Below are 56,801 nucleotides of genomic sequence, written 5' to 3' on the forward strand. Positions count from 1 at the left end.
GCCCCGTTCTTCGCGCCGAGCAACAATCGCCTTTGCAATGGGGCCAGCAAACCGTTCTTCACCGTAGTCACGTATCACCTCCGCAATCTGTTGAACCTCGGCAGTGGCCAGCCACTGGGCCACGCTTTCGCCGCGCGTGGTGTCCATGCGCATGTCCAGCGGGCCGTCGAACCGGAAGCTGAACCCCCGCTCCGGGCTGTCGATCTGGGGCGAGCTCACCCCCAGGTCCATGAGCACACCCGCTGCGCTGCCGGCCGGCAGGTCGGCGATGTGGCTGAAACCTTCGTGCCGAATGGAAAAACGCGCATCGGTGATGCGCGTTGCTTCGGCAATGGCTTCGAGGTCCTTGTCAAAGGCTACAAGGCGCCCTTCGGGCCCCAGCCGCAGCAGGATGAGCCGCGAATGCCCTCCGCGCCCGAACGTGCCGTCCACCCAGGTGCCGGCAGGCTCGGGCCCGGCGCCGCCCAGCAGCGCGTCCACGGCTTCGTCCAGCAGGACGGTGGTGTGTTGAAGAAGAGAAGGGGATGTCATGGTCAGAAGGAGAAGTCCTTGAAGACATCCGGCATGTCGCCCTGCATGGCCTTGGCCTCCTGCTCGTCGTACGTGGCCTTGTCCCAGAGTTCGAAGTGGTTGCCCATGCCCAGCAGCATGGTGTCCTTGGAGATGCCGGCCGCCTGGCGCAGCTCGGGCGAGACCAGCACGCGGCCGGTGCCGTCCATCTCCACGTCCATGGCGTTGCCCAGGAAGATGCGCTTCCACCACTGGGCCGACATGGGCAGCTCGGCGATGCGCTCGCGAAACTTCTCCCACTCGGGGCGGGGGAACACCATCAGGCAGCCGTGGGGGTGCTTGGTGATCGTGAGCTGGCCCGCTGCGGTGGCCGCGAGCACGTCACGATGCCGGGTCGGCACGGACAGCCGACCCTTCGCATCGAGACTTAGCGACGAGGCACCTTGAAACACGGAGGATTTTCCAGTTCGGAATCTTGAGATCCTTCAGGGCCGGAACGGGGCCTGGAGGGCACTTTTCACCACTTAATTGCACTTTTTTGCACTGTAGCAGGAAAAGCACGCCGAACAAGAGGGCGTCCACCAAACTTTTGTAATGAAATCAACGACTTAGACGCGACTCTGCAGCCACCAGAACGCTAAAAGTCGTTGAAAAATAAGAACTTACGGCGGGCTATGAAAGTGACCTCTCAAGCCCGGCCCGGTTCTGCCGTGTCGTCACAGGATGTAGCGCGACAGGTCCTCGTCCTGGCTCAGGGTCTGCAGGCGGGTGTCCACATAGGCCGCGTCGACGGTGATCGTCTGGCCCGATAGCTTCGTGGCGTCGAAGCTCACCTCGTCCAGCAGGCGCTCCATCACCGTGGCCAGGCGGCGGGCGCCGATGTTCTCGGTGCGCTCGTTCACTTCGAAAGCGATGTGCGCCAGGCGCGTGATGCCTTCGGGCGCGAATTCGAGCGTGACGCCTTCGGTGGCCAGCAGCGCCTGGTACTGCTTGACCAGCGATGCATGGGTCTGCGTGAGGATGGCCTCGAAGTCCTGGACCGACAGCGACTCCAGCTCGACGCGGATCGGAAAGCGGCCCTGCAACTCAGGAATCAGATCGCTGGGCTTGGACAGGTGGAATGCGCCGGAGGCGATGAACAGGATGTGGTCGGTCTTGATCATCCCGTACTTGGTGGTCACGGTGGTGCCCTCCACCAGCGGCAGCAGGTCGCGCTGCACGCCCTGGCGCGATACGTCGGCGCCGCTGGTTTCCTGGCGGGTGGCCACCTTGTCGATCTCGTCGATGAACACGATGCCGTTCTGCTCGGCATTGGCCACCGCGCGGGCCTTGATCTCTTCCTCGTTGACGAGCTTGCCGGCCTCTTCGTCGGTCAGCAGCTTGAGCGCCTCGGCGATCTTGAGCTTGCGGGTCTTGCGCTTGTCCTGACCCATGGAGCTGAACATGCCGCGCAGTTGCTCGGTCATCTCTTCCATGCCCTGGGGGCCCATGATCTCGAGCGGCTGCCGGTTCTCGGCCACGTCGATCTCGATCTCCTTGTCGTCGAGCGCGCCTTCGCGCAGCTTCTTGCGGAACACCTGCCGCGCGGTGTTGTCGGCGGCTGGCTCGGTGCCGACAGCGGCGCGGGCGGGCGGGATCAGCACGTCGAGGATGCGCTCTTCGGCAGCGTCGACAGCGCGGTCGCGCACCTTTCTGGTCTCGGTCTCGCGCGTCTGCTTGACGGCCATCTCGGCCAGGTCGCGGATGATGGAATCGACGTCCTTGCCCACGTAGCCCACCTCGGTGAACTTGGTGGCCTCGACCTTGATGAAAGGCGCATCGGCCAGCCTGGCCAGGCGGCGCGCGATCTCGGTCTTGCCCACGCCCGTGGGGCCGATCATGAGGATGTTCTTGGGCGTGATCTCGTGGCGCAGGCTGCCTTCGACCTGCTGGCGGCGCCAGCGGTTGCGCAGCGCGATGGCCACCGCGCGCTTGGCGCTGGCCTGGCCCACGATGTGGTGGTCGAGTTCGGAGACGATTTCCTGGGGGGTCATGGAGGACATGCGGGGCCTGCCTTCAAAGTTCTGAGCAAAAATAGCCGCTACCGCTTTCTGGACAAGCGCAAGCAGCTATCGAATTAAGAGCAACCGCCATCAACGCTCACAGCGTCTCGATGGTGTGGTTCATGTTGGTGTAGATGCACAGCTCGCCCGCGATCTCCAGCGACTTCTTGACGATGTCCTGGGCCGACAGGTCGGTGTGGTTGAGCAGCGCCTTGGCGGCCGAATGCGCATACGCGCCGCCGGAGCCGATGGCCACGATGCCCTGCTCGGGCTCCAGCACGTCGCCGTTGCCGGTGATGATGAGCGAGGCACTGGCGTCGGCCACCGCCAGCATGGCCTCCAGGCGGCGCAGCACGCGGTCGGTGCGCCAGTCCTTGGTGAGCTCGATGGCCGCGCGCGTCAAGTGGCCCTGGTGCTTTTCGAGCTTGGCCTCGAAGCGCTCGAACAAGGTGAACGCATCGGCCGTGGCGCCCGCAAAGCCCGCGAGCACCTTGCCGTGGTAGAGCTTGCGCACCTTGCGCGCCGTGCCCTTGACCACGATGTTGCCCAGGGTGACCTGGCCGTCGCCGCCGATCGCGACCTGGATGCCGTCAGGGGTCTGGCGCCGCACGCTCAGGATGGTGGTGCCGTGGAACACCGGGGTGTTTTGAGAAGAATCCATAGCTGCCGCACATGGGGGCGCGGGCGCGGCTTTCAAGCGCCGCGAGGCACAGCCGCCGTGGCCCAGCGCCGGCCCATTCAGGACCAGCATCCAGTGCCAGCAACTCCGACAAGGCCTGCGGCGATCTCAACGATCGCATTGCGTGCATCCGCAACGCAACGCAACGTCACAACACGCTGCGCCGCGCGCCCAGCGCGACGCCGTGCCGATCAGTTCTTGCGGGGGATCACCCAGGCGTGCTCGTTCACGCCGATCACGTTGAAGAAGATCGCCACCAGGCGCTGCAGGTTGTGGAACTGCACCACATGGCCCAGGCCCTGCTGCTCGGCCGCCCAGTTGAGCACCGAGCCCGCCGCCGCGAAATCCATCCGGATGAGCTTGTCGCACGAGATGGTGAATGGCGCACCGGGCTTCATCAATGCCTGGAAGGGCTCCAGCAGCGGCGCCGCATCACCCTCGATATGGCCGGTGAGCGCGGCGACCGGTGCGCTGTCGAGCGGCGCAGGTGCCGAGAGGTCTCCCGCCAGGTCCGACGCTGCAAAGTCGCTGTCCGCCGCCAGCGGCGCGGCGCCCGACGACCCGCCCTCGTTGTCCGAGTAACCGCAGCGCGGCGACACCCAGGACGGGGGCGAGACTTCGTAGGTCACGCAGTAGTCGAGCGCGACCAGCTCGAACTCGTCGGGCTTGCCCATGAGCCGCAACGCCGCCATGCGCAGGCGCCACCATTCGGGGCTGGTGGCTCGGTCGCCCGACTGGGTCTTGGCGTCCAGCAGGGCGTTGAGTTTTTCGACACCGGAAAACACCAGCTGGCCGTCGCGCTCCGCCCACAGGCTGAACTGGTCGGCCAGCAGCGGCACGGCAGCGTCGTCGATGGAGACGATGCGGGACCACGACAAGGTCCACGGCGATGCAGACCGCGCGAGCGATGCCTGCAAGGCCGCCACGGACGACACGCCCAGCGCGGCTGGCGCATTCCAGCTGAAATCCTTGCGCGCCGGCAGGCCGGGCGCCGCAGTGGCTGCCGCCGGCGACGCGGGTGCCATGCCCAACTGCTCAGGGATCGAGAACCACAGCGGCGCCGACCGGCTGTACTGCGCAGCGTAGTCGATGGCCAGGGTCTCGAAGCGGTCGTGCTGCCCTGTCGCGCGGTACAGGTCGAACAGCGTCATCCAGATTTCCTGCTGCTCGGCAGGCGCATCCCCGCGGTGCTGCGCCAGCACATCCATGAGGCCCGCCTCTGCACCGGCGTGGTCGCCATTGGCAAACCGGATGGCGGCTTCTTCCAGATCGGGTTCGTGCACAAATTCCTCCGGTTCAGGTGCCGGCGCTGGCGTGGCAGCGGCGGGCGCATCAGGGCTGAAGGATGCCTCCTGCGGGCCCGGGCTTCCACCCATCTGCGCGTCCATGCTTCCAAATCGACCCACGGCCATGCTGTCGTCTGCGAACAGCGGCTGCACGGCGGGCTTGGTCTCCAGGTGGGCGGGCAAGCTGCCCGGCGCGGTGGGTGCATAGGCCCGGGAGTGCGCGGAGTCGGCGGTCTCGCCCCCCGACTCGGGCATCACGCCGGGCTGGGTGGGAGCGTCAGCGCCTTGCTTGCTCTTCCACCACTGCTGCGACATCTGCGCTTCGATCTCGTCGATCTTCTTGAGCGTGACGGCGCGCTCGTCAGGCGAGGCCATGCTGCTCTGAAAGAACGAGGGCCGTGCAGTGGGGTCTTCCGTGCGGTGCCCCTGGAGCACCTCGCGCTGGCGCAGCTTGCGCAGCTGATCGAACTCGCGGCGCCGCACGAAGTCGTTGCGGCGCTTGCGCTCGATCATCTCCTTGAGCATCTGCTTGCTGTACTGGCTTTCCCGATCGTCCTGGATGGAGTCGAGCTCCGTCCAGTTGACCGTGGGATTCTTCACGAACCGAACCACCTTCGATAGCAGGCCGCCGGGGGTGGTTTCTTCCTTGCTCATGACTCAGGGGTACCGGTACAGAGATTGCGCAGCGATGATCAGCGTCAGGCCAGCGCCCGATCAGTCCCCGAACATCTTCTGCTTGAGTTCGCGGCGCTGCTGCGCCTCCAGCGACAGCGTGGCGGTGGGGCGTGCGATCAGGCGGCCGACGCCGATGGGCTCGCCGGTTTCGTCGCAATAGCCGTAGTCGCCCGCGTCGATGCGGGCGATGGATTGCTCGATCTTCTTGAGCAGCTTGCGCTCGCGGTCGCGGGTGCGCAGCTCGAGGGCGTGCTCTTCTTCGATGGTCGCGCGGTCGGCCGGGTCGGGCACCACCACGGTGTCTTCACGCAGGTGCTCGGTGGTCTCGCCAGCGCTGTTGTGGATGTCCTGCTTGAGCTGAACGAGCTTCAGGCGGAAGAACGCCATCTGCTTGTCGTTCATGTACTCGCTGTCCGGCATCGCCATGACTTCGGCATCCGTCAGCTCGGCGGCGGACTTGGTCTTCCAGTTGTTCGCCAGCTTGGGGTCTTTTTTGGCAGCCGTGAAAGTGGGGTGCGCTTGCGCAGTCGTGGGCATGGTATGTAGATAACTGGCTTTGGCAGCGGTGGAAGCCACTGTCTGTGCCATGGATGGTACGGTCAATTGGGCCAATCGGGAAGAAGGCCGGGTCGTGCGCGCGGGTACCCCCCCCGGCTGTGCGGGTGCGGCGGCAACGGGCGCCGGTGCTGCCACTGCGGGACTGGCTACCTTGGCCGCGGCCGCCTTGGGGACGGCAGCGGCGGTCTTGGCCGGAGCGGCTTTGGCAGCAGCCTTGGTCGCAGCAGGGGCTGCAGGGCGCTGGGCCGCGGCGGCGGGCTTCGCTGCCTTGGTGGCGGCCTTGGGTTTGCTGGTATCGGCTTTCACTTCCTGGTCTCCTCGCTGTACGGGCGGGCCCTTGCACCGCTAACGCGGCTTGGGGCGGGTGGCAAGCCTTCCGGGGTTTTACCGGGGCGCGATTGTATCGACCTGGGCTGACGCAAACGGAAACGTTGCGGATACAACACAAATCGGGCCGGGATCGGCGCCCCGTCCTACGAATGGATCAAACGAGGCTTTGCTCCAGCCCTTGCAGAAAGATGTCCTTGGGCAGGTCGATGCCGATGAAGACCATCTTGCTCAAACGCTGCTCGCCCTCGGCCCACTGGGGGCCCAGGTCGCTGCCCATGAGCTGGTGCACACCCTGGAAGATCACCTTGCGCTCGGTGCCCTTCATATTAAGCACCCCTTTGTAGCGCAGCATGCGCGGGCCGTAAATATTGACGATGGCGCCCAGGAAATCCTCGAGCTTGGCCGGATCGAACGGCCGCTCGGAGCGAAAGACGAAACTCTTCACGTCGTCGTCATGGTGATGGTGGTGGCCGTGCCCATGGTCGTGCTGGTGCGAGGGGTGGCTGCAGTGCTCGCCGTGCTCGTGGTCATGATCGTGGTGGTCATGGTCGTGGTGGTCATGGCCATCGCCCTCTTCCTTGAGGAACTCGGGGTCGATATCGAGCTTGGCATTGAGGTTGAAGCCCCGCAGGTCCAGCACTTCCTTCAAGGGCACCTCGCCGAAATGCACGGCCTTGATGGGTGCGCGGGGGTTCATGTGCTTCAAGCGATGGATCAGCGCGTCGGTCTCCTCCTGGGAGACCAGATCGGTCTTGGACAAGAAGATCTGGTCGGCAAAGCCCACCTGGCGGCGCGCTTCCTGGCGGTCGTTGAGCTGCTGGGGCGCGTGCTTGGCGTCCACCAGCGTGATGATGGAGTCGATGAGGTATGTCTCGGCGATCTCCTCGTCCATGAAGAAGGTCTGCGCCACGGGGCCGGGGTCGGCCACGCCGGTGGTCTCGATGACGATGCGGTCGAACTCCAGCAGGTTCTTGCGCTTCTTGGCGGCCAGCAGCTGCAGCGTCTCGCGCAGGTCTTCGCGGATGGTGCAGCAGATGCAGCCGTTGCTCATCTGAACGATCTGCTCCTTGGACTCGGTCACGAGGATGTCGTTGTCGATGTTCTCTTCGCCGAATTCGTTCTCGATCACGGCGATCTTCTGGCCGTGGGCTTCGGAGAGCAGGCGCTTGAGCAAGGTGGTCTTGCCCGAGCCCAGGAAGCCGGTGAGGATGGTGACGGGGATCAATGCCATGTTGTGTGTCCTTCAAGGGATGAACCCATGCGCTGCACCCGGCACTGCGGGCCGGGTGTGCGTGGCGCAAGGGGTTGTTTTCAGTGTACCGACGCTGTCAAGCCCTTGCCGCGCTCAGCCCTTGCGCATCACCACCAGGCCCTTGAGGTACTCGCCTTCGGGGAATTCGAGGGTCATCGGGTGGTCGGGCGCGCCGCCCAGACGCTCCAGGATGAAGCCGTCCACGCCCGCATCGGCGCCCGCTGATGCGACGATCTTGTGGAACAGGTCGGCGCTGATGCCGCCCGAGCACGAGAAGGTGAACAGCACGCCGCCGGGCGAAAGCAACTGCAGCGCCAGGCGGTTGATGTCCTTGTACGCGCGTGCCGCGCGGTCGGCGTGGGCCGCAGTGGGCGCAAACTTCGGCGGGTCGAGCACGATGGCATCGAAGCGCCGGCCTTCCTTGAGAAACTGGCGCAGCGAGGCGTTCACGTCCGCATCCATGAAGCTGGCGTGGTTCAGGTCGAACCCGTTGAGCGCCACATGGGCGCGCGCGCGCTCCAGGGCCGGGCCCGACGAGTCGATGGACGTCACATGCCCGTCCGCCGATGCGCCGCCGGCGCGCATGCCCGCGAGCGCGGCCACGCTGAAGCCGCCGGTGTAGCAAAAGCAGTTGAGCACGTCCTTGAAGCCCAGGCGCTGCGCGTAGTCGGCAAAGCGCTTGCGGCTGTCGCGCTGGTCCAGGTAGAAGCCGGTCTTGTGGCCTTCGGCGATGTTCAGCGTCAAATTCCACTGGTGTTCCTGGATGGTGAGCTCGAGCGGGGGGCCTTCGCCGTCGCCCGGCGTACCCGTGGGGCCGCCGCGCAACCAGCCGGCGGCGGGCTCGAGGCCTTCGAGCGCGCGCACGCTGGCGTCCGAGCGTTCATACAGCTTGGCCAGGCCCGTCTCGCGCAGCAGGGCATCGGCGATCACGGCTTTCCAGCGCTCGGTCCCGGCGCTGGTGAACTGCGCGACCAGGGTGTCGCCATAGCGGTCCACGATGAGGCCCGGCAGGCCGTCGGACTCGCCGTGCACCAGGCGCACACCGTCGCTTTGCACATCAAAACGGGCTCTGGCAATGATGGAGCGCGCGCAAGCAGCTATGAAAAAAGGAGCATCGATGCGCTGCGCCTCGTCGAAGCTCCACACCCGTGCGCGGATGCGCGAGCTGGGGCTGAACGCGGCCCAGGCCAGGAACTGGCCCTCGTGCGACTCCACGCGCACGGTCTCGCCGCTGTCGGCGCCGCCTTTGGCGATGGCCGATTCAAAAATCCAGGGGTGGCGGCGCAAGAGCGAGCGCTCTTTGCCAGGGCGAAGGCGAAGGGTTTTCATGATGGGGCGATTGTCGCGTGAATGCGCCCCGCCGCCGGCCAGTGCTGCAGGGCGCTGACCGTGCCGCCCTGCACTTGCTGACGGCCCGCCCGGGTCAGAGCGGGTGGCCGATGCGCCCGATGCGGGGCGCCCAATTCTCCAGGATGTCGGCCGACACCAGCACCCGCCGCGCCTGGCCGATGAGCAGGTGCCGCGGCACAAAGCCGATGTAGCGGGAGTCCGCGCTGTTGTCCCGGTTGTCGCCCAGCACCAGGTACTGGCCCTCGGGCACCGTCACCGGCCCGAAGCTGCTGTGGGCCGTCACGCCCTGCAGCCACTGCACGCGCCGCTCGTGGCCGTCCAGGTGCTCCGTCCAGCGCGTGGCGGGCACTTCGGCGCCCAACTCGGCCAGGTGCTCCGTCACCGCCTCGGGCGCGTCGTAGCGCGCCGCCTGGCCGTTGAGGTACAGCACCTCGTCGCGCATCTCCACCGTGTCGCCCGGCAGCGCCGCAATGCGCTTGATGAGCCGCGTGCCGTCCAGCGGCGAGGAGAACGTGACCACATCCCCCCGCGCCGGATCCCCCAGCCGCGCCACCACCACATCGGTCAGCGGCACCTTCAGGTCATAGGCCAGCCGGTTGACGAACACCACATCCCCCTCCAGCAGCGTAGGCCGCATGGACCCCGAAGGAATCGGATTCCAGTCCGCCACCGCCGTGCGAAAGATGCCGAAGCACAGCAGCAACACGATGAACCCACGGTTCGATTTGACCCATTTCAGCAACATGGCACAACACTCCAAGGCGCCCTACAGCAAGCACCCCCTGCTCGGATGCACGGCCTCACATCTTGGTTCCATGACCCCAGACAGCGAGAACCACCCCGACCCACCGGCATGCCCGATCAGCGCCAGACACCGGCCCCGCAACCACCAACGCCCGCAGCGCGCGTCGCCCCCACCAGTGCACCCGTGGAGCTGGCTTTGCCAGGCCAGGGGGTGCGTCCCCCTCGGGGGAAGCGGCAACGCCGCTCAGGGGGCGACCCATCCTTCCCGTGGAACCGGCTTTGCCGGGCCAGGGGGTGCGTCCCCCCTCGGGCGAAGGCGCGCAGCGCCTCAGGGGGGCTACTTTTTTCTAGCGCGAGGATGCGCCGCGTCATACACCTTGGCCAGGTGCTGAAAATCCAGCCGCGTGTACACCTGCGTGGTGGTGATGTTGGCGTGCCCCAGCAGCTCCTGCACCGCGCGCAGGTCGCCGCTGCTTTGCAGCAAATGGCTGGCGAACGAGTGGCGCAGCATGTGCGGGTGCACCGGCGTGGTCAGCCCCGCCTGCTGGCTGCGCTGGCGCAGGCGCAGCCAGATCGACTGCGCCGTGAGCCGGGCGCCACGCTGGCCGACGAACAGCGCAGCGTCGAGCCGCGCGGCACCCTCGCCGCCAAACGGCGTGGCCCGCAGCTGCAGCCAGGCCTGCAACGCCTGGGTGGCGGCGCGGCCCACGGGCACGCTGCGGCGCTTGCTGCCCTTGCCGAACACATGGGCTTCGCCCGCCTGCAGGTCCACCCAGCCGCGGCCCAGGCGCTGGGTGTCGGGGCCGGGCACCGCGTCCAGCCCCGCCAGCTCGCCCACGCGCAGGCCGCAGCCGTACAGCAGCTCGACCATGGCCGCGTCACGCGCCTCCAGCCACGGGTGGGCGCCAGTGTTGTCGAACTCGGCCAGGCGCACCGCGTCGTCCACGCCCAGCGCCTTGGGCAGGGGCTTTGGCGCCTTGGGCGCACGCACGTCCTGCACCGGGTTGTGATCGATCAGGCCCTGGCGCCCGGCCCAGGTGAAGAACCCGCGCCAGCCCGACAAAATGAGCGCAATCCCCCGCCCGCTGCGCCCCGCGCTGTGCATCTGCGCCACGAAGCGGCGGATGTGCGCACTCGTCAGCTGCAGCAGCGGCAGATTCACCCCGTGCGCGAACTGCGCCAGCCGTGCAAGGTCCAGCGTGTACAGCGTGAGCGTGCGGTCCGCCAGCCGCTTCTCCACCCGCACATGCTCCAGATAGCGCAGCACCTGCGGGTCGGTGGGCAATGGCAAGGCAGCCGGAGCGTCGGACATGGTGGTAACGCCAAACAGAACGGCAGCAGCCTTGAAGCTCTAAACCACCCGCGCGAAGGCCGCAACCGGCGCGCCCCCACGCCAGCGCCACCGTGGAACCGGCTTCGCCGGGCCACGGGTGGCGTCCCCCCTTTGGGGGGAAGACGCGGAGCGGCTCAGGGGGGAGCTCATTTCAGGCGGATCAGCGCCGCGCTGGCCAGCTCGGCCATGCGCGCCAGGAAGTCCGTGCCCATGGTCGCGTCAAAGCGGTGCGCATCGGGCGAGCCCAGCACCAGCAGGCCGAACGCCGGCGTGGCGCTGTCGATGGCCCCCGCGCGCAGCGGCAGCAGCGCGAGCGACTGGGCGGGTTCGCCCGGCTCCTGCGCCAGCCAGCCGGCCGGCTCGAAGCCCAGGTTGGGGCCGCAGAACGGCATGGTCAGCGACGAGGCGAACGCGCGCGCGTCCTCGCTCGCGCCCTGGGTGAAGTCGGCATCGATGTACGGGCCGGCCACGTCCCACACGCGCACCGCCGCCTGGGGCACGTCGAACAGCGTGCGCAAGCCGTCCACCACGGCCTGGGGCAGGTCGAACGGGTCCTTGACCTCCAGCAGCGCGCTGGTCCACTGGTGCACCTTGTGCGCGATGGTGGCGTTTTCGGTGCTGTTGCGCACCATCTCCATGATGCGCTGCTCCAGGCCCTTGATCTTCTCGCGCAGCATCTCGGCCTGGCGCTCCTGCAGGCTCACGGCGCGGGCACCGTGGGGGCTGGTGATCTGCACGCTGGCCAGTACCTCCGCGTGGCGCTCGAAGAAGCCCGGCGTGTTGGTGAGGAACTGGGCGATGTCGTCTTCGGTGATCGGTGGGATGTGGGACGTCGTCATAGGAGGGTGTCGGGAATGTCGATCTGGCCTTCGAACACCGTGGTGGCCGGGCCGGTCATGAAAACGGAATCGGCCGCCTGGCCGCTCCAGGCGATGGTGAGCACTCCGCCGCGGGTCTCGACCTGCACTTCGGCGTCCAGCAGGCCCAGGCGGATGCCCGAGGCCACGGCCGCGCAGGCGCCGGTGCCGCAGGCCAGGGTCTCGCCCACGCCGCGCTCGAACACGCGCAGCCGCACATGGCTGCGGTCCACCACCTGCAGGTAGCCGGCGTTCACGCGCTGCGGAAAGCGCACATGGTGTTCGATGAGCGGGCCGGTCTGCGCGACGGGGGCCGTGTCCACGTTGTCCACCAGCTGCACGGCGTGCGGGTTGCCCATGGAGGCCACTGCTACAAAAATAGGAGCTGCTTGTGCTTGCCCATCGAGCGACAGCGGCCATTTTCGCCCCGAACCCTGGTCCACGGGCGTGAGGCCGGCGGGGTCGAACGGCACCTTGGCCGGGTCGAACTCGGGGCGGCCCATGTCCACCGTCACGCGGCCGTCGGCCGTGAGGCGGGGGGCGATCACGCCGCTTTTGGTTTGCACGCGGATCGTGTCGCGGCCCGTCAGGCCCTTGTCGTGCACAAAGCGCGCAAAGCACCGGGCGCCGTTGCCGCACTGCTCCACCTCGCCGCCGTCGGCGTTGTGGATCACGTATTCGAAGTCGATGCCGTCGCCGGGCGATGGCCGCACGGTCAGGATCTGGTCGGCGCCCACGCCGAAGTGGCGGTCCGCCAGAAAGCGGTACTGGGCGGTGGACAGGCCCAGGCGGCCCTGGGTCTCGTCGAGCACGACGAAATCGTTGCCCGCGCCCTGCATCTTGGTGAAGCGAATCTGCATCCCCGGGATTATCGTCGCAGGACCGGGTTGGCCGCCATGGCACACCCCACCGCACGCACCACAACGCCGGGCTGCCGTGCAGCGCACCCACGGCGCAAGCCCCTGGCGTGCACCGATTCGTACTCCGGTTTAGGCTTGCGCTTTTTCCGGCCCGCACGGCCGCTACCACCACCACTTCGAAGGATCTTTCAGCATGGCCCAGCCCGATCTCTCCGCCTTCACCATCACCCGCAAATGGCCCGCGCAGCACCCGGAGCGCATTCAGCTGTACTCGCTGCCCACGCCCAACGGCGTGAAGGTGTCGATCGCACTCGAAGAGCTGGGCCTGCCCTACGAGCCGCACCTGGTGAGCTTCGAGACCAACGACCAGACCTCGCCCGAATTCCTGTCGCTCAACCCCAACAACAAGATCCCGGCCATCCTGGACCCGAACGGGCCGGACGGCCAGCCCCTGGCGCTGTTCGAGTCCGGCGCCATCCTGGTGTACCTGGCCAGCAAGACCGGCCAGTTGATGCCAGAGGACACCGCGGGCCGCTACGAGACCCTGCAGTGGGTGATGTGGCAGATGGGCGGCCTCGGCCCCATGTTCGGCCAGCTCGGCTTCTTCCACAAATTCGCCGGCAAGGACTATGAAGACAAGCGCCCGCGCGACCGCTACGTGGCGGAATCGAAGCGCCTCTTGAAGGTGCTGGACGAGCGCCTGAAGGGCCGCCAGTGGGTGATGGGCGACACCTACACCATCGCCGACATCGCCATCCTGCCGTGGGTGCGCAACCTGGTGGGCTTCTACGGCGCGGGCGACCTGGTGGAGTTCGGCCAGTTCAAGGAGATCGAGCGCGTGCTGGCAGCGTTCGTGAAGCGCCCGGCCGTGGCCAAGGGCCTGAACATTCCGGCGCGCGGCTGAGCCCGGCCGGCGCAGTGCATGGGCTGCCGCGTCAGCCCATGCGCTCTTGCAGAAAGTCCAGAAAACACGCGATGCGCGCGGCCAGTTGCGTGTTGCGGTAGTACACCGCGTTGATGGGCTGGCGCACCTCCACCGTGTCGCGCGCCAGCACCTGCACCAGGCGGCCGCCGTCGCGGTCGCCTGCGGTCATGAAGTCCGACAGGCACACCAGCCCCTCATGCGCGAGCGCCAGCTGGCGCAGCGTTTCGCCGCTCGACGCGGTGAGGCGGGGCACGATGGGCCACTGGTCCCCGTGCGCGCCCCGCAGCGGCCAGCGGTTGAGCGACTCGGGCTGGTTGAAGCCCAGCAGCGTGTGCCCCGCCAGGTCCCCCACGCTCTTGGGCCTGCCCGCGCGCGCCAGGTACTCGGGGCTGGCCAGCACCCGCAGGCGGGTGGTGCACAGGGGGCGCGCGTGCAGGGTCGAGTCCTGCAGCTGGCCGATGCGGATCGCCACGTCGGTGCGCCGCTCCAGCAGGTCGATATAACCCTCGTCCGTGTCGAGCTCCAGCGTGATCTGCGGGTAGGCGCTGCGAAACGCCGGCACCAGCGGCACGACGGCGTGCAGCATGAACGGCGTGGCCGCATTCACGCGCAGCCGCCCCGCAGGCTGCTGGCGGCGCGCGGCCATGTGCTCTTCGGCGTCTTCGATGGACGCGAGGATGGCGCGCGTGCGCTGCAGGAAGGCCTGGCCCTCCTCCGTGAGTTCGGTGCGGCGGGTGGTGCGGCGCAGCAGCGTGGTGTCGAGCTTTTTCTCCAGCCGTGCCAGTGCCCGGCTGATGCCGGAGACCGTCTGGTCCAGGCGGTCGGCGGCCGCGGTGATGGAGCCGCCGTCCACGACGGCGACAAAGGCCTGCAGCTCTTCGAGCGTGGTTTTCATGGAGTGCACCTCGGTTCAGACAAGCCGCCATTATTGATTTGACAGCAAGTATCTTCTGCTGATCACCGTCTTTTTCTGCAAAGGACAAGCACCCACACTCCAGGCATTCACCCATTGCCTACCAGGAGTGTTCTTTCATGCCCATTGCCTTGCTCGCGCTGACGCTCAGCGCATTCGCCATCGGCACGACCGAGTTCGTGATCGTCGGCCTGCTGCCCACCGTGGCGGCCGACCTGGCCATCAGCATCCCTTCGGCGGGCCTGCTGGTCAGCCTGTACGCCCTGGGCGTGGCGGTCGGCGCGCCCGTGCTCACCGCCCTCACCGGCCGCGTGCCGCGCAAGGCACTGCTGCTGTCGCTGATGGCGCTGTTCACCGCCGGCAACCTGCTGGCCTGGCAGGCCCCGAGCTATGAGACGCTGGTGGCCGCGCGCATCCTCACCGGCCTGGCGCACGGCGTGTTCTTCTCGATCGGCTCGACCATCGCCACCGGCCTCGTGCCGCGCGAGAAGGCCGCGAGCGCCATCGCCATCATGTTCACCGGCCTCACCGTGGCGCTGGTCACCGGCGTGCCGCTGGGCACCTTCATCGGCCAGCATTTTGGTTGGCGCGAAACCTTCCTGGCGGTGGCGGCGCTGGGCGTGGTGGCCTTCATCGGCAGCGCCTGGTTCGTGCCGCGCGGCATTGCGCACACACCGCCTGCGTCACTGCTGCAACAGGCCCGCGTGCTGGCCGAGCCGCGCCTGCTGCTGGTGTACGCCAAGACGGCCGTCGGCTATGGCGGCACCTTCATCCCCTTCACTTTTCTCGCGCCCATCCTCACGGACATCTCGGGCTTCAGCGCGGGCGTCGTGGGCTGGGTGATGCTGGTGTACGGCGTGTCGGTGGCGGTTGGCAACATCTGGGGCGGCCGCTTGGCCGACCGGCTGGGGCCCATCCCCGCGCTGCGCATCATCTTTGCGCTGCTGGCTGCGGTGTTGTTGTTGCTGCAGTTCACCGCGCCCTACCCCTGGCTGGCTTTGGTCACTGTGCTGTTGTGGGGTGCTGTGGCATTCGGCAATGTGCCGGGGTTGCAGGTCTATGTGGTCAAGCAGGCCGAGCGGTTCACACCCCAGGCGGTGGATGTGGCGTCGGGGCTGAACATCGCGGCGTTCAATCTGGGGATTGCGGGGGCGGCGTGGGGCGGGGGGTTGATCGTGACGCATCTGGGGTTGATGCATACGCCGTGGATTGGGGCGGTGGTGGTGTTGGTGTCGCTGGGGTTGACGCATTACAGCGGGGTGCTGGACAGGCGCAGTGGGATACCGGTGCGGGGTGGTGGGGCGGTGGCTGTGGGGCATTGAGTGAGGCTGGCTTCGAGTGCTTCCATCACTTTTTTTCTGGACGGAGGCACTTCACTCACAGCCGTTCGGGTTGAGCCTGTCGAAACCGGGGTGCTCGACCCACGCCCGTTCGGGTTGAGCCTGTCGAAACCTGGGCGCAGCGACCCACGTCCGTTCGGGTTGAGCTTGTCGAAACCTGGGCGCAGCGACCCACGTCCGTTCGGGTTGAGCTTGTCGAAACCGGGGTGCAGCGACCCACGTCCGTTCGGGTTGAGCTTGTCGAAACCGGGGTGCAGCGACCCACGTCCGTTCGGGTTGAGCTTGTCGAAACCGGGGTGCGCTCGCAGGCTCGCTGGTTTGTACCGCGTGCCTGGTTCAAGGGCGGAGGCCGGGAGTCGCCCGGCGTGCGAGTAACTTTCTTTCGCGTCGCCGAAAGAAAGTCACCAAAGAAAGGGCGACCCTACAGCCTGCGTCCCCACTCGCCCTGCGGGCGAGTGGGGCAACCTGCGGTGCTCGGTCGTGGGGTGCGCTGCGGAACTCGCTGCGCGCTGCCGCGCTACGCTCAGACATCCGCAGCGAGTCAGTTCACGATGCGTGTGTCCTTCGGCACACGCTCACCCCACGCCCTGCGCTCCTCGGCGCATCCTGAAGGGATGGGGGAGAGGACATCCACACGGGCCATCGCTGCGCTCGGCCTGGCGGTCGCGGCGCGAAGCGCCTGCGCGTTCGGGGCCGAGCAACGCGATGGCCCGTGTGGCTGTTCGGCTGTCCACCCCCTGTGGCTGCGCCTGCGGCGGGGCGGTTGCGGGGTGAGCATGCGCGTCGGAGCGCGCATGCCTCGTCATCTAGCTCGCCGTGGCTGTCTGAACGGAGCGCCAACGGCGCGCAGTGAGTTCCACGGCGCACCCCGCAACCGCCCCGACGCAGGTTTGCCCCGTAGCGCAGCGAAGGGGTCGCAGACTTGGGGTCGCCTTCTCTTTGGTGACTTTCTCTTGGCGAACCAAGAGAAAGTTACCGCGCCGCCGGGCGCGCACCCCGGCTCCCGCCCTCAACACAGGCACACCTCTCAAACCAGCGCGCCCGCGAGCAGCGCCCAGGTTTCGACACGCTCAAACCGAACGGATGGGGTTACGGAAGGGCAAGGTTTCGACAAGCTCAACCCCAAGGGACAGCGATGACGGACAAACGCTTCGACAACCTCAGCCCGAACGGGCGAGGGTGCAACACCTTAGGTTTCAACAGGCCCGACCCTAACGCCAAGGGAACAAGAACCCCCCCCACAACCCAGGCCCCAAACAGACACGAACACCCAACCCACTCCCCCTCGATAATCCCCCGATGCCCCGCACCACCCAACAACTGCACCCCCACCGCGAGCCCGTAGCCACCCGCCCCGCCGCCACCGTGCTGCTGCTGCGTGATGCGACAGGCGATGCAGGCGGACTCGAAGTCCTCATGACCCGCCGATCCGCCACCGCCAGCTTCGCCCCTGGCGCATACGTCTTCCCCGGCGGCGGCATCGACGCGCTGGACGCCGCCCCCACCACCCACGCCGCCGCAGACCGCCGCCCCACACAAAGCGACCTGCACCTCACCCAGGCCATCGCCGCCATCCGCGAGAGCTTCGAAGAACTGGGCATCCTGCTGGCGCGCCACGCCGCCGACGGCCGCTGGGCCGATGCCGCCGACATCGCTGCCATCGACCGCCACCAGCCCTTCGCCCAGCAATGCAGCGCGCGCGGCCTGCGGCTCGCGGCCGACAGCGTGTTCGTGCTGGCGCACTGGACGACCGACCGCGACCTGCCGCGCCGCTTCGACGTGCCGTTTCTCGTGGCACGCATGCCTGAAGAAGGCCAGGAGCCGGTGGCCGACGAGGCCGAGCAGTTCGAGCCCGTGTGGGTGCGCCCGGCCGATGCGCTCGCGCGGCACGAGGCGGGGCAGTTCTTCATGATCTTTCCGACCGTGCGCACGCTGCAGCGGCTGGCGCAGTTCGGCACCACGCAGGCCGTGTTCGACGCGCTAGCCGACGAGCAGCCGCTGTGGACCAGTTGCCCGCGCGCCGGCACCCTGGCCGGCAAGGAAGCGCGCTACATGGAAAGCGACACGCCCTACGGCGAGCTGGCGCTGGTGTGCCCCGACGGGCAGATCGTCCACGCGCTCGACTGGCAGACCGCGCAGCCCGTGCCGCTGCTGCGCAACGTGCAACGCCTGACCGCGCCCAACCCCGGCGTGATGACCGGGCCCGGCACCAACAGCTACCTGGTGGGCGACCCGGCCACCGGGTTCATCGCCATCGACCCCGGCCCGGCAGACCCGGAGCACCTGGACACGCTCTGGCGCGCAGCGGGTGGCGACATCCGCATGATCGTGTGCACGCATTCGCACGCGGACCACTCGCCGGGCGCCGCGCCGCTGCAGGCACTGTGTGTGCAGGCGGGCAAGGCGCCGCCGCCCATCCTGGGCCTGCCGTCCGCGCCCACGGCGCGCGCAGCCAGCGCCTTCACGCCCGACCGGGTGCTACAAAACAATGAGCTGCTGACGCTTGCAGGACAAGCGGCAGAGTGCCCTGTCACCCACACCCTGCAGGTGATCCACACGCCCGGCCATGCCGCCAACCACCTGTGCCTGCTGCTGGTGGAAGACGCCTTGCTGTTCAGCGGCGACCACATCCTGAACGGCAGCACCACGGTGGTGGACCCGCCGGACGGCAACATGGCCGACTACCTCGACTCGCTCGACCGGCTGGATGCGGTCTGCGCGCAGCACGGCGTGGAGTTCATCCTGCCCGCGCACGGCTATGTGCTGGGCCAGGCCCGCAGCGCCATCGCCAAGCTCAAGGCCCACCGCCTCGCACGCGAAGCCAAGGTGATGGCGGCCATGCAGGCGCTGCCAGAGGGCACCATGGAGGACTGGGTGCGCCACGCCTACGATGACGTGCCGCCGCGCATGTGGCCGGTGGCGCAGCGGTCGTTGCTGGCGCATGTGGAACGCATCCGGTCCCTGCAGCCTGGAGGTTAAGAAGCCCCCTGAGCGGCTGCGCCGCTTCCCCCCAGGGGGACGCTACCCGTGGCCTGGCAGAGCCAGTTCCACGGTGGCACTGGCGACAGGCCGCGCTCGTGGGGAGTGCCCCGCCGACAATCACCCACCTACACCCTCGACCCGCGCACGGCGAATGTTCACCTTTGATGTATGACCGACAAGAACCCTGACCCCTCCCACATCCGCCTGGCCAAGCGCGTGGCGGACCAACTCAACTGCTCGCGCAGCACGGCGGAGCAGTTCATCGAGGGCGGCTTCGTGAGCGTGGACGGCCAGGTGGTGGAAGCGCCCGGCACCCGCGTGCGGCCCGACCAGGCCGTGGCAGTGGATCCCGATGCCAGCCTGCTGGAACTCACGCCCGTCACGCTGCTGCTGCACAAGCCCGCCGGATTTGAAGCGGGCCTTGGCCAGAGCGCGCCCGGCGGAGCCTCCGCCCACAACACCCCATCAGGCAGTCATGGCAGCCACGGCAGCCGCAGCCAGGGCGCCACGCCCGCCACCACGCTGCTGGGCGCCGCGTCGCACCTGGCGGAAGACGCCTCGGGCATTCGCGTGCTGCAGCGGCACTTCCGGCAGCTCGAGTGCTTCACGCCTTTGCCGACCGAAGCCAGCGGGCTCGTGGTCTACACGCAGGACAAGCGCATCGGGCGCAAGCTGGCCGAAGACATCGAGTCGCTGGAGCAGGAGTGCATCGTCGAGGTGAAAGGCGAGATCGCCCCGAACGGCCTGCAGCGCCTGTGCCACGGCCTCACCTTCAATGGCCGCCCGCTGCCGCCCATCAAGGTGAGCTGGCAGAACGAGACGAAGCTGCGGTTTGCGCTCAAGGGCATCCGGCCCGGGCAGATTCCGGCGATGTGCGAGGCCGTGGGGCTGTCGGTGGTGGCGATCAAGCGCATCCGCATCGGCCGCGTGCCGCTGGCCAAGGTGCCCGAAGGGCAGTGGCGGTACCTGCAACCCTGGGAGAAGTTCTAGCCCCCCTGAGCCGCTGCGCGGCTTCCCCCCCGGAGGGGGGACGCACCCTGTGGCCTGGCGGAGCCAGATCCACGGGAAGGACTGATGCCCCCTGAGCGGCTGCGCCGCTTCCCCCAAGGGGGGCGCACCCCGTGGCCTGGCGGAGCCAGTTCCACGGGAAGGACTGATGCCCCCCTGAGCGACTGCGCCGCTTCCCCCCAAAGGGGGACGCACCCCGTGGCCTGGCGAAGCCAGATCCACGGGTGCGCTGGCGGAGGCGTGCCTTTTGCGAACGGCGTGTGGCGGGCGAACAACGCTATTAAAAATATAGCTACTGGCGCTTGACTATCAAGCGGCAGGGGCTGTTTTTGCTTGAATTTCGCACCCATGCCTCGCTGCTACACTGCCTGCCACTCGGGAGGGAGTGAGTTCATGAACGAAAACAATACCGGCGGCTCGGCAGGACCGATGTCGACTTTCATGCCGCAGAACATCGACGCGCACCCGCTCGAATTCACCGGCAGTGGTGGCGAGTATTTCAGGGTGTGGATCGTCAACGTGCTGCTGTCCATCGTCACGCTGGGCATCTACACGCCCTGGGCGCGGCGGCGCACTGCGCAGTACTTCTACAGCCACACACTGGTGGCGGGCAGCCCGCTCGAATTCACCGCGCAGCAGCGCAAGATGGTGATGGGCTTTGTGCTGCTGACGCTGATCACCATCGCCTACAACATCGCCGCCAACACCGGCCAGGATGCCGCCGTGGGCGTGTTCTTGCTGACGGGTGCACTGCTCTCGCCGCTGATCTGGGGCAGCGCGATGCGCTTTCGCCTGGGTGCCACGCGCTGGCGCGGTCTGCGCCTGCAGTTCACTGCGAGCTGGAAAGAGGTCTACATCGCCAGCTGGCCGATGTTTGCGCTGGCCCTGGTGTGGTTCGCCGTGTTCTTCGGCATGCAGATGCTGTCGCCCGAACTGGCCCAGGCCATGGAAGCGATGGAAGAAGCCGAAGAAGGCGCCAAGCGCGCCCTGCCCAGCTTCACGCCCGCCATGGGCGGCCTGCTGGCGCTCGGCCTGGTGCTGACGGTGCTGTGTTTCATCCGGCTGGAATACAACTACAAGAGCCTGCTGGTACTGCGCGCCCAGGTGGGCGCCGAACGCGGCCGCTGGAAGCCGGTGTACATGGACTTCGTGAAGGTGTGGCTGGCCACGGTGGCCGTGTTCATCCTGTGCGTAGTGGTCATCGCCACGCTGATCGCGGTGCTGGCGGGCAGCTCCATCGCGCTGCTGGTGGCCACCTCGGACAAGCTGGGCTTCTGGCTGTTCGTGATCATCTTCGCGGCCATCATCGGCGGCATGCTGCTGCTGTTCCTCGCGTCGGCCCCAGCCCGCGCGTACCGCGAGGCCCGCATGTTCCAGCTGCTGTGGAACAACACGGGCGTGAGCCATGTGGCCCGCTTCAAGTGCCACCTCAAGAGCGGCGGCTACGTGGGCCTGCGCATCAAGAACATGTTCCTGACATTGTTCACGCTGGGCCTGTACCGCCCGTTTGCCCGCGTGAGCGAATACCGCATGAAGCTCGAATCGGTGACCCTGCACGTCAAGGGCGGCGTGGAGCAGGTGGCCGGCACCATGGTGCGCCAGCAGCAGGGCGGCCTGGGCGATGCGCTGGCCGACGCGGCCGGCCTGGACCTCATCGGATGAGTGACCCCACCACGCCCCCGGCCCGCCTGCTGCAGGGACGCTGGTTCGACGGGCTGAGCAGCAAGGCCCGGCCCGTGATGGTGAGCCTGCAGCCCACGCCCCGCGGGCCGTCGCTGGTGCTGCACCCGCTTTCGCAGCCCGGTGCCGAGCCCGTGGTCTTTGCCTGGAAGGACGTGGGCTGGCCCGAGGCCTGGAACGAGCACAAGCCCCAGCCCCGCGTGGTGGTGGACCTGCGCGACCAGGGCAGCCTCGAGATCGACGCCGTGGCCGACTGGCGCGCCGCGCTGGCCGCCGCGGGCGAGCGCCCCGGCATCGCCCAGCGCATGCAGACGCGCTGGCCCGTGCTGCTGGGCGTGACGGTGGCGGCGGCCATCGGCCTCACGCTGTTCTACCGCTACGGCACGCCCTGGGCCGCCACGCAGCTCACCCGCTTCGTGCCGGTGGGCTGGGAAACAAGCGTGGCCGAGAACGTGCTCAGGCAGATGGACGACGGCACCCTCAAGCCCAGCAAACTGCCCCGCGAGCGGCAAGACCAGCTCAAGGCGCGCTTCGACGCGCTGGTGCAGCAGACTCCGAAGACGTTGCACCGGTACCCCGACTACCGCCCGCCCCTGTCGCTGGAGTTCCGCGCGGGCATGGGCGCCAATGCGTTCGCGCTGCCCGGCGGCAAGATCGTGATGACCGACGGCATCGTCAAGGCCGCCGCCGAGAAGGGCCTGCCCGACGACGCCCTGGTGGGCGTGCTGGCGCACGAGATCGGCCACGTCGTGCACCGCCACACCACCCGCATGGTGGTCGAGCAAGGCGTGCTCAACATGGGCCTGGGCCTGGCGCTGGGCGACGTGTCGGGCATCGTGTCCACCGGCGCATCGGTGCTCACCGGACTGGCCTACAGCCGCAGCCACGAGCGCGAAGCCGACTGCTACGCCATTGCCCTCATGCGCCACACTGCCCTGCCCACCGCGCCCATGGGCAAGCTGCTGCTGGCCATTGCGCGAGACGAAGAGGAAGAAGAAGAAAAAAAGAGCAAGAAGCCAAAAGCCCAGGAAAAAGGCAGCGCCGCGACCACCCCAGGCCAGGGTGCAGATACCGCGGCATCGGCTCCTGCACCATCGGGCAGCGCCCCCGCACCCAGCTCCAAGGGCCAGGCCCGCGCAGAGCTGGAGGCCCACCCCGTGTGGTCGCTGCTCAGCAGCCACCCGGACACCGTGCGCCGGGCCACCGAGCTGGAACAAGGCCACGCACCGCACTGCGACAAGGACTGACACGGCGTTGCTGGACGCAACAGCTGGATGAACTGACGATGCGGTTTGGATGGCATTCCGATGCCGCAACCCGCCATGTAGGCAGCACAAACCACTGAATTTGTTACCCAAACAAACACAAGGTAACAGCCATTGGCGTCTGCATACAGAGAATGGCCGGGTTCGCAGCCGCCTGCCTTGCATAGACGAGGTAGATTCCTCGCAGACGCAGGGATTGGAACCCAGGCGGTGTATTGCCCTGCTGACCGGCAGGGCTCACCCATCCCCTCTCCACCACCCATGAGCACGACACTCACCGCACTCAATGCCTTCGTCGGCAAGCCGATCTCCGACATCTGCTCCAACAAATTCGACGCCTCCACGCAAAATCATTGCGCACATTTTGTAAGCCACGCACTGGGCATCAAACTGGGCATGCTGTGCGGCGACATGAAGTTCGCCACCAAAAAGACCGGTGGGTCCATCCGCTGCGACGAGCTCTACAACCGGCTGGCCCTCAAGGGCAAATGGGAAGACAAGCCCGCGATCACCGACGGGCTCTTGATCTTTGTCCTGTCCGCATCCAACGTGGTGAACAACGTGATGGGGCCCGTGCCGCAAAAGCACGTCGGCATCCACTACGGCGGCAAGGTGTTCAACTTCTCCAACAGCCAGCACAAGGTCGTGGTCGACAACTCTGTGGAGGCGTTCCACAGCAAGTTCAAGAACAGCTACGCCGGCGCCGATATTTCCCTGTACTACGGGGTGGCACCGTGAAACGCGGTGTGCGCCTGCTGTGCGCAGCAGCCATCGGGCTCGGCTGCACCTTGGCAGCGCCCGCGTTCGCGGCCGGTGCATCAGCCGCTGCCGCCGCGGACCCGGTCGCCACGCAAAAGGCCTTGAGCGCCTTGCTTGCCGCTGCCAACGACACCATTCCCAAAGCGTCCTCGTGCCACGGCGATTTTGGCCAGGCTGGAAAAGCCAAGGTCAAGGATCTGCTGGCCATGCGCATGGCGTACCTGTATGCAGGCACGAATGTGATCGAGGGGAGTTGCAGCAAGGCGGCGCAATGTACGGTGACCATTCGCCACGCGGCGGGTGAGGATGTGGCCTCTGCGGCCATCTCGTTCGCCGTCGGTGCAGGCAAGGCCCGGGCGTCGTCGCTGCAGTGCGTGATCACCCCGTGATGATGCTGCGGCTGTCGCTGCTGCCGGTGTGCCGGGTCGTCGGAATAAAGTGTGAAGCACGCCGATAAGCCGGATTCTGTGCACCACGGTTGCCCGCAGTGTGACCGCCATTAATCTGGGCCGGGTGTCGCCACCACGGCTCGGTGCTACCTACCCGCCAGCTCTGCGGAACCACATCAACGCTGGCCTACTTGGTATTGCTGCGCGTAGAGATTGCCCGTTTCACCCAAGTCGCGTCCCGCGCCTTGGGCGGCTATGGGGCTTCAGGCTTGCGCCTGAGCGTCTGGCTTGCGCCAGCCGGTACCAGCTTGCGCTGGCCCCCATAGAACACCCTTGGTGGCTGAAAACGACCTGACTCGTCTCTGTTGCTCTGATCCTCACCTCACGGTGGGCAGCCGTTAGCTGCTACGCTGTCCTGTGCAGTCCGGACGTTCCTCCAGTGCCTGGTTTCCCAGATTGCACCAGCGGCGGTCTGGCGTGCTTCACGGGCTGGATTATCCCACCTCCCGTATGGCGCAACGCGCAGCCTTTACCCAATGCGGCTGACACGCTCCCAATCCAGCCCGAACCGCGCCAGAAACTTGCGCAGCCGGTCCGCATCGTTGACCACGGTGCGCTGCGTGCGCGACGCGTTGAAGAGTTGCCGGCCCGCGTCCGACAGGGTGCGCGACTGCCGGCACACCTGCAGCACCGCGGCCAGTTGCAACTGGTCGAACAGGTCCAGCGCAGCCACCGCCTCCTCGCCCAGCAGTTCCACCAGGTGGTCGCGGCCGACGGTGCCAGCGCCTGCCTGGGCCATGCCGTCGCGCGCATCCCGGGCGGCCTGCCACAGCCAGCGCAGGCGGGCGATCTCGGCCTCGACCAGGGGCAGGCCGATGCGGCCGCTGTCGGCCAGCGTGGCCAGGCGCGTGGCGCTGGCCGACAGGTCGCGGAAGTTGCCGCTCCACAGCGCGTCGGGTGACTGGGCGTAGCGCAGGTAGGCCGCGCGCGCCTCGGCCGACAGGCGCACCATGCGGCCCAGCTCGGCCCCGGTGCGCGCGAGCAGGTGGTCCAGGTTGGGCTCGATGTCCTCGGGCCGCTGGGCCAGGCCGGGCAGCTGGTAGCTCCAGAGGTTGATGCGTGCGTACAGGTCTTCGCGAAAGCGCCCGGCCGCCACTTCGGTGCGCAGGTCGCGGTTGGTGCCCGCGATCAGCTCGAAGTCGCTGCTCACCTCGCGGTCGCTGCCCATGGGGTAGAAGCGCTTTTCCTCCACGGCCTTGAGCAGCATGGCCTGCTCGTCCAGCCCCAGCTCGCCGATCTCGTCGAGGAACAGCACGCCCTTGTGCGCAGTGCGCAGCAGGCCCGCGCGGTCGGCCGCGGCGCCGGTGAAGGCGCCCTTCTTGTGGCCGAACAGCGTGGAGGCAGCGCCGTCGCCGTGCAGCGTGGCGCAGTTGACCTCGACGAAGTCGCCCTCGACCTGGTGGCGCGCCTTCTTGAGCTCGAACATGCGCCGCGCCAGGTGCGACTTGCCCGCGCCCGTGGGGCCAGTGAACAGGATGGGCGCACGCGACCGCACCGCCACGCGCTCGACCTCTTCGATCAATGCGTTGAAGCGCGCATTGCGCGTGGCGATGCCGCTCTTGAGGAAGTCGAGCGCATCGCGCTGCTCGGCGCCGAAGCGCTGCGCGATCACGTCGTAGCGCGACAGGTCCAGGTCGATCAGCGCGTAGCTGCCCGGGTCGCCCATCTGCTGGCGCTTTGGCGGTGATGTCTGCGCCAGCACACCGGGGATGCGGCGCGACTCCACCAGCAGGAACAGGCAGATCTGCGCCACGTGCGTGCCGGTGGTGATGTGCGTCCAGTACTCCTCGCGCTCGGTGTCGAAGCGGTAGCCCTGCGTCCAGTCGAACAGCGTGGCGTAGACCTCGCCGAAGTCCCACGGGTCGGCGATGTCCAGCTTGACGAGGTGGACGGTGGTCTCAGGCGACGCAGTGTGGATGTCCGTGCGCACCTGGTGGGCCAGTTCGTGGTGAGGAGGGGTGTAGAGCAGCTCCATCCGCTTGACCACCACATCCTCGTGCTGGGCCAGCGACACCGTGGGGCGCCATTTCTCCCAACGGCCTGCTCCCTTGCCCGCGTCCAGCTGGGTGCCCAGGAACCCGATGACCACTTTTTCTTTGCGCATCATGTTTAGCTAATTGACTAGCTTTAATTCTATCTTTTGACCGAATCGATGGCGACAAAGAATTTTCTTCATGTCAGAAAGTTCATATGAATCAATGACTTGCGATTTTTCACCCGTAATTTCACAAGCTGGCACACATCTGGCAATAGATAAGTACCAGACGCCAGCGTCGACCGCTCACAGGCCAGGGTTAGGACACAAGTTCGCCCTGCCGGTGCCGAGGTTCCAGGGGCCCTCAAGGCTCTTGTCGAACCCCTGCATGCCGCACGTCGCCATCGTCTGGTCACGGCACGGTCGTGGAGACCACTCCGAAAGGACGTGTCTGGTTCGACTCCAGGCGTGCCACCACTGGTAGCTCAGAGGAAGAGCAACCCGCAAGGGTCTGTCACAGGTTCGACTCCTGTCCATTCTTCCGGCCGCAAGGCCGGAGCTTTGAAGAAACGGTCGAAAGACCACCCGCCGGACGCGGGGCGCAGGCAAAGGCTGCTGCACGGCAGCCCCCGCAGGCACTCCGTCAGCCGGCGGCGGTTTGCACCAGACCCCGGTGCAGCCCGCGCCCGCAGCCAGCCACGCTGCCGCCCTGCTTGCAGGGCAGCAACCACGGCGCACTGCAAGGCCCGCGGCTGCACTGCCTGGAGCCCCGCCGCCGCTGTAACGGCGCCCTATCGGGATTGGGGTCGTGTTGCCAGCGCTGTGCGCCAACCGACATGACAACGACGAAGAAGAAGAGAAGACGAACGACGAGGTATCCGCGACGCGGACCGCCACAAGGAGAAAAAAAATGCTGAACAACAAGATCCAACGCATCACCGTCAAGAAGAACGAACGCGCCCTGCTGCTGCGCAACGGCGATTTCGATCGCGTGCTGCAGAGCGGTACGCACTGGCTGTTTGCCGGCCTGGACACGCTGCGCGTGGAAACCTTCGCCCTGGAGCAACCCGCGTTCACGCACGGCCTGGCCGACTACCTGATGGCCCAGGAGCCCGCCGTGGTCGCCGCCCACTTCGTGCAGGTGAACCTGTCGGAGCGCGAAGTGGGCCTGCGCAGCGAGAACGGCGTGCTGGTCGAAATCCTGCCGCCCGGCACGCGCCGCCTGTACTGGAAGGGCCTGGTGGACGTGGCCGTGCAGGTGGTGAACCTGCACAACGGTGCCGAGCTGCCCGCCGACCTGGTCGCCCGCCTGACGCAGACCCCACTGCGCCAGCGCGCAGTGACCGGACTGAACGGCGTGCTGCAGGTGCAGGTGCCCGAGGGCCAGTGCGCGCTGCTGACGCTGGACGGCAAGGTCGAGCGCCTGCTGACCGCCGGTGCCTACGCGTTCTGGAAGTATGGCCGCACCATCGCCGTGGAACTGGTGGATTTGCGCCTGCAGGCCGTGGAGGTCTCGGGCCAGGACATCATGACCCGCGACAAGGTGAGCCTGCGCCTGAACCTGTCGGCCACCTACCGCATCACGGATGTGCTGCAAGCCTTTGCCCAGCTGCAAAAGCCTGCCGACTACCTGTACCGCGAGCTGCAGTTTGCGCTGCGCGCCGCCGTGGGCACCCGCACGCTCGACGAGCTGCTGGAGAACAAGACGGTGATCGACGAGGTGGTGACCGCGCACCTGGCCACCAAGCTGCAGCCCTACGGCATGCAACTGGAGAGCGTGGGCGTGAAGGACATCGTGCTGCCCGGCGAGATGAAAGCCATCCTGACCCAGGTGGTGCAGGCGGAAAAGCAGGCCCAGGCCAACGTGATCCGCCGCCGCGAGGAAACCGCCGCCACGCGGTCGCTGCTCAACACCGCCAAGGTGATGGAGGACAACCCCGTCGCACTGCGCATGAAGGAGCTGGAGACGCTGGAGCGGGTGGCTGAGCGGATCGACAAGATCTCGGTGTTTGGCGGCCTGGACCAGGTGCTGAATGGCCTCGTGAAGATGCGTTGATTCTCATGAAGAAAGAGAAATCGAGATGAAAGCAAAGAAACTGACCGCACGTGAAAGGCGCGCGAACCGTAAGGAGACGCCCGTGAGTTGCGAGTCGATCAACCTGGATCCAGCGGTCTACAGCGCGGCATTGCGCTACCTTTTCGACCGCCCCGTGCCCGACAAGAGCGGGCAGGAGTGGTACTGGCTGATCGACGAGCCGGAGTTCGACGCCACGCCGCTGCAATGGACACACATCCAGACCGTGCTGTTCGCCAATGCGGGCACCGACCTGGCGCCCTACAGCGACGAGCACGTGGGTATGGGCCTGAACCATGTGATGAGCAACAACGCGGGCGACATCCCGCACATGGTGAACGACCCGTCCGTGCCCCTGGCCGACGCTATGCGCATGATGCGGGCGCTGCCCACCTTGTGGCGCGACTGCCTCGGCCCGCGCCTGGACACCGGGCCGAGCCCCATCGGGAGCCGAAGCGACCGCCTGTACTTCGTGAGCTACATGTGGTTTGACGTGTGGCCCACGTTCTGGAACGCCAAGGACATCCCTGAATGGCGCGACGCGATGTGGCAGGTGTTCTGCGAGATGCTGGCGATGCCTTACCGGGCTGCCCAGGAATCGGCATTGCACGGGATCGGTCACGAGGGTGTGCGCCTGAAGCGCCCCCAGGAATTGCAGGCGCACATGGACGCATTCATACGGCAAGTGAAGAACGACGACGAACTGAAGAACTACGCCCAGGCCGCAGCGCGCGGAATGGTTCAATGAACGACAAAGACGAAAGAACGAAATGAGCAACTACGAACAACTCGAAGTACCCAACGGCGTGCCCGTGAAGATGTGGACGAACGGCGTGCCCGTGGAAGAAGACGCCAAGAACCAGCTGCGCAACATTGCCCGCCTGCCCATCGTGTTCAAGCACGTGGCGGTGATGCCCGACGTGCACCTGGGGATCGGTGCCACCATCGGCTCGGTCGTGCCGACGCTCAAAGCCATCATCCCCGCCGCGGTGGGGGTGGACCTGGGTTGCGGAATGATGGCGTGCAAGACCACGCTGACCGCCAGCGACCTGCCCGACAACCTGTCCGGCGTGCGTGCCGCCATCGAGCGCGCCGTGCCGGTAGGGATGACGCCCAAGCACTTCGGCCGCGACAAGGGAAGCTGGGATACCCCGCCTGCCGAAACCGACCGCGCCTGGTCGGCGCTGGTCGACGAGTTCAAGGAAATCTGCGAGGCGCACCCGCGCATCGAGAAGACCAACAACTACAAGCACCTGGGAACGCTCGGAACGGGTAACCACTTCATCGAGATCTGCCTGGACGAACACCAGTCCGTGTGGGTGATGCTGCATTCCGGTTCGCGCGGTGTGGGGAACGCCATCGGCACCCACTTCATCGAGCTGGCCAAGAAGGACGCCGAGATGAACCAGCGCAATCTGCCCGACAAGGACCTGGCGTATTTCGAGGAAGGCGCGCAGTACTTCGGTGACTACGTGAAGGCCGTGGGGTGGGCGCAGAAGTTCGCCGCCGCCAACCGCGAGGTGATGATGGGCCGCGTGATCGCCGCGCTGCGAAAAGTGATCACCAAGCCGTTCGAGACGCACGTGGAAGCGGTGAACTGCCACCACAACTACGTGCAGCGCGAAACGCACTTCGGGCAGGACGTGTTCGTGACCCGCAAGGGCGCGGTGAGTGCCGAGCAAGGCCAGCTGGGGATCATCCCGGGGAGCATGGGGGCCAAGAGCTTCATCGTGCGCGGAAAAGGCAACCCCGAGAGCTTCAACAGCTGCAGCCACGGCGCGGGCCGCACCATGAGCCGTACCAAGGCCAAGAAGATGTACACCGTCGAGGATCAGATCAAAGCGACCGAAGGCGTGGAATGCCGCAAGGATGCCGACGTGATCGACGAGATCCCGATGGCGTACAAGAACATCGACGCGGTGATGGCGGCGCAGGAAGACCTGGTGGAGGTGGTGTATACGCTCAAGCAGGTGGTGTGCGTGAAGGGGTAGCCCCCTGAGCCACTTCGCGGCTTCCCCCAGGGGGACGACGCCCTCGCTGCGGGGCGGCCCTTGCTTGGCGTCTCTCGCCCGGGCCGCGCCAGTTGCGCAGGATTGCAGAAATTACTACATTTTTTATAGCTGCTAGCGCTTATCCATCAAGCGCTCCAGCCATTTTTTATGCATACGCAAGAAGAACAACAAACAGAAATGCTCCGTTCCGCCCACCCGGTGGAGCCGCACATGCGCGCGCAAGTCATGCAGGAGCTGCAGCGCATCGAAGCCACGCACGACGTGACCATCCTCTTCGCCTGCGAGTCCGGCAGCCGCGGCTGGGGCTTTGCATCGCCCGACAGCGACTACGACGTGCGCTTCATCTACGTGCACCGGCTGCCCTGGTACCTCACAGTGGCACCCGGCCGCGATGTGATCGAGGTGCCGATCAGTGGCGACCTGGACATCAACGGCTGGGACCTGCGCAAGGCGCTCGGGCTGCTGCGCGAGTCCAACCCCACGCTGCTGGAGTGGCTGCGCTCGCCCATCGTCTACCGTGAAGAGGCGACCACCATGGCGCCGTTCCGCGCGCTGGCAGAGAACGTCTTCTCCAACGCCAAGGGCTGGCACCACTACAGCTCCATGGCCAAGAAGAACTTTCGCGAGCATCTCCAGGCCGACGAGGTGCGCTACAAAAAGTACCTGTACGTGCTGCGCCCGCTGCTGGCTGCGCGCTGGATCCGCAACCTGCCCGGCGTACCGCCCATGCGCTTTGCCGAGCTGGCCCAGCACACGCTGGACCCGGTGGCCGACGCTGCGCTGGTCGCAGAGATCAACGCCCTGCTGGAGGTGAAAATGCGCGCCGGCGAGGCCGCGACCAGCCCGCGCTGGCCCGGCATCCACGCGTTCATCGAGGCCGAGCTGGCACGCAACGCGGCCGAACCTGTGCAGCCGCTGCCCGTGCCGGGGCATGCTGCGCTGGATGTGCTGCTGCATGACACGGTGCTGCGGTACAGCCACCGCGCCGGGGGTGTGGCAGCGGAGGTGTCGCCATGACGGAGCTCGCTGTATCGCCCCTCACCCTCGACGGCTCTACCGGCGAGGGCGGCGGCCAGATCCTGCGCACCGGCTTGGCGCTTTCCATGGTCACCGGCCGGCCGCTGCACATCACGCGCATCCGGGCGGGGCGGCCCAAGTCGGGCCTGATGCGCCAGCACCTGGCCTGCGTGCAGGCTGCGGTGGCCGTGAGCGGTGGGCAGGCGGACGGCGCCGAGCTGGGCTCGCAGACGCTGCTGTTCGCGCCCGGCGCGGTGCGTGCGGGCGACTACCGGTTTCAGATCGCGACGGCGGGCAGTTGCCTGCTGGTGCTGCAGACGGTGCTGCCCGCGCTGATGCTGGCCGACGGCGAAAGCCGTGTGCAGCTATCAGGCGGCACGCACAACCCGATGGCACCGCCGTTCGACTTTCTGGAGCGGTCGTTTGCACCCCTGGTGCGGCGCCTGGGAGTGGGGCTGGACCTGCAATTGCAGCGGCGCGGCTTCTACCCCGCCGGGGGCGGCGAACTGGTGGCGCACATCACGCCGTCGGCACAGCCGCTGACACCGGTGGACGTGGTGGAGCGCGGGGCGCTGCTCAACGCTTATGGCGAAGCGCTGGTGCCGGGCCTGGCGCGCAACATTGCGCACCGCGAACTGGAGGCCCTGGGCCAACGCATGGGCTGGACGTTCGAAGCGGGGCAGCTGCGCAACCCGCCGACGCGGCAAAACGAAGGGCCGGGCAATGCGCTCATCGCCACGCTGGAGTACGAGCACGTGACCGAGGTGTTCTGCCAGCTGGGCGAGCGCAGCCTGTCGGCCGAGCAGGTGGCCAAGCGGCTGGCGGACGAGGTGCGTACATACCAGCGTAGCCAGGGCGCGCTGGGGCCGCACCTGGCGGACCAGTGGATGCTGCCGCTGGCGCTGGCCGTGTGGCGCAGCGGGCGGGCCACGCGCTACACCTGCACCGAGGTCACGCAGCACACGGCCACCAATGCGCAGACGATTGCGCTGGGCCTGCCGGTGCGGGTGGAGATCACGCCGGTGGATCGGGCGATGCGGGTGGAGATCAGCCCGCTGCGGTGAGCGCAGCTGGAATGACGGAAAGGCGGGAAGGCGGGAAGTGGCACCTCGGATATATCCATATCACCGGGGCTGTCGAACAACTGGTTCAGAATGCGCGGGACACCGCAATGCCGGTCGGTGACCCGTCCATCCGGATCTGTCGAAAGGCCAGCCACGCCATCGTGCCCTGACTCCGACAGGCTCAGTCTCAACGGATGGTTGTTTATCTGGCCCCTCACCGGCTGGCATTGGGGCACCCCGTTACCCCTACCCATTGAATCGACCTTCACAGGAGACGCCATGAAAGCTGACAACATTCTGCAAACCATCGGCAACACGCCGCACGTGCGCATCAACCGCATTTTTGGCCCCGCGGCCAATGTGTGGGTGAAGTCCGAGCGCAGCAACCCCGGTGGCTCCATCAAGGACCGCATTGCGCTGTCGATGGTGGAAGACGCCGAGAAGTCGGGCGCGCTCCAGCCCGGTGGCACCATCATCGAGCCGACCTCGGGCAACACCGGCATCGGCCTGGCGCTGGTGGCGGCCGTCAAGGGCTACAAGCTCATCCTCGTGATGCCCGACAGCATGAGCATCGAGCGGCGCCGCCTGATGCTGGCCTACGGCGCGCAGTTCGACCTGACGCCGCGCGAAAAAGGCATGAAGGGCGCGATCGCCCGCGCGCGGGAGCTGCAGGCCCAGACGCCCGGGTCGTGGATTCCGCAGCAGTTCGAGAACCCCGCCAACATCGACGTGCATGTGCGCACCACCGCGCAGGAGATCCTGGCGGACTTCCCGGACGGCGTGGACGTGCTGATCACGGGCGTGGGCACGGGCGGGCACATCACGGGCGTGGCGCGGGTGCTGAAAGCCAAATTCCCGAACCTCAAGGTGTTCGCGGTCGAGCCCACGGCGTCGCCCGTGATCTCGGGCGGCGCGCCGGCCCCCCACCCCATCCAAGGTATCGGCGCGGGCTTTGTGCCCAAGAACCTGGACACCAGCGTGCTCGATGGCGTGATCCAGGTCGATGCCGAACCGGCGCGTGAATACGCCCGCCGCAGCGCGCGCGAAGAGGGGCTGCTGGTCGGCATCTCCTCGGGCGCCACGCTCGCCGCCATTGCGCAGAAACTCCCTGAGCTGCCTGCGGGCGCCAAGGTGCTGGGCTTCAACTACGACACGGGCGAGCGCTACCTGTCCGTGGAAGGCTTCCTGCCCGCGTAAAGCCCCCCTGAGGCGCTGCGCGCCATCTCCTCCCGGGGGGGGACGCCACCCGTGGACTGCAAGAACCAGATCCACGGTGGCGCCGGCCCAGGGCGCGCGAGTTTGAGGCCGAGGTCGGGTTGCTGATCGACCCCTGCTGCGCATTGCGCCGCCGTACTGCACGCCTTTTTCGGCCACGGCAGCACATGCCAACGGCCAGCCGTCCTACAGAGGCCGCGCACCACGGCCACAACAATCGTTTCACCCTTCGGACCGCCCTGCATGGCGCTTTCGCTGCAGGGATTCCACAACGATTGTTTGCCCATGGCCACCACCCCATCCCAGCCCATTGCGTTCAAGGTTCTGACCGTGAACGTGCACAAGGGCTTCACCACATTCAACCGGCGTTTCATGCTGCATGAGCTGCGCGAAGCAGTGCGGGAGGTGGAGGCAGACCTGGTGTTTCTGCAAGAGGTGCAGGGCACGCACCACAAGCATGCCAGCCGGCTCGCCAACTTTCCTCAGGTGCCGCACTACGAGTTTCTGGCGGACACCATCTGGTCGCAATACGCCTACGGACGCAACGCGGTGTATGACAACGGCGACCACGGCAACGCGCTGTTGTCCAAGTTCCCCATCACCCGCTATGACAACCACGATATCTCGATTGCCGGGCCCGAGCGCCGCGGCATGCTGCACTGTGTGCTGCAGCCCCCGGGCCACCACCTGCCGGTGCACGCGGTCTGCGTGCACCTGGGCCTGCAGGAGTCCCACCGCCAGCGGCAGTTGAAGCTGGTGTGCGACCTGGTGAACACGTTTCCGAAGGACGAACCCGTGGTGCTGGCGGGCGACTTCAACGATTGGCGCCACCGTGCCCATTCCATCCTGCACCGCGGTGCGGGGCTGGAGGAGGTCTTCGTGCAGGCCTTCGGCCGCGCGGTGCGCACCTTCCCGGCGTCGATGCCGTTGCTGGCGCTGGACCGCATCTACGTGCGCAACGCGTCGGTGCACTCGCCGCTGACCCTGCCCAAGAAGCCGTGGGACAAGCTGTCGGACCACGCCCCACTGGCCGCGGAGATTTACCTATGAACCTGCGACGCCCCACCTTCAGGCCCCCGCGCTCTTCGCGCTGGGTGCCCGGCAACCATTTCGAGCTGCTGGAAAACGGCGAGGAGTTCTTCCCCCGCGTTTTCGAGGCCATCCGTGCAGCGCAGCGCGAGGTAGTGCTGGAGACCTTCATCCTGTTCGAGGACAAGATCGGCAAGCAGCTGCACGAAGCCCTGCTCGCCGCGGCCGACCGCGGGGTGGAAGTGCATGTGCTGGTGGACGGCTTCGGCTCGCCCGACCTGTCCGACGAGTTCGTGGGCAGCCTGGTCGGGGCGGGTGTGCGTTTTCGCATCTTCGACCCGGGCCGCCGCTTCATGGGGCAGCGGCTCAACGTGCTGCGCCGCATGCACCGCAAGATCGTGGTGGTGGATGGCGAGCTGGGATTCATCGGCGGCATCAACTACTCGGCCGACCATGTGGCGGACTTCGGGCCCGAGGCCAAGCAGGACTACTCGGTGGCGATGCGCGGCCCCATCGTGGCGCAGATGCACCGCTTTGCACGCGAGGCGGTGCTGGGCCGCGGCGGCCGCAGGCCGCAACAGCAGGATCGCAAGGCACAGCAAAAGGAGCCGGCCACGGCAGGCAGCGCCGACGCGATCTTCGTCACGCGCGACAACCACCATCACACCAACGACATCGAGCGCCACTACCGGGTGGCGCTGCGCTCGGCGCGTGACCGCGTGGTGATCGCCAATGCGTATTTCTTTCCGGGCTACCGCTTCATCCGCGAGATGCGGCGCGCCGCCAAGCGCGGTGTGGACGTGCGGCTGATCCTGCAGGGCCAGCCCGACATGGCCATCGTGCGCACCGCCGCCAGCATGCTGTACGACCACCTGCTGCGCGCCGGCGTGCGCATCTACGAGTATTGCGACCGCCCGCTGCACGGCAAGGTGGCGCTGGTGGACGACGAGTGGTCCACCGTGGGTTCGAGCAACCTTGACCCGCTGAGCCTGTCGCTGAACCTCGAAGCCAACGTCATCATCCGCGACCGCGCCTTCAACGACCACCTGTATGGCCGACTGTCGCACCTGATGGAGAACAGCTGCAAGCAGATCAAGCCCCAGCCGTCCGGGCGCTTCGATGGCCTGCGGCTGATGCGTAGCTACCTGGTGTTCCACCTGATGCGCTGGTTCCCCACCTGGGCGGGCTGGCTGCCCCGGCACCAGCCCACCATCACCATGGTGCGCGCCGAGGCGGAAGCAGCAGCAGCGACGGCTGCCGCCGCATCCACCCAGGCGGACGGCGCCACCCACGGCGCTGCGGCCCAGGCGACTGCGCCGAACGCCGGCGTCGCCGCTTGATGCAGCCCCGCACCGTGCGCCCCTCATAAACACACCGCCCGCCATGGCTGCCAGCACTCCCCACCCCCTTGCATTGGAGCCCGGCAGCGACAGCGATGACCTGCATGCCGCCCCCACCGCGGGCTGGCGCGGCATCACGCAGCGCCCCTGGTGGCCCTGGCTCACCCGCGGCCTGGCGCTGGCGTTCTTCGCGGTGGTGGCCTGGCTCATCGTGCGGCAGGCACGCACCGTGGACTGGCCCGCCGTGGGGCAGGCACTGCAGGCCTTGCCGGTCAGCGTGCTGGCCATCGCGGGCGCGCTGGCGCTGGCCAGCCACTGCACCTACGGCACCTTCGACCTGATCGGCCGCCACTGCACCGGCCACCGCCTCTCCCGCCCCGCCACGCTGGGCATTGCGATGACCAGCTACCCCTTCACCCTGAACCTGGGTTCGCTGATCGGTGGCGTGGGGGTGCGCTACCGGCTGTACGAGCGGCGTGGCGTGGACAACGGCACCATCGGCCAGGTCGTGGGCACCAGCATCGTCACGAACTGGGTGGGCTACCTGCTGCTGGCCGCCGTGCTGCCCTGGCTGTGGCAACCGCCGGCCCTGGCGGGCTGGGCCGCCGAACCCTGGCAATGGCGGGCCGGCGGCGCCCTGATCGGCTGCCTGCCCATGGCCTACGTGGCGCTGTGCGCGCTGCGCGCGGGCCGGGCGCTCAGGTTGCGCGGCCTGGAGTTTCCGTTGCCGCACTGGCCCGTGGCGCTGTGGCAGGTGGCCGTATCGGCCGCCAACTGGATGCTGATGGGCGCGGCGCTGTGGACGGTGCTGCAGGGCCAGGTGAGCTACCCCGCCGCCCTGGCCACCGTGCAACTGGGCGCTGTGGCCGGGCTCATCCTGCGTGTGCCCGCTGGGCTGGGCGTGCTCGAAGCGGTGGGCGTGGCTTTGCTGGCCAGCGGCATGGCGGGCGCGCTGGGGCAGGACAAGGTGTTGGCCGCGCTGCTGGCCTACCGCGCGCTGTATTACTTCCTGCCGCTGGTGCTGGCGGCCATCGCGTTCGGCGTGGCGGAACTGCGCTGGCGCCAGGGTGGCGACGCCGCCACCGCGCAAAGTACGAAGTAAAAAAGGCCTCTGCCGCGCATCCAGCAAGCGGTAGAAGCTATTCTTTTGATAGCAATCTCAGCCAGCGGCCCCGGGTGGCGCCTGCGATGGCAACACCCGCCAGCACGCTGGCGCACGCTCCCCGGTAAAATCACGGCCCCACGACTTTGCACCCCGCCCGATCGACACGGGCCCGCAAGACCATGATCCGCCTCTCTGAAATCCGGCTGCCCTTCACGGCCGCCGAAGACCCCGACGCGCCGCTGCGCTCCGCCGCGGCCAAGCTCTTGGGCCTGGCACCGGCCGACATCACCCACCTGCACGTCTTCAAGCGCAGCTTCGACGCGCGCAAGGTGGACCTGCTGGCGGTGTACATCATCGACATCACCCTGGCCCGGCCGGAGCACGAAGCCGCGCTGCTGGCGCAGTTCGACAGCCACCCGCACATCCAGCCCACGCCCGACATGGCCTGGCACCCCGTGGGCCAGGCTCCTGCCGACCTGCCCTTGCGCCCCGTGGTGGTGGGCTTTGGCCCCTGCGGCATCTTTGCGGCGCTGGTGCTGGCGCAGATGGGGTTCAAGCCCATCGTGCTGGAGCGTGGCAAGCCCGTGCGCGAGCGCACCAAGGACACCTGGGGCCTGTGGCGCAAGCGCGAGCTGCATGCCGAGAGCAACGTGCAGTTCGGCGAGGGCGGCGCGGGCACCTTCAGCGACGGCAAGCTCTACAGCCAGATCAAGGACCCGCGCCACCTGGGCCGCAAGGTCATGAACGAGTTCGTCAAGGCCGGCGCCCCGGAAGAAATCTTGTACGTGGCCCACCCGCACATCGGCACCTTCAAGCTGGTGAAGGTGGTAGAGAACCTGCGCGAGCAGATCATCGCGCTGGGCGGCGAGATCCGCTTCGAGCAGCGCGTGACGGACGTGGTCGTCGAAGGCACGGGCGACGCCCGCCACCTGCGCGGCCTGAAGGTGCTGAACCAGGCCACGGGCGAGACCACCGACCTGCGCGCCGACCATGTGGTGATGGCCCTGGGCCACAGCTCGCGCGACACCTTTGCCATGCTGTACGACCGCGGCGTCGCGATGGAGGCCAAGCCGTTTTCCATCGGCTTTCGCATCGAGCACCCGCAGGGCATCATCGACCGCGCCCGCTGGGGCCGCCACGCCGGCCACCCGCTGTTGGGCGCGGCCGACTACAAGCTGGTGCACCATGCGCAGAACGGCCGCGCGGTGTACAGCTTCTGCATGTGCCCGGGCGGCACCGTGGTGGCAGCCACCAGCGAGCCCAACCGCGTGGTCACCAACGGCATGAGCCAGTACTCGCGCAACGAACGCAACGCCAACGCGGGCATGGTGGTGGGGATCGACCCGAGCGACTACCCCACCGATGCCGCCGCATTCGACGCCCACCTGGGCCACACCCACGGCATCGAAGCAGTGCCGCAGGGGCAGTTCCACCCGCTGGCGGGCATCGTGCTGCAGCGCCAATTGGAGTCCAACGCCTTCGTGCTCGGCGGGCGCGACTACAGCGCGCCGGGGCAGCTGGTGGGCGACTTCATCAAAGGCACGCCGTCCAAACACCTGGGCGATGTGGAGCCCTCGTACAAGCCCGGCGTAGCCCTGGGCGACCTGCACGCCGCCCTGCCCGGCTACGCCATCGCCGCACTGCGCGAGGCACTGCCCGTGTTCGGCCGCAAGATCAAGGGCTTTGACATGCACGACGCGGTGCTGACCGGCGTGGAGACACGCACGTCATCGCCGCTCAAGATCGGGCGGGGCGAGAACCTGCAGAGCCTGAACACCGCGGGCCTGTACCCGGCGGGCGAAGGCGCGAGCTACGCGGGCGGCATTTTGTCGGCGGGGGTGGACGGGATCAAGGTGGGCGAGGCGGTTGCCCGTGCATTGCTGGGCACGGCCTGACGTAATGGTGGTGGCATGCCTGCTGCGCTGACGCTCCCGACCCGCGCGCAGTTCGCTGCCGCGGCCCTGGCCATGGCCGCCGTGGTGCTGGCCTCCAACATCCTGGTGCAGTTTCCGATCAACGACTGGCTCACCTGGGGTGCCATCACCTATCCGGTGGCCTTCCTGGTGAGTGAACTGGTCAACCGCCCCCACGGCCCGCAGCAGGCACGCCGCGTGGCCTGGGTGGGCTTTGCGGTGGCGGTGGCCGCGTCGCTGGTACTGGCCCCTGCGCGCATTGCCATCGCGTCCGGCACGGCGTTTTTGCTGTCGCAATGGCTGGACATCGCCGTGTTCGACCGGCTGCGCCACGGCACCTGGTGGCGCGCGCCGCTGGTGGCCACATTGCTGGCTGCGGTGCTGGACACGGCGGTGTTCTGGAGCATCGCCTTTGCTGGCAGCAACGATCCGTGGGTGACGTGGGCGCTGGGGGATCTGGGGGTGAAGCTGGTGTTGGGTGTGGCGCTGCTGCTGCCGTTTCGGCTGCTGGTGGGTCGGAGCGCTGCGCTCTACACACGGTCGGGTTGAGGTTGTCGAAACCTGTGCGCTTGACCTGCGTCCGTTCGGGTTGAGCCTGTCGAAACCGGGGCGCATCGATCCACGTCCGTTTGGGTTGAGCTTGTCGAAACCGGGGCGCATCGACCCATGGCCGTTCGGGTTGAGCTTGTCGACACCGGGGCGCTGCTCGCAGGCTCGCTGAGGGGCGGCATGCCTAGTTGAAGGGCGGAGGCCGGGAGTCGCCCGGCGTGCGAGTAACTTTCTTTCGCGTCGCCGAAAGAAAGTCACCAAAGAAAGGGCGACCCTACAGCCTGCGTCCCCACTCGCCCTGCGGGCGAGTGGGGCAACCTGCGGTGCTCGGTCGTGGGGTGCGCTGCGGAACTCGCTGCGCGCTGCCGCGCTACGCTCAAACATCCGCAGCGAGTCAGTTCACGATGCGTGTGTCCTTCGGCACACGCTCACCCCACGCCCTGCGCTCCTCGGCGCATCCTGAAGGGCTGGGAGAGAGAACATCCACGCGGGCCATCGCTGCGCTCGGCCTGGCGGTCGCGGCGCAAAGCGCCTGCGCGTTCGGGGCCGAGCAACGCGATGGCCCGTGTGGCTGTTCGGCTGTCCACCCCCTGTGGCTGCGCCTGCGTCGGGGCGGTTGCGGGGTGGCATGCGCGTCGGAGCGCGCATGCTTCGTCATCTAGCTCGCCGTGGCTGTCTGAACGGAGCGCCAACGGCGCGCAGTGAGTTCCACGGCGCACCCCGCAACCGCCCCGACGCAGGTTTGCCCCGTAGCGCAGCGAAGGGGTCGCAGACTTGGGGTCGCCTTCTCTTTGGTGACTTTCTCTTGGCGAACCAAGAGAAAGTTACCGCGCCGCCGGGCGCGCACCCCGGCTCCCGCTCTCAACACAGGCATGCTGCCGAATCAGCGAGCCCGCGAGCAGCACCCAGGTTTCGACACGCTCAACCCGAACGGATGGGGTTACGGAAGGGCAAGGTTTCGACAAGCTCAACCCGAACGGATAGCGGGCAGATCACCGGCACAGGCACAGGCTTCGACAAACTCAGCCCGAACGGGCGAGGCTGCAACAGCTTAGGTTCCGACAAGCCCAATCAACGCAACCTGAAGAGCCCGAACCCCAGTCGCCACCACAACCAGCGCCGAGCCCCACGCCCTACTTGCGCTGCAAGAAATCCACCGCCAGCGCCGCCAGCGTGCGCGCCCCCACCGGCAACTGGTCTTCATCGATGTCGAACAACGGCGAGTGGTTCGACGGTGCCTTGTTGAAGTCCGCGCCCTTGGGCGGCGCGCCCAGAAAATAGAAGAAGCCGGGCGCCACCTTCTGGAACTCCGAAAAATCTTCCGATCCACTCACCTTGGGGATGATCATCGCCTTGCCGCCCGACGCCAGCTTGAGCGCCGGCAGCGACGCAGCCGTCAGCTCGGCCGGGTTGCTGGTCACCGGGTAGGCCACAGGGCCGAAGCGCACCTTGGCCTTGGCGCCGCTCGATGCCGCGATCTGCTCGGCCGTGGTGGTGATGCGCTTCAAGGCCTCCTGGCGCATGCCTTCGTCGAAGGTGCGCAGCGTGCCCAGCAGCTCCACGTTGTCCGGAATGATGTTGTAGCGCGTGCCGCCGTGGATGGAGCCGATGGTGACCACCGCAGGCTCCTGGCTGATGTTGAGCTGGCGGCTCACCACCGTCTGCAGGCCCAGCACGACCTGGCTGGCGGCCACCACCGGGTCGACCGCGTTCCAGGGCGACGAGCCGTGGCCGCCGCGGCCTTCCACCTGGATGCTGATGTTGTCCGAGCCCGCCATCAGCGGGCCGCTGCGGTAGCCCACCACGCCGGACGGCAGGTTGGCCGTGATGTGCAGGCCGTAGATGGCCTGCACGTCCTTCATCGCGCCCTCTTCCACCATGGCCTTGGCGCCGAAGCTGGGCACCTTGCCGTTGGCGTCGGCCTCCACCGGGGCGCCTTCCTCGGCGGGCTGGAAGATGAACTTGATGGTGCCGGGCAACTGGGCCTTCATGCCGGCCAGCGCCTCGGCCGCGCCCATGAGCATGGCCACGTGGGCATCGTGGCCGCAGGCGTGCATCACCGGCACTTCCTTGCCCAGGTAGTTGGCCTTCACTTTCGAGGCGAACGGCAGGCCGGTGTTTTCGGGCACCGGCAATGCGTCCATGTCGGCGCGCAGCGCCACCACCTTGCCCGGCAGGCCGCCGCGCAGGGTGCCCACCACGCCGGTGCCGCCCACGTTGGTCTGCACCTCCATGCCCAGCTTCTTCAGGTGCTCGGCCACGAGCTTGGCGGTGCGCACTTCCTGGCCCGACAGTTCCGGGTGGGCATGGATGTCGCGGCGCCAATTGACCATCTTGGGCGCTACCTTGTTCACGGCGGTGTCGATGGCCTGCAGGCCGGCGGCATCGAGCGCTTGAGCGTGGGCCGAAGATACGACGGCCAGCCCGCTGGCAGCGAGGCTGGCGGCAAGGGCGATGGCAGAAAGGGGTTTGTGCATGGAGCAGGTCCGTAAAGGTGGGTGGCAGCTTGCAAGGCCGGTCGATAGCAAAAAGCACGTCCATGCTAAAAGCCGCACCCCGCTGCATGACAAGCGAAAATGGCCATCCAAAGAGCCAATACCGCCATGCAGCCCCCACGTTTTCCCTCGCCCGCCGGCACGACGAGTCGCGCCGAGCCCGCGGTGTATCGCGTCGACATCCCTTTGCTGCCCGAGTCCGCGGCGGGCAATGCGCTGCAGCTCATCGACCTGCTCCGCAGCGCGAATCTGCTGGCAGGCTTGCGCCTGGGCGCGCAGGCACCGCGCCTGGCCTGGCGGCTGCTGGACGCCGAGGGCCTGCCCCTGCCGCAGTTGCCGGGGCCGCTGGCGGCCTATGGCGCCAACCCCACCCAGTCAGACGACCCGGAGGCCAACCGCGCGCCCGCCCAGGCGCTGTTCATCCCGTCGTTCCACGCGCCGGACATTCCGGCCATCCGCGCGGTGGCGGGCCGCTACGGCGCGCTGTCGCGGCAGTTGGGCATTGCGGTCGATGCGGGTTGCAAGCTGGTCACCGTGGGCAACGGCGCCTGGCTGGCCGCGCACAGCGGGCGGCTCAACGGGTGCCAGGCGAGCCTGCCGTGGTTCTACATCGCGGGGTTCGAGCGGGACTTTCCGGGCATCGGCCTCAGCCTGGGCCAGGATGTCTCGGACGACGGGCCCTGGCTCAGCGGCGCGCTGCCGCACAGCGTGAATCTGCTGGCCATCGCCCTAGTACGCCACGCGATGGGCCCGGAACTGGCCGCCGCCTGCGAGTCCGTGATGGCGCCCGACCACCAGCGCGCCCGCGCCGCGTTGCAGGCCAACGCGCAGCAGCACATCCCGGCCACGCGCGACAGCACCCTGGCGCGCGCCATCGCCTTCATGGAGGCGCACCTGGACCAGCCCTACGCCCTGGCCCGGCTGGCCGAGGCTGCGTCGGTGAGCACGCGCACGCTGCTGCGGCACTTCCAGCAGGAGCTGTCGCAGTCGCCGCTGGACTACCTGCACGGCCTGCGCTGCGCGCGCGCCCGGGTGATGCTGGAGGTGACGCTGGAGAGCGTGCCCAGCATCGCCGTGGCCTGCGGCTATGCGGACCCCGCGGCCTTTCGGCGCATCTTTGCGCGCTACACCGGCATGGCGCCGGCCGAGTACCGCAAGCGGCATGCCCTGCGCGCGCCGCGCCGGCGCTGGCGGGTGGAGGTGGCGGCGCGCTGAGATCGGAAGGGTCTAACGCAGCAGCGCGTTGCCGGTGGGCAGGCGGAACGCCTCCACCAGCTCGGCCAGTTGCTGCGCCTGCACCCGCAGGCCTTGGGCGGCGGCCGACGATTCCTCGACCAGCGCGGCATTCTGCTGCGTCATCTGGTCGAGCTGCGACACGGCCTCGCCCACCTGGCTCAGGCCCGTGGTCTGCTCGCGCGCGGCGGTGCTGATCTCGCCGATGATGGTGGCCACCTGGCCCACAGAGTCGACGATCTCGCCCATGGTGCTGCCGGCCGCGTGCACGAGCTTGGAGCCTTCGTCCACCTGGCGCACGCTGTCGCTGATCAGGCCGCCGATCTCCTTGGCCGCCGTGGCCGAGCGCTGGGCCAGGTTGCGCACCTCGCCCGCCACCACGGCAAAGCCCCGGCCCTGCTCGCCCGCGCGGGCGGCCTCCACCGCGGCGTTGAGCGCGAGGATATTGGTCTGGAACGCGATGCCGTCGATCACGCTGGTGATATCGGCAATGCGGCGCGACGACAGGGCAATGCCGTCCATGGTGCCGACCACGCGGTCCACCGCCTCGCGGCCGCGGCGCGCCACATCGCTCGCGCCCGTGGCCAGGCTGCTGGCCTGCGCGGCGGCGTCGGCGCTGTGGCGCACGGTGGCCAGCAGTTCTTCCATGCTGGCGGCGATTTCTTCCAGGTTGGAGGCCGTGTGCTCGGTGCGGGCCGACAGGTCGCTGTTGCCCGCGGCGATCTCGCTGCTGGCGCCCGCCACCGAGGTGCTGGCCTGGCGCATGCCCACCACCAGCCCGGCCAGCCGCGCCTGCATGCCGCCCAGGCGTGTCAGCAGGGCTTGCAGTTCGTCGCGGTTGCCGGCACTGGGCGTGGGCACGGCGGTCGTCAGGTCGCCTTCGGCGATGCGGTCGGTCACTTCGGACGCTTGTGACAGGGGCTGCAGGATGGAGCGCGAGAGCAGCCAGGCGCAGGCCAGGCTCAGCAGCAGCCCCACGGCAGAGCCTGCCGCCAGCAGCGCGATGCCCTGGCTTTCGCTGCGGCCAGCGGCTTCGCGGGCTTCCACCACGCGCTGGCGCTGGTACTCGGCCAGCTTGTTCACCGACGCCGCGTACGCATCGGCCGCAGGGCGCAGGCGCGTGGCGATGGCGTCAGGCGGCAGGGCCTCGCCGTCCTTGCGGCGCTTGACCAGATCGTCGCGCACCGTGCGAAAGCCGTTGCCGGCCTTGTCGATGGCATCGAACAGCGCCTGTGATTCGGGGTCGGCCGCGAGTTCGTCCAGCCGCTTGCGCACCTCGGCCGAGCGGGCCGAGGTGACCTTGCGGTCCGCATCGATGCGGGCCGCGTAGGCCGCGTTGTCGATCTCCAGCAGGGTCTCGGCGCGCACCGAGCTCAGCACCACGATGGCGTGCAGTTCGCGCGCCAGCAAGGCGCGTTCCGACGAGGCGCCCCCCAGGTCATCCGCAATGTCCTGCAGCCCCGCCAACCGCCAGATGCCGACGGCGGCAGACAACGACATGACAAGGCACACAACGCCAAAGGCCAGGGCCAGGCGCACCGCAACACGTGCGTGGGAGATGGACATACAACAGGGTTCCGTAAGAAGGTTTTCGGGGCACGGCGTACACGACCGGCCACACTGCCCAGCCCCGTGGCGAGTTTATCGACAGAAAGTTACAAACACTTGAGAGCTGAGGCCACCTCCCCACGCCTGGGCCCAGAGGCAGGCGCCGCTCGGCACGCCTGCCACCACACTCGCCGCGGCCCGCCCCTCCCCCACCAGCGTCCGGCCCCAACGAGGCGCCCATGAAAAAACCGCCGCAGGGCGAAACCCTGCGGCGGTCGATGGTGGGGGGCACGGGGGCGTTGAAAACCCCGTGCAATCCGCCTTACTGCTGCGCGTTCTGCAGCGCGGCGATGCGCTCTTCGATGGGCGGGTGGGTGGAAAACAGCTTGCCGATGCCGCCGGCAATGCCGAAGGCGGCGACGCTCTTGGGCAGCTCGCCGGGGTGCATGCCGCCCAGGCGGGCCAGGGCGTTGATCATCGGCTGGCGGCGGCCCATGAGCTGGGCGGCACCCGCGTCGGCGCGGAACTCGCGCTGGCGGCTGAACCAGGCCACGATCATCGCGGCGACGAAGCCCAGCACGATGTCGAGCACGATGGTGGTCACGTAGTAGCCGATGCCGGGGCCCGAGCTGTTCTCGTCGTTCTTGCGCAAAAAGCTGTCGACCGCGTAGCCGATGACCCGCGACAGGAACACCACGAAGGTGTTCATCACGCCCTGGATCAGCGTCATGGTGACCATGTCGCCGTTGGCGATGTGGGCCACCTCATGGCCGATGACGGCCTCGACCTCGTCGCGCGTCATGCCCTGCAGCAGGCCGGTGGACACCGCCACCAGCGCCGAGTTCTTGAAGGCCCCCGTGGCGAAAGCGTTCGGGTCGCCTTCGAAGATGCCGACTTCGGGCATGCCGATCTTGGCCTGGTCGGCGAACTTGCGCACGGTCTCCACGATCCAGCGCTCATCGGGGGAGCCGGTTCCGTCGATCACGCGCACGCCCGAGGTCCACTTGGCCATGGGCTTGCTGATGAGCAGCGAGATGATCGCGCCGCCAAAACCCATGATGAGCGCAAAGCCCAGCAGCGCGCCCAGGTTCAGCCCGTTGGCCGTGAGGTAGCGGTTCACGCCCAGCAGGCTGGCCACCACCCCCAGCACGACAACGACGGCCAGGTTGGTCATCACAAATAACAGGATCCGCTTCATGGAATGGGTTCTCCGTGGGGTCTACAACAACAACAGTGTTTGCTGGTCCAGATGGGGGCCGGGGGCGGTGCTTCAAGCGGCACGCCCAGCGTGGAAAGCCGCCTGCACCCCGCGCCGGCCCGCCCATGGCCGCGATTTCATCGCGCTATGGTAGGTGCAAACCCGCGGCGCGACCTTGATCACACAAGCGTTGACGGGAATTACGGCCGGGGCCCGGGGCGCGGCGCTGCCCGAAAGACCTGGGCGTCGGCATAAAAGCCGGGTGCCTCGTTGGCCGGCCACCAGCCCGGCACGCCCAGAACTGGCAGCGGCACGAACGGCTTGGCAGCCCAGGTGTGCGGCTGCACGGCCTGCGCCAGCCAGGCGTCGAGCTCGCCCAGACCGTCCCCAGCACCGATCACTCCCGAATTGATAGCTACTGGCGCTGGATAGACGTGCGCCACCATGGGTTTTCGGGGTGCTACCAGCTTCTCCAGCAAGGCATGGCCGAACAGCACCAGCCGGGCCTGGGGCCACAGCGGGCGCAGGTCGATGAACAGGCGCTGCCAGTCCCGTGCGCGAAGGGCATCCCACAGCGCATCGGGCGCCTGCAGCAGCGCGCCGTTTTCATCGAACACCGTGAGCGCATCGCGCAGCGGCCCGCGCACGGCCTGCACGCCATCGGCCGCGATGGCCTGGGCCTGCAGTTCGTTCAGGCGGCGCTTGGCCTGCGGGAAGTGCAGCCACACCAGGCCGTTGAAGAAGTCGTGCAGGTTGTCGCGGGTGGGCACGCGGCGGGTGTCCCAGATGTACTGCTCGTAGGCCACACCGTCGGGCAGTTCGGACTGGGCGGCGAACACGACCGGCGCAGCACCGCGCACCGCGGACTGCAGCGCCTGGCCGACCGGGCTGCCGCCCTGCACCTGCTGCGCCACCGGCTGGCCCCGGCCGCGCCACGGCGCCAGCCAGGGAGCGCTCCAGTCGATGGCGCCCGGCGACGTGGGGGTGGGCAGGCTTACACCAGCCGCCACGGCAGCGCTTCACCGGAGCGCAGGGGCTTGAGGTTGGCCTCGCCGAAGACGAAGCTTTCGGGCGGCGTCCAGGATTCGCGGCGCAGGGTGATGGTGCCGGTGTTGCGCGGCAGGCTGTAGAAGTCGGGGCCGTGGAAGCTGGCAAAGCCTTCGAGCTTGTCGAGCGCGCCGGCGTTGTCGAACGCCTCGGCGTACATCTCCATCGCGGCATGCGCGGTGTAGCAGCCGGCGCAGCCGCTGGCGTGCTCCTTGAGGTGCGCGGGGTGCGGCGCGCTGTCGGTGCCCAGGAAGAACTTGGCGGAGCCGCTGGTCGCGGCCTCCACCAGCGCCACGCGGTGCGTCTCGCGCTTGAGCACGGGCAGGCAGTAGTAGTGCGGGCGCACGCCGCCGACGAAGATCGCGTTGCGGTTGTACAGCAGGTGGTGCGCGGTGATGGTGGCGGCCGTGAAGCGGTCGGATGCCTGCACGTAGTCGGCCGCGTCCTTGGTGGTGATGTGCTCGAAGACGATCTTGAGCTCGGGGAAGTCGCGGCGCAGCGGGATGAGCTGCTGGTCGATGAAGGCGGCTTCGCGGTCGAACAGGTCGATGTCGCTGCTGGTGACTTCGCCATGCACCAGCAGCAGCATGCCGGCCTTTTGCATGGCCTCCAGCGTCTTGTAGGTCTTGCGGATGTCGGTCACGCCCGCGTCGCTGTTGGTGGTGGCGCCCGCGGGGTAGAGCTTGCAGGCCACCACGCCCGCGTCCTTGGCACGCGCGATCTCGTCGGCGGGCAGGTTGTCGGTGAGGTACAGCGTCATCAGCGGCTCGAACTGCACGCCGGCCGGCACGGCGGCCAGGATGCGCTGCTTGTACTCGAGCGCCTGCTGCGCCGTGGTCACGGGCGGGCGCAGGTTGGGCATGATGATCGCGCGGCCGAACTGCGCGGCCGTGTGCGGCACGACGGTCTGCAGCGGCTCGCCGTCGCGCACATGCAGGTGCCAGTCGTCGGGGCGGGTGATGGTGAGGGTTTGAAGGGGGTGGGAAGGTGCGGCGGTCATGGCCTGCATTCTCCCATTGCGCGCCCCACCCTATAGCACGCTATGCATTTGATAGCTGGTGGCGCTTGCCTACGGTGCGCAGGCGGTCAAAACCCTTCCAACCGCGTATCCCGCACACCAGCCCTGGCGCCGGCAGGTCACTCCGCCGTGATGCCGACCTTGCGCACCACTTCGCCGAATTTCACCAGGCGCTCGGACATCATCTTCTCGAACTGGGCGGGGGTCATTTCCTCGGGCGCGATCACGCCGCGGTCCTTGAGGTTGGCGACCATGGCAGGCGACGTGGCCACCTGCCGCACGGCCTTGTACAGCGTCTGCACCACGGCGTCGGGCGTGCCGCCGGGCGCGGCCAGGCCGGTCCAGGACGTGAGATTGAGCTCGGGGTAGCCCACCTCGGCCAGCGTGGGCACGTCGGGCAGCTGCGGCAGGCGCTGGTCGGACGCGACGGCGAGGGCGCGCACCTTGCCCGCCTGGACGTGGGGCAGCATGATGACCAGGTTGTCCAGGATGAACTGCACCTCGTTGGCCAGCACCGCCGTGATCAGCGGCGTGCCGCCGCGGTACGGGATGTGCGTGGTGAAGGCGCCGGTCGCGGCCTTGAACATCTCGACGTTGAGCTGGCCCATGCTGCCCACGCCGCCGCTGCCGTAGTTGAGCTTACCGGGGTTCTTCTTGGCGTAGGCCACGAACTCGGCGAACGTCTTGAACGGCAGGCTGCTGTGCACCACCAGTGCGTTGGGCTGGCGGCCCAGGATGGCGATGTTCTCGAAGTCCTTGACCGGGTCGTAGCCCACCTTGGGCTGGGTCAGCGGGTTGGCCAGGTGGCTGCTTTGCGACGACACGACCAGCGTGTAGCCATCGGGCTTGGCACGCGCCACGTACAGCGCACCCACAGAGCCGCCCGCGCCGGCGCGGTTCTCCACCACGATGGGCACGCCCAGCACCTTGGACAGGGGCTCGGAATACTGGCGCGCCATGATGTCCACCGACCCGCCGGGCGGGAACGGCACCACGAGCGTGATCGGGCGCGAAGGGTATTTCTCGTCGGCCTGCACCGCCAGCGGGGCGAGGCCGGCCAGGGCCGCCAGGCCCAGCGCCAGGCTGGCGGAAAAAATGCGACGGCGGGGAGTTTGCGAGGCAAAGGGCATGGGTCTACTTTCAGGAAACTGGGATGGGGTGGAATGGGGGTGGGAGTCCGCGCAGCGGCAGGGCCAGACCTGCGAAGACAGGGTGGATCAGCTGTGGATCAATTGCTCGTCAGGCATGGGCTGGCGTGACCACAAGGCCGGATCACGGGTGGTCGAGCACCGCCAGCGCCACGGCCTGCGCGCGCGGCACGAAGGTCGACAGCTCGCAGTACTCGCGCTCGGTGTGCGGGTGGCCGCCCACGGGGCCGGTGCCGCACAGCGTGGGCGCGCCCACCGATGCGGTCAGGCCGCTGTCGGCCGCGCCCCCGGTGAACTCGCCCTGCACCTCGAAGCCCAACGACAGCGCGCCGCGCTGGTACAGCGCCAGCAGCGCGTCGGGCGTGGGCTTCATGGGCAACGTGTGGCGCGATTCGGTGATGCGGCCCTGGGTGCGCGGCACGGACTCTTCCTCGACGATGGCGCGCACCTTCTGAAGCAGTGCCTCCGGATCGGTGTCGGAGGTGAAGCGCAGGTCCACCTCGGCCTTGGCATGCGGGGCCACCATGTTGGGCACGATGCCGCCGTGCACCACGCCCACGTTGACGGTGGTGCCCGTGGCGGGGTCGGTCAGCGCATGCAGCGCCAGCGTCTTGCGGGCCAGCGCCTCGATGGCGCTCGCGCCCGCCGCGTGGTTGATGCCGGCGTGGGCGGCGACGCCCTCCACCTCGAACTCCACCACCATCGAGCCCTTGCGGCTCGTCACCAGGTTGCCGCTGACGCGGCCGGGCTCGGCATTGAGCACCGCCTTGACGCCGCGCGCCTGGGCCATGATGCGCTCGCGCGTGACGGGCGAGCCGATCTCCTCGTCGCACGAAAAGAACAGCTGCAGCGGCCCTTTGAGCCCGCCGCAGCGCGCAAAGGCCTCGGCCACGAACACGTTCATCACCAGGCCCGACTTCATGTCGGCCACGCCGGGGCCGTAGGCACGGCCGTCCTCCACACGAAACGGGCGCCGCGCCACCGTGCCGACAGGAAACACAGTGTCCATGTGGCCCATGAGCACGATGGGCGGGCCGTCGGCGGCGCCGGGAACGTGGGCGTGCAGCAGCACGCCATAGCCCGGCACGGGCTCGAACCGCACGGCCACGCCGGCGGCCTCCAGCCGCTCCCGCAGGGCGATGGCCACCGCTGTCACACCTGGCTCGTCGCGGCTGCCGCTGTCGATGTTCACGACTTTCTGCAACAGATCTTGCATGGCTTGGGATTGGCCGGCCAGCCAGTCCAGAATGCGCTGGCGCACCGCCAAGCCTTGGTTTTCAAGGGTATCCTGCATCTCAATCCTCAGGTTTTGCCCCGGAATCGGGGCGCGAATCTGGGTTGAAGTGTTGCATGCGGCGTTCGTGTTTGCAATACGTTTTTCACAAAAGAGACATCAATGAAATCATCATTGCAAACATCCACAGGCCTGCTGACCGAGCGCCTGGCGCGGCAGAGCGCAGAGCTGACCGCCAGCGAACGCGCCCTGGCCGAGGCCCTGGGGCGCGACTACCCGCACGCGCTGCTCGAGTCGGCCACAGCCCTGGCCGCGCGCAATGGCACCAGCGCGTCGACCGTGGTGCGGCTGTTCGCCAAGCTGGGCTACGCCAGCTATGCCGAGGCCCAGCGCGAGGCGCGCGGCGAAGTCACCGCCCTGCTGCAGACGGCCGGCCAGCGCGCCCCGGTGACCATCGGCACCGAGCGCAGCCTGCCGCAGTGCGTGGACGATGCTTTGCTGCACGACCAGCACAACATCACCGCCACCCGCGACAGCCTGGACATGGCGGCTTTCGAAGCGATGGCCCGGCGCATCGCCCAGACCGAGGGGCGGATCTTCGTGCTGGCGCAGATCAACAGCGCCCCCGTGGCCGCGTGGCTGGCGCTGCACCTGAACATGTGCCGCCCTGGCGTGCACGAACTGGGTGCCGGTGCGGTGGCGGCCACCGACCAGCTGCTGTGGGTGCAGCCCGAGGACACGCTGCTCGTCTTCAGCATCCGCCGCTACGCCAGCGGGCCGGTGAAGGTGGCCCAGCGCTTTCGCGACGCGGGCGCGCAGGTGCTGGCCATCACCGACAGCCCGGCCGCCCCGCTGGCGGCGCTGGCGCGGCACCTCGTGCAGGTGCGCACGTCCAACGCATCGCCGTTCGATTCATACACCGCCGCGTTCTTCGTCTGCAATGCCCTGGTCTCGGCCGTCGCGCAGCTTCGGCATGCCCAGGTGTCCGAGGCGCTCAAGCGCAGGGACACGCTGTGGAAGGATGTGGAGGACCAGCAGCTCATCGTGGCCGAGCAGCCGGTGCGCAGGACATCACGCAAGTAGCGGGAAAGGGCGCGCCCGCTGCCGTCAGGCTTGTGGTGTGCAGTGCCCAAAACAAAGGCGCCCGAAGGCGCCTTTGTGGAATCCACCGCATCGCACCCGAAGTGCTGCGATGCAATGCGGGCGCACCGGTCAGTGCGCCAGGATCTTGTTGAGGAAGTCCTTCGTGCGGGGCTGGCGGGCGTCCGGGTTGTTGAAGAAGTCGTCCTTGGAGCAGTCCTCCAGGATCTTGCCGCCCACGTCCATGAAGATCACGCGGTTGCTCACCTTGCGGGCGAAGCCCATCTCGTGGGTCACGCACATCATGGTCATGCCTTCGTTGGCCAGGCCCACCATCACGTCCAGCACTTCGCCGACCATTTCGGGGTCGAGCGCGGACGTGGGTTCGTCGAACAGCATCACGATGGGGTCCATCGACAGCGCACGGGCAATGGCCACGCGCTGCTGCTGGCCGCCCGACAGCTGGCCCGGAAACTTGTCCTTGTGTGCCATCAGGCCCACGCGTTCAAGCATCTTGAGGCCACGCTTCTTGGCGTCGTCCGCACTGCGGCCCAGCACCTTGACCTGCGCGATCGTCAGGTTCTCCGTCACCGACAGGTGGGGGAACAGCTCGAAATGCTGGAACACCATGCCCACGCGGCTGCGCAGCTTGGGCAGGTCCGTCTTGGGGTCGTGCAGGCGGATGCCATCGACCGTGATCTCGCCCTTCTGGAAGGGCTCCAGCGCGTTGATGGTCTTGATCAGCGTGGACTTGCCCGAGCCCGACGGGCCGCACACCACCACCACTTCACCCTTGTTGATGGTGGCCGAGCATTCGTTGAGCACCTGCACGGGGCCATACCACTTGGATACGTTCTTGAGTTCGATCATTTCTTTCTCCAATCTCTTCTCTCGTCACTGGTTCAGGGCGCCGCGCATGGGGCCGATCCGGCCCCATGCGACGATGCCGTGGAACTGGCTTTGCCAGCCCACTGGCGTCGTCCCGCTCGGGGGAAGGCGCCGAAGGCGACTCAGGGGGCTACCGAATAATGGCGATCTTCTTGTGCAGGCGCTTGACCATCCAGGACAGCGCGTAGCACATCACAAAGTACAGGACGGCAGCCGCCAGGTAAGCCTCGATGGGGCGGCCGAAGTTCTTGCCGGCCACTTCGAAGCCCTTGAGCATGTCGTAAGCACCGATGGCGTAGACCAGCGACGTGTCCTGGAACAGGATGATGGTCTGCGTGAGCAGCACCGGCAGCATGTTGCGGAACGCCTGCGGCAGCACCACGAGCTTCATGTTCTGGCCATACGTCATGCCCAGCGCCTGGCCGGCATGCACCTGGCCGCGCGGGATGGACTGGATGCCCGCCCGCATGATCTCGCTGAAGTACGCGGCCTCGAAGGCGATGAAGGTGATGATGGCCGACACCTCGGCGCCGATGGGCCGTCCGATGATGGCAGGCACCAAGAGGAAGAACCACAGGATCACCATCACCAGCGGAATGGAGCGCATGCCGTTGACGTAGATGGTGGCGGGCACATCCAGCCACTTCTTGCCCGACAGGCGCATCAGCGCCAGCAGGGTCCCGAAGAACACGCCACCGACGGTGGCGACAGCCGTGAGCAACAGGCTGAAGTACAGCCCCTTGAGCACGAAGTTGGAGATCAGGTCCCAGTTATAGAAGGAAAGGTCGAGATTCATATCAGTGACCTCCGCCGCCGCTGGCCACGACCATGCCGGGGATGCGCACGCGTTTTTCGATGAACGCCATGATCCGGTTGATCGCGAATGCCGACATGACGTAGAGCGCCGTCACAGCCAGGTACACCTCGATGCCGCGCGAAGTCTCTTCCTGCGCCTGCATGGCGAACATCGTGAGTTCGGCCACCGACACGGCGAACGCCACCGACGAGTTCTTGAAGATGTTCATCGTCTCGCTGGTGAGCGGCGGGATGATGATGCGAAACGCCATGGGCAGCAGCACATAGCGGTAGGTCTGGAAGGTGGTGAAGCCCACCGCCATGCCCGCATAGCGCTGGCCGCGCGGCAGTGTCTGGATGCCCGAACGCACTTGCTCGGCGATACGCGCCGAGGTGAAGAAGCCCAGGGCCAGCACCACGAGTGCGAAGCCGGGAACGCCTCGGAGCACCGGGAACAGGCTCGGCAGGACGTGGTACCAGAGGAAGATCTGGACCAGCAGCGGAATATTGCGAAACAGCTCGACCCAGGCGTTGCCCAGCCGAACGATCATCGGCCGGTCCTGCAAGGTCCGCAGCGTGCCGATGAAAGAACCCAACACAAGCGCCAGCACCAGGGCCAGCAACGAAACAGACACCGTCCAGCCCCAGGCCGACAGCATCCAGTCCAGGTACGTGATGTCGCCGCCTTTGCCAAAGCAGCTTTGCACGACTTCCCTGTCCATGGTGTCCTGGCAGAACACCTGCCAATCCCAACTCATAGGAGCACCCCTTTAATTCTTGGAAAGGCGTTGGGCTGACCCGCAGGCGCAGCCCAACAAAAAAGCCCCCTCGAACCGGTTGGCCGAAGGGGCACAAGCTCAGCGAAGATTACTTCTTGGCGTAGTCTTCCATGGGCTTGTCGTTAGGCGATGCCCAGGCAGCCTTGGTAGCGTCCGACATCGGCAGGCCGATCTTGGTGTTGGTCGGTGGCACGGGTTGCATGAACCACTTGTCGTACAGCTTGGCCAGCGAGCCGTCGGCGATCTGGCGCTTGATGGAGTCGTCCACAGCCTTCTTGAAGGCGGCGTCGTCCTTGCGCAGCATGCAGGCGATGGGTTCCACCGACAGCACTTCGCCAACGATCTTGTAGTCGGCAGGGTTCTTGGACTTGGAGATGTTGGCAGCCAGGATCGAGCCATCCATCACGAAGGCGTCGGCACGGCCGGTTTCCAGCATCAGGAAGCTGTCGGCGTGGTCCTTGCCGAACACTTCCTTGAAGTCGATGCCACCAGCGCGCTCATGCTTGCGCAGGGTCTGCACCGAAGTGGTGCCCGTGGTCGTAGCCACGGTCTTGCCAGCCAGGTCCTTGATCGAGGCGATGCCGGAGTTGGCCTTCACCACGGTGCGCACTTCTTCCACGTAGGTGGTCACGGCGAACGCCACGTCCTTCTGGCGAGCGGCGTTGTTGGTGGTGGAGCCGCACTCCAGGTCCACGGTGCCGTTGGTCACCAGGGGGATGCGGTTTTGCGAGGTCACGGGCTGGTACTTGATGTCCAGCTTGGGCAGGCCCAGTTGCTTTTGAACGTCGTGCAGGACGATTTCACCCATTTCCGTGTGAAAGCCGACGTACTTGCCGTTGCCCAGGGTGTAGGAAAGACCCGAAGACTCCCGCACGCCGAGCGTCACGCTGCCCGAGGCCTTGATCTTGGCCAGGGTATCCGTGGCTTGCGCAAAGGCGCTACCTGCAGCGAGGGCGGTCACAGCAACCGCGAGCAAATGCTTCTTCATGAGAATCTCCTTGTATGTGAAGCGAAAGGACAGAGGGGAATTTTAGGGCTCCGCACAGGCCGGGGTGGCCGGCAGGCAGAGCATTCCGGAAAGGGTACTCAACCAGGATTGTTAGTCAGAACGGAACCTGGTCAGTAGGGTATTTCCAGAAGTCCCGCAGCAAATAGCTGACGGGAAGGTTCAGCACCGTGCCGGTCGGGGGAATCGGCTTGTTGAACCACTTGTCATAAACGGGGTAGATGTCGCGGCTGGTGATCATGCGGCGCATTTCCTCATCCACCAGCTTCTTGAATTCGGGGTCGTTCTTGGGCAGCATGATCGCCAGGGGTTCGGTGGTCATGAACCGGCCCACCACCTTGAGCGCCTTGGGGTCCGGCCGGCCCGCGGCCAGGCCGTACAGCAGCACGTCGTCCATCACGAAGGCATCGGCCTCGCCCTTTTCGACCATGTCCACCGCCTTGGCGTGGTCGGGCGCCTCCACGATGGTGATGCCCATCAGGCGCTCCCGGTTGGCCTGGTCGGCGGCCTTGAGCGGCGTGGTGCCCTTGGTGGACACCAGCTTCTTGCCGTTGAGGTCTTCCACCTTGTCGATCGGGCTCATGGCCTTGACCAGCAGGCGCGCACCGGTGATGAAATGGGGGATGGTGAACGCCACTTTCTGGCGCCGCTCGGCGTTGTTGGTGGTGGAGCCGCACTCCATGTCCGCCTTGCCTTCTTCGATCATCGCGATGCGGTTGGCGGACGTGACGGCCACGAACTCCACTTCCATGTCCTTCTTGCCGGTCTTCTTGCGCACCACATCGGCCAGGCGCAGGCACAGGTCCACCGCATAGCCCACGGGCTTGCCGGTCTTGGAATCCACGTACGAGAAGGGGACGGACGAGTCGCGGTGGGCGATCACCAGCTTGCCGCCGGCGCTGATCCGCTCCAGGACGGTGGCAGCCTGCACGGGCAGCGCCAGCGCGCAGCACAGGCCTGCAAGGCCTGCGGCGAATCCCCATTGCTGTACTTTCATGCGATGCCCCGTTGAGTGAATGAACCGGATCTGCAATCTTCGTGCCATCTAGCGCTTGACACGTTCTGCAGTGCCCGACCCAGCGATGGCGCGAACTGTACGTGTCGTTACCATGAAACTCCAATGCCGTTTGCGGGCGCAACTATGCAAAGTGTTTATATCCGTAGTTACCCTTAGCATGACCCTGCCTGCGCCTGGAGGTAGGTCCACAGCGCCTGGGCCGTGCTCTTGGGCGCCTCTTTGCCGCCCGGCTTTTCGCGGTATGCCCGCACGTCCATGGTCATCTGCAGGCCGTCGGTGTCCGGCGGGGCCGCGCTCACCAGGCGCCGGGCGCGCAGTTCCTTCTTCACCGCGCTGTGCGGCAGGAAGGCCACGCCGTGGCCTTCGAGCGCCATGGCCTTGAGGCCCTCGGCCATGTCGGTCTCGTACACGCGGTCCAGGTGGATGGGGGTGCCGGACTCCTTGAGGATGAGTTCCGTCACCCGCCCCAGGTAGGCGCCCGGCGCGTAGCCCAGGTACGGCAGGGGCTGGCCGGAGCGGCCCGGCAGGCGGTGCAGCGGCTGGCCGTCGGCATCGGCCTTGCTGTAGGGGGAGATCACCTCCTGGCCCAGGCTGACCATCTCGTAGCGGTCGGCATCGAGCTGAAACGGCTGCGACGGGTGGTGGTAGGCGATCAGCAGGTCGCAGCCCCCCTCCACCAGGCGCATGACGGCGTCGTGCACGTTCAGCGCGATGAGCCGGCTCTTGAACGGGCCGAACTTGTCGGCCAGGCTCGATACCCAGGCGGGGAAGAACGTGAACGCCAGCGTGTGCGGCACCGCGAACTCGATCATGTCCTTGCCGGCACTTGTGTGCGCCCGCAGCATGGCCCGGGTGTTCTGCAGGGCCTGCAGCATTTCCAGCGCCTGGTCGTACAGGGTCTTGCCGGCCGGCGTCAGGCGGGTGGGATAGGAACTGCGGTCCACCAGATCGGTGCCTGCCCAGGCCTCCAGCGCCTGGATGCGCCGCGAAAAGGCGGGCTGCGTTACATGCCGGAGCTGGGCGGAGCGGCTGAAGCTGCGCGTTTCCGCAAGACTGACGAAATCTTCAAGCCACTTGGTTTCCATCGGCACATTATCGGCGCGGGGCCCGGCCAGCGCAGTGCGGGGATATGAGGGTTTACCTAGCGCTTACCGCGCGCACCATTGGTGTGCACACTTAGCAACACATCGCATAATACCGAGCAGCGCCCACCGCGCCTGTTTG

48 protein-coding genes and 1 other RNA gene (1 of these 49 only partly in view) are annotated in these 56,801 nt (G+C 67.2%); 21 read left to right on the forward strand and 28 right to left on the reverse strand.

Translation table 11 applies throughout. The features are described 5' to 3' along the window. The 12 genes from rsmH to dapF form a co-directional block, all read right to left on the reverse strand. Positions 1-531, reverse strand: partial view of a 16S rRNA (cytosine(1402)-N(4))-methyltransferase RsmH gene (gene rsmH, locus ACSQ3D_RS03975; RefSeq protein WP_436125984.1) — the 5' portion only. It extends 402 nt beyond the left edge of the window; only the first 531 of its 933 coding nucleotides appear in the window; it begins with the start codon at positions 529-531; the stop codon falls past the left edge of the window. A gap of 2 nt (positions 532-533) precedes the next feature. Next, the gene (gene mraZ / locus ACSQ3D_RS03980; protein ID WP_056415049.1) at positions 534-962 is read right to left on the reverse strand and encodes a division/cell wall cluster transcriptional repressor MraZ; all 429 of its coding nucleotides are present in this window, start codon (positions 960-962) and stop codon (positions 534-536) included. A 264-nt stretch (positions 963-1,226) separates the two neighbouring features. Beyond that, on the reverse strand, positions 1,227-2,552 hold the full coding sequence (gene hslU, locus ACSQ3D_RS03985; RefSeq protein WP_436125985.1) for an ATP-dependent protease ATPase subunit HslU: 1,326 nt from the start codon (positions 2,550-2,552) through the stop codon (positions 1,227-1,229). A 97-nt stretch (positions 2,553-2,649) separates the two neighbouring features. Continuing rightward, positions 2,650-3,213: an ATP-dependent protease subunit HslV gene (gene hslV / locus ACSQ3D_RS03990; RefSeq protein ID WP_056173105.1), complete on the reverse strand. Its 564-nt coding sequence runs from the start codon at positions 3,211-3,213 to the stop codon at positions 2,650-2,652. Between the two features lie 209 nt (positions 3,214-3,422). After that, positions 3,423-5,171 (reverse strand): STAS domain-containing protein, encoded by a 1,749-nt coding sequence (locus tag ACSQ3D_RS03995; RefSeq protein ID WP_436125986.1) that lies wholly within the window; start codon positions 5,169-5,171, stop codon positions 3,423-3,425. Between the two features lie 60 nt (positions 5,172-5,231). Continuing rightward, complete coding sequence (gene dksA, locus ACSQ3D_RS04000) at positions 5,232-6,056, reverse strand: RNA polymerase-binding protein DksA (protein WP_082485889.1); 825 nt, start codon at positions 6,054-6,056, stop codon at positions 5,232-5,234. A gap of 178 nt (positions 6,057-6,234) precedes the next feature. After that, positions 6,235-7,311, reverse strand: coding sequence for a CobW family GTP-binding protein (locus tag ACSQ3D_RS04005; protein ID WP_436125987.1), 1,077 nt, complete (start codon positions 7,309-7,311; stop codon positions 6,235-6,237). Positions 7,312-7,425: 114 nt separating this feature from the next. Further along, positions 7,426-8,661: a class I SAM-dependent rRNA methyltransferase gene (locus ACSQ3D_RS04010; RefSeq protein WP_436125988.1), complete on the reverse strand. Its 1,236-nt coding sequence runs from the start codon at positions 8,659-8,661 to the stop codon at positions 7,426-7,428. Between the two features lie 94 nt (positions 8,662-8,755). Continuing rightward, positions 8,756-9,427 (reverse strand): signal peptidase I, encoded by a 672-nt coding sequence (gene lepB, locus ACSQ3D_RS04015; protein ID WP_396503416.1) that lies wholly within the window; start codon positions 9,425-9,427, stop codon positions 8,756-8,758. 336 nt (positions 9,428-9,763) lie between these two features. Beyond that, on the reverse strand, positions 9,764-10,738 hold the full coding sequence (locus ACSQ3D_RS04020; RefSeq protein ID WP_436125989.1) for a tyrosine recombinase XerC: 975 nt from the start codon (positions 10,736-10,738) through the stop codon (positions 9,764-9,766). Between the two features lie 167 nt (positions 10,739-10,905). Then, entirely contained in the window at positions 10,906-11,598 is a 693-nt protein-coding gene (locus ACSQ3D_RS04025; RefSeq protein WP_056173087.1) for a DUF484 family protein, read from the reverse strand. Then, complete coding sequence (gene dapF / locus ACSQ3D_RS04030; RefSeq protein WP_436125990.1) at positions 11,595-12,476, reverse strand: diaminopimelate epimerase; 882 nt, start codon at positions 12,474-12,476, stop codon at positions 11,595-11,597. Before dapF ends, ACSQ3D_RS04025 begins: the two co-directional genes overlap by 4 nt. A 193-nt stretch (positions 12,477-12,669) precedes the next feature. Between dapF and ACSQ3D_RS04035 the strand changes: the two genes are divergently transcribed. Then, a complete protein-coding gene (locus tag ACSQ3D_RS04035) occupies positions 12,670-13,380 on the forward strand; it encodes a glutathione S-transferase N-terminal domain-containing protein (protein WP_436125991.1) in 711 nt (236 codons plus the stop codon). A 31-nt stretch (positions 13,381-13,411) separates the two neighbouring features. On the opposite strand, the gene ACSQ3D_RS04040 is transcribed toward ACSQ3D_RS04035, so the two are convergent. Further along, the gene (locus ACSQ3D_RS04040; RefSeq protein ID WP_436125992.1) at positions 13,412-14,296 is read right to left on the reverse strand and encodes a LysR substrate-binding domain-containing protein; all 885 of its coding nucleotides are present in this window, start codon (positions 14,294-14,296) and stop codon (positions 13,412-13,414) included. A 137-nt stretch (positions 14,297-14,433) separates the two neighbouring features. Between ACSQ3D_RS04040 and ACSQ3D_RS04045 the strand changes: the two genes are divergently transcribed. The 7 genes from ACSQ3D_RS04045 (at position 14,434) to ACSQ3D_RS04075 (ending at position 23,737) form a co-directional block, all read left to right on the forward strand. Next, positions 14,434-15,636 carry an MFS transporter gene (locus ACSQ3D_RS04045; protein WP_436125993.1) on the forward strand — a complete coding sequence of 401 codons (1,203 nt, stop codon included), beginning with the start codon at positions 14,434-14,436 and terminating at the stop codon, positions 15,634-15,636. A gap of 1,317 nt (positions 15,637-16,953) precedes the next feature. Then, positions 16,954-18,633 (forward strand): MBL fold metallo-hydrolase, encoded by a 1,680-nt coding sequence (locus tag ACSQ3D_RS04050; protein WP_436125994.1) that lies wholly within the window; start codon positions 16,954-16,956, stop codon positions 18,631-18,633. A 171-nt stretch (positions 18,634-18,804) separates the two neighbouring features. Beyond that, complete coding sequence (locus ACSQ3D_RS04055; RefSeq protein ID WP_436125995.1) at positions 18,805-19,626, forward strand: rRNA pseudouridine synthase; 822 nt, start codon at positions 18,805-18,807, stop codon at positions 19,624-19,626. Between the two features lie 411 nt (positions 19,627-20,037). After that, positions 20,038-21,306 carry a YjgN family protein gene (locus ACSQ3D_RS04060; protein ID WP_436125996.1) on the forward strand — a complete coding sequence of 423 codons (1,269 nt, stop codon included), beginning with the start codon at positions 20,038-20,040 and terminating at the stop codon, positions 21,304-21,306. Further along, on the forward strand, positions 21,303-22,571 hold the full coding sequence (locus tag ACSQ3D_RS04065; RefSeq protein WP_436125997.1) for a M48 family metallopeptidase: 1,269 nt from the start codon (positions 21,303-21,305) through the stop codon (positions 22,569-22,571). The genes ACSQ3D_RS04060 and ACSQ3D_RS04065 overlap by 4 nt, the downstream gene beginning before the upstream one ends. Positions 22,572-22,850: 279 nt before the next feature. Further along, on the forward strand, positions 22,851-23,327 hold the full coding sequence (locus tag ACSQ3D_RS04070; RefSeq protein ID WP_396503407.1) for a hypothetical protein: 477 nt from the start codon (positions 22,851-22,853) through the stop codon (positions 23,325-23,327). Next, positions 23,324-23,737: a hypothetical protein gene (locus tag ACSQ3D_RS04075; RefSeq protein ID WP_396503406.1), complete on the forward strand. Its 414-nt coding sequence runs from the start codon at positions 23,324-23,326 to the stop codon at positions 23,735-23,737. Before ACSQ3D_RS04070 ends, ACSQ3D_RS04075 begins: the two co-directional genes overlap by 4 nt. 49 nt (positions 23,738-23,786) lie before the next feature. Here the strand turns inward: ACSQ3D_RS04075 and rnpB are convergent. Together rnpB and rtcR are read right to left on the reverse strand one after the other, a co-directional pair. Then, an RNA gene (gene rnpB, locus ACSQ3D_RS04080) (RNase P RNA component class A) lies at positions 23,787-24,221 on the reverse strand. Between the two features lie 45 nt (positions 24,222-24,266). Then, positions 24,267-25,901 carry an RNA repair transcriptional activator RtcR gene (gene rtcR, locus ACSQ3D_RS04085; RefSeq protein WP_436125998.1) on the reverse strand — a complete coding sequence of 545 codons (1,635 nt, stop codon included), beginning with the start codon at positions 25,899-25,901 and terminating at the stop codon, positions 24,267-24,269. Positions 25,902-26,682: 781 nt separating this feature from the next. Here rtcR and ACSQ3D_RS04090 point away from each other — a divergent pair. From ACSQ3D_RS04090 to ACSQ3D_RS04140, 11 genes are all read left to right on the forward strand, one after another. Further along, positions 26,683-27,828, forward strand: coding sequence for a slipin family protein (locus ACSQ3D_RS04090; RefSeq protein WP_436125999.1), 1,146 nt, complete (start codon positions 26,683-26,685; stop codon positions 27,826-27,828). 82 nt (positions 27,829-27,910) lie between these two features. Continuing rightward, on the forward strand, positions 27,911-28,594 hold the full coding sequence (locus ACSQ3D_RS04095) for a hypothetical protein (RefSeq protein WP_235504017.1): 684 nt from the start codon (positions 27,911-27,913) through the stop codon (positions 28,592-28,594). 22 nt (positions 28,595-28,616) lie between these two features. Next, positions 28,617-29,837 (forward strand): RtcB family protein, encoded by a 1,221-nt coding sequence (locus ACSQ3D_RS04100; RefSeq protein ID WP_436126000.1) that lies wholly within the window; start codon positions 28,617-28,619, stop codon positions 29,835-29,837. A gap of 198 nt (positions 29,838-30,035) precedes the next feature. Then, positions 30,036-30,875 carry a nucleotidyltransferase domain-containing protein gene (locus ACSQ3D_RS04105; RefSeq protein WP_436126001.1) on the forward strand — a complete coding sequence of 280 codons (840 nt, stop codon included), beginning with the start codon at positions 30,036-30,038 and terminating at the stop codon, positions 30,873-30,875. After that, positions 30,872-31,939 (forward strand): RNA 3'-terminal phosphate cyclase, encoded by a 1,068-nt coding sequence (gene rtcA / locus ACSQ3D_RS04110; RefSeq protein ID WP_436126002.1) that lies wholly within the window; start codon positions 30,872-30,874, stop codon positions 31,937-31,939. Before ACSQ3D_RS04105 ends, rtcA begins: the two co-directional genes overlap by 4 nt. 279 nt (positions 31,940-32,218) lie before the next feature. Then, positions 32,219-33,136 (forward strand): cysteine synthase A, encoded by a 918-nt coding sequence (gene cysK, locus ACSQ3D_RS04115; RefSeq protein WP_436126003.1) that lies wholly within the window; start codon positions 32,219-32,221, stop codon positions 33,134-33,136. A 303-nt stretch (positions 33,137-33,439) separates the two neighbouring features. Next, positions 33,440-34,204 carry an endonuclease/exonuclease/phosphatase family protein gene (locus ACSQ3D_RS04120; protein WP_056163840.1) on the forward strand — a complete coding sequence of 255 codons (765 nt, stop codon included), beginning with the start codon at positions 33,440-33,442 and terminating at the stop codon, positions 34,202-34,204. After that, the gene (gene clsB, locus ACSQ3D_RS04125) at positions 34,201-35,523 is read left to right on the forward strand and encodes a cardiolipin synthase ClsB (protein ID WP_436126004.1); all 1,323 of its coding nucleotides are present in this window, start codon (positions 34,201-34,203) and stop codon (positions 35,521-35,523) included. Before ACSQ3D_RS04120 ends, clsB begins: the two co-directional genes overlap by 4 nt. 43 nt (positions 35,524-35,566) lie before the next feature. Next, a complete protein-coding gene (locus ACSQ3D_RS04130) occupies positions 35,567-36,625 on the forward strand; it encodes a lysylphosphatidylglycerol synthase domain-containing protein (RefSeq protein ID WP_436126005.1) in 1,059 nt (352 codons plus the stop codon). A 182-nt stretch (positions 36,626-36,807) separates the two neighbouring features. Next, positions 36,808-38,523, forward strand: a complete 1,716-nt coding sequence (locus ACSQ3D_RS04135; RefSeq protein ID WP_436126006.1) for an NAD(P)/FAD-dependent oxidoreductase — start codon at positions 36,808-36,810, stop codon at positions 38,521-38,523. A gap of 15 nt (positions 38,524-38,538) precedes the next feature. After that, the gene (locus ACSQ3D_RS04140; protein WP_436126007.1) at positions 38,539-39,090 is read left to right on the forward strand and encodes a VUT family protein; all 552 of its coding nucleotides are present in this window, start codon (positions 38,539-38,541) and stop codon (positions 39,088-39,090) included. 1,133 nt (positions 39,091-40,223) lie between these two features. On the opposite strand, the gene ACSQ3D_RS04145 is transcribed toward ACSQ3D_RS04140, so the two are convergent. Continuing rightward, a complete protein-coding gene (locus tag ACSQ3D_RS04145; protein ID WP_436126008.1) occupies positions 40,224-41,567 on the reverse strand; it encodes an amidohydrolase in 1,344 nt (447 codons plus the stop codon). 99 nt (positions 41,568-41,666) lie between these two features. Between ACSQ3D_RS04145 and ACSQ3D_RS04150 the strand changes: the two genes are divergently transcribed. Further along, complete coding sequence (locus tag ACSQ3D_RS04150; RefSeq protein ID WP_436126009.1) at positions 41,667-42,800, forward strand: GlxA family transcriptional regulator; 1,134 nt, start codon at positions 41,667-41,669, stop codon at positions 42,798-42,800. A 12-nt stretch (positions 42,801-42,812) separates the two neighbouring features. Here ACSQ3D_RS04150 and ACSQ3D_RS04155 read toward each other — a convergent pair whose 3' ends face one another. The 6 genes from ACSQ3D_RS04155 to ACSQ3D_RS04180 all read right to left on the reverse strand — a co-directional run bounded on the left by ACSQ3D_RS04155 (position 42,813) and on the right by ACSQ3D_RS04180 (position 50,071). Beyond that, on the reverse strand, positions 42,813-44,384 hold the full coding sequence (locus ACSQ3D_RS04155; RefSeq protein ID WP_436126010.1) for a methyl-accepting chemotaxis protein: 1,572 nt from the start codon (positions 44,382-44,384) through the stop codon (positions 42,813-42,815). 304 nt (positions 44,385-44,688) lie between these two features. Continuing rightward, on the reverse strand, positions 44,689-45,564 hold the full coding sequence (gene htpX, locus ACSQ3D_RS04160) for a protease HtpX (protein WP_056163883.1): 876 nt from the start codon (positions 45,562-45,564) through the stop codon (positions 44,689-44,691). Between the two features lie 200 nt (positions 45,565-45,764). Beyond that, positions 45,765-46,574: a DUF3025 domain-containing protein gene (locus tag ACSQ3D_RS04165; protein ID WP_436126011.1), complete on the reverse strand. Its 810-nt coding sequence runs from the start codon at positions 46,572-46,574 to the stop codon at positions 45,765-45,767. After that, a complete protein-coding gene (gene pyrC / locus ACSQ3D_RS04170; protein WP_436126012.1) occupies positions 46,559-47,611 on the reverse strand; it encodes a dihydroorotase in 1,053 nt (350 codons plus the stop codon). The genes ACSQ3D_RS04165 and pyrC overlap by 16 nt, the downstream gene beginning before the upstream one ends. Positions 47,612-47,748: 137 nt before the next feature. Further along, complete coding sequence (locus tag ACSQ3D_RS04175) at positions 47,749-48,759, reverse strand: Bug family tripartite tricarboxylate transporter substrate binding protein (RefSeq protein ID WP_436126013.1); 1,011 nt, start codon at positions 48,757-48,759, stop codon at positions 47,749-47,751. 142 nt (positions 48,760-48,901) lie between these two features. Continuing rightward, positions 48,902-50,071 (reverse strand): M20 family metallopeptidase, encoded by a 1,170-nt coding sequence (locus tag ACSQ3D_RS04180; protein ID WP_436126014.1) that lies wholly within the window; start codon positions 50,069-50,071, stop codon positions 48,902-48,904. Between the two features lie 102 nt (positions 50,072-50,173). On the opposite strand from ACSQ3D_RS04180, the gene ACSQ3D_RS04185 reads away from it, so the two are divergent. Further along, a complete protein-coding gene (locus ACSQ3D_RS04185; RefSeq protein ID WP_436126015.1) occupies positions 50,174-51,094 on the forward strand; it encodes a MurR/RpiR family transcriptional regulator in 921 nt (306 codons plus the stop codon). A 129-nt stretch (positions 51,095-51,223) separates the two neighbouring features. On the opposite strand, the gene ACSQ3D_RS04190 is transcribed toward ACSQ3D_RS04185, so the two are convergent. The 6 genes from ACSQ3D_RS04190 to ACSQ3D_RS04215 form a co-directional block, all read right to left on the reverse strand. After that, positions 51,224-51,961 carry an amino acid ABC transporter ATP-binding protein gene (locus ACSQ3D_RS04190; protein ID WP_056416571.1) on the reverse strand — a complete coding sequence of 246 codons (738 nt, stop codon included), beginning with the start codon at positions 51,959-51,961 and terminating at the stop codon, positions 51,224-51,226. Positions 51,962-52,109: 148 nt separating this feature from the next. After that, positions 52,110-52,775 carry an amino acid ABC transporter permease gene (locus tag ACSQ3D_RS04195; RefSeq protein WP_056416573.1) on the reverse strand — a complete coding sequence of 222 codons (666 nt, stop codon included), beginning with the start codon at positions 52,773-52,775 and terminating at the stop codon, positions 52,110-52,112. A 1-nt stretch (position 52,776) separates the two neighbouring features. Further along, positions 52,777-53,532, reverse strand: a complete 756-nt coding sequence (locus tag ACSQ3D_RS04200) for an amino acid ABC transporter permease (protein WP_056163901.1) — start codon at positions 53,530-53,532, stop codon at positions 52,777-52,779. A gap of 109 nt (positions 53,533-53,641) precedes the next feature. After that, the gene (locus ACSQ3D_RS04205; protein ID WP_056416576.1) at positions 53,642-54,541 is read right to left on the reverse strand and encodes an amino acid ABC transporter substrate-binding protein; all 900 of its coding nucleotides are present in this window, start codon (positions 54,539-54,541) and stop codon (positions 53,642-53,644) included. A gap of 115 nt (positions 54,542-54,656) precedes the next feature. Beyond that, positions 54,657-55,556, reverse strand: a complete 900-nt coding sequence (locus tag ACSQ3D_RS04210; protein ID WP_056416578.1) for an amino acid ABC transporter substrate-binding protein — start codon at positions 55,554-55,556, stop codon at positions 54,657-54,659. Positions 55,557-55,729: 173 nt separating this feature from the next. Then, positions 55,730-56,662 (reverse strand): LysR family transcriptional regulator, encoded by a 933-nt coding sequence (locus tag ACSQ3D_RS04215; protein WP_056163913.1) that lies wholly within the window; start codon positions 56,660-56,662, stop codon positions 55,730-55,732. Between the last annotated feature and the right edge of the window lie 139 nt (positions 56,663-56,801).

The sequence above is a fragment of the Acidovorax sp. LjRoot117 genome (genome assembly GCF_964252695.1).
GTDB lineage: Bacteria > Pseudomonadota > Gammaproteobacteria > Burkholderiales > Burkholderiaceae_C > Acidovorax.

Bases quoted from the DNA above. Each gene is read 5' to 3' on its own strand.
- hslU (WP_436125985.1), bottom strand. From the start codon at position 2,552: ATGTCCTCCATGACCCCCCAGGAAATCGTCTCCGAACTCGACCACCAC.
- hslV (WP_056173105.1), bottom strand. From the start codon at position 3,213: ATGGATTCTTCTCAAAACACCCCGGTGTTCCACGGCACCACCATCCTG.
- ACSQ3D_RS03995 (WP_436125986.1), bottom strand. From the start codon at position 5,171: ATGAGCAAGGAAGAAACCACCCCCGGCGGCCTGCTATCGAAGGTGGTT.
- ACSQ3D_RS04005 (WP_436125987.1), bottom strand. From the start codon at position 7,311: ATGGCATTGATCCCCGTCACCATCCTCACCGGCTTCCTGGGCTCGGGC.
- ACSQ3D_RS04010 (WP_436125988.1), bottom strand. From the start codon at position 8,661: ATGAAAACCCTTCGCCTTCGCCCTGGCAAAGAGCGCTCGCTCTTGCGC.
- lepB (WP_396503416.1), bottom strand. From the start codon at position 9,427: ATGTTGCTGAAATGGGTCAAATCGAACCGTGGGTTCATCGTGTTGCTG.
- ACSQ3D_RS04020 (WP_436125989.1), bottom strand. From the start codon at position 10,738: ATGTCCGACGCTCCGGCTGCCTTGCCATTGCCCACCGACCCGCAGGTG.
- ACSQ3D_RS04025 (WP_056173087.1), bottom strand. From the start codon at position 11,598: ATGACGACGTCCCACATCCCACCGATCACCGAAGACGACATCGCCCAG.
- dapF (WP_436125990.1), bottom strand. From the start codon at position 12,476: ATGCAGATTCGCTTCACCAAGATGCAGGGCGCGGGCAACGATTTCGTC.
- ACSQ3D_RS04035 (WP_436125991.1), top strand. From the start codon at position 12,670: ATGGCCCAGCCCGATCTCTCCGCCTTCACCATCACCCGCAAATGGCCC.
- ACSQ3D_RS04040 (WP_436125992.1), bottom strand. From the start codon at position 14,296: ATGAAAACCACGCTCGAAGAGCTGCAGGCCTTTGTCGCCGTCGTGGAC.
- ACSQ3D_RS04045 (WP_436125993.1), top strand. From the start codon at position 14,434: ATGCCCATTGCCTTGCTCGCGCTGACGCTCAGCGCATTCGCCATCGGC.
- ACSQ3D_RS04050 (WP_436125994.1), top strand. From the start codon at position 16,954: ATGCCCCGCACCACCCAACAACTGCACCCCCACCGCGAGCCCGTAGCC.
- ACSQ3D_RS04055 (WP_436125995.1), top strand. From the start codon at position 18,805: ATGACCGACAAGAACCCTGACCCCTCCCACATCCGCCTGGCCAAGCGC.
- ACSQ3D_RS04060 (WP_436125996.1), top strand. From the start codon at position 20,038: ATGAACGAAAACAATACCGGCGGCTCGGCAGGACCGATGTCGACTTTC.
- ACSQ3D_RS04065 (WP_436125997.1), top strand. From the start codon at position 21,303: ATGAGTGACCCCACCACGCCCCCGGCCCGCCTGCTGCAGGGACGCTGG.
- ACSQ3D_RS04070 (WP_396503407.1), top strand. From the start codon at position 22,851: ATGAGCACGACACTCACCGCACTCAATGCCTTCGTCGGCAAGCCGATC.
- rtcR (WP_436125998.1), bottom strand. From the start codon at position 25,901: ATGCGCAAAGAAAAAGTGGTCATCGGGTTCCTGGGCACCCAGCTGGAC.
- ACSQ3D_RS04090 (WP_436125999.1), top strand. From the start codon at position 26,683: ATGCTGAACAACAAGATCCAACGCATCACCGTCAAGAAGAACGAACGC.
- ACSQ3D_RS04100 (WP_436126000.1), top strand. From the start codon at position 28,617: ATGAGCAACTACGAACAACTCGAAGTACCCAACGGCGTGCCCGTGAAG.
- ACSQ3D_RS04105 (WP_436126001.1), top strand. From the start codon at position 30,036: ATGCTCCGTTCCGCCCACCCGGTGGAGCCGCACATGCGCGCGCAAGTC.
- rtcA (WP_436126002.1), top strand. From the start codon at position 30,872: ATGACGGAGCTCGCTGTATCGCCCCTCACCCTCGACGGCTCTACCGGC.
- cysK (WP_436126003.1), top strand. From the start codon at position 32,219: ATGAAAGCTGACAACATTCTGCAAACCATCGGCAACACGCCGCACGTG.
- ACSQ3D_RS04120 (WP_056163840.1), top strand. From the start codon at position 33,440: ATGGCCACCACCCCATCCCAGCCCATTGCGTTCAAGGTTCTGACCGTG.
- clsB (WP_436126004.1), top strand. From the start codon at position 34,201: ATGAACCTGCGACGCCCCACCTTCAGGCCCCCGCGCTCTTCGCGCTGG.
- ACSQ3D_RS04130 (WP_436126005.1), top strand. From the start codon at position 35,567: ATGGCTGCCAGCACTCCCCACCCCCTTGCATTGGAGCCCGGCAGCGAC.
- ACSQ3D_RS04135 (WP_436126006.1), top strand. From the start codon at position 36,808: ATGATCCGCCTCTCTGAAATCCGGCTGCCCTTCACGGCCGCCGAAGAC.
- ACSQ3D_RS04140 (WP_436126007.1), top strand. From the start codon at position 38,539: ATGCCTGCTGCGCTGACGCTCCCGACCCGCGCGCAGTTCGCTGCCGCG.
- ACSQ3D_RS04145 (WP_436126008.1), bottom strand. From the start codon at position 41,567: ATGCACAAACCCCTTTCTGCCATCGCCCTTGCCGCCAGCCTCGCTGCC.
- ACSQ3D_RS04150 (WP_436126009.1), top strand. From the start codon at position 41,667: ATGGCCATCCAAAGAGCCAATACCGCCATGCAGCCCCCACGTTTTCCC.
- ACSQ3D_RS04155 (WP_436126010.1), bottom strand. From the start codon at position 44,384: ATGTCCATCTCCCACGCACGTGTTGCGGTGCGCCTGGCCCTGGCCTTT.
- htpX (WP_056163883.1), bottom strand. From the start codon at position 45,564: ATGAAGCGGATCCTGTTATTTGTGATGACCAACCTGGCCGTCGTTGTC.
- pyrC (WP_436126012.1), bottom strand. From the start codon at position 47,611: ATGACCGCCGCACCTTCCCACCCCCTTCAAACCCTCACCATCACCCGC.
- ACSQ3D_RS04175 (WP_436126013.1), bottom strand. From the start codon at position 48,759: ATGCCCTTTGCCTCGCAAACTCCCCGCCGTCGCATTTTTTCCGCCAGC.
- ACSQ3D_RS04180 (WP_436126014.1), bottom strand. From the start codon at position 50,071: ATGCAGGATACCCTTGAAAACCAAGGCTTGGCGGTGCGCCAGCGCATT.
- ACSQ3D_RS04185 (WP_436126015.1), top strand. From the start codon at position 50,174: ATGAAATCATCATTGCAAACATCCACAGGCCTGCTGACCGAGCGCCTG.
- ACSQ3D_RS04190 (WP_056416571.1), bottom strand. From the start codon at position 51,961: ATGATCGAACTCAAGAACGTATCCAAGTGGTATGGCCCCGTGCAGGTG.
- ACSQ3D_RS04195 (WP_056416573.1), bottom strand. From the start codon at position 52,775: ATGAATCTCGACCTTTCCTTCTATAACTGGGACCTGATCTCCAACTTC.
- ACSQ3D_RS04200 (WP_056163901.1), bottom strand. From the start codon at position 53,532: ATGAGTTGGGATTGGCAGGTGTTCTGCCAGGACACCATGGACAGGGAA.
- ACSQ3D_RS04205 (WP_056416576.1), bottom strand. From the start codon at position 54,541: ATGAAGAAGCATTTGCTCGCGGTTGCTGTGACCGCCCTCGCTGCAGGT.
- ACSQ3D_RS04210 (WP_056416578.1), bottom strand. From the start codon at position 55,556: ATGAAAGTACAGCAATGGGGATTCGCCGCAGGCCTTGCAGGCCTGTGC.
- ACSQ3D_RS04215 (WP_056163913.1), bottom strand. From the start codon at position 56,662: ATGGAAACCAAGTGGCTTGAAGATTTCGTCAGTCTTGCGGAAACGCGC.